At 58.1% G+C, this 43130-nt stretch carries 27 protein-coding genes; 10 read left to right on the top strand and 17 right to left on the bottom strand.

Going from position 1 to position 43130, the window contains the following annotated elements:
* Positions 1 to 217: hypothetical protein (locus WCO56_10735; protein MEI7730039.1), on the top strand; the 217-nt coding region annotated here is incomplete at its 5' end.
* A gap of 210 nt (positions 218 to 427) precedes the next feature.
* Here WCO56_10735 and WCO56_10730 read toward each other — a convergent pair.
* From WCO56_10730 to WCO56_10720, 3 genes are all read right to left on the bottom strand, one after another.
* Positions 428 to 10825, bottom strand: a complete 10398-nt coding sequence (locus tag WCO56_10730) for an autotransporter-associated beta strand repeat-containing protein (protein MEI7730038.1) — start codon at positions 10823 to 10825, stop codon at positions 428 to 430.
* Positions 10826 to 11151: 326 nt separating this feature from the next.
* On the bottom strand, positions 11152 to 12312 hold the full coding sequence (locus WCO56_10725) for a DNA-binding transcriptional regulator (protein ID MEI7730037.1): 1161 nt from the start codon (positions 12310 to 12312) through the stop codon (positions 11152 to 11154).
* A 265-nt stretch (positions 12313 to 12577) separates the two neighbouring features.
* Positions 12578 to 14452, bottom strand: coding sequence for a sodium/solute symporter (locus WCO56_10720; protein ID MEI7730036.1), 1875 nt, complete (start codon positions 14450 to 14452; stop codon positions 12578 to 12580).
* A gap of 147 nt (positions 14453 to 14599) precedes the next feature.
* Between WCO56_10720 and WCO56_10715 the strand changes: the two genes are divergently transcribed.
* Both WCO56_10715 and WCO56_10710 read left to right on the top strand, forming a co-directional pair.
* On the top strand, positions 14600 to 16369 hold the full coding sequence (locus WCO56_10715; protein MEI7730035.1) for an alpha-L-fucosidase: 1770 nt from the start codon (positions 14600 to 14602) through the stop codon (positions 16367 to 16369).
* Between the two features lie 2 nt (positions 16370 to 16371).
* Complete coding sequence (locus WCO56_10710; protein ID MEI7730034.1) at positions 16372 to 17613, top strand: uroporphyrinogen decarboxylase family protein; 1242 nt, start codon at positions 16372 to 16374, stop codon at positions 17611 to 17613.
* A 600-nt stretch (positions 17614 to 18213) separates the two neighbouring features.
* Here WCO56_10710 and WCO56_10705 read toward each other — a convergent pair.
* Positions 18214 to 18558, bottom strand: coding sequence for a hypothetical protein (locus WCO56_10705; GenBank protein ID MEI7730033.1), 345 nt, complete (start codon positions 18556 to 18558; stop codon positions 18214 to 18216).
* A 537-nt stretch (positions 18559 to 19095) separates the two neighbouring features.
* Here WCO56_10705 and WCO56_10700 point away from each other — a divergent pair.
* From WCO56_10700 to WCO56_10690, 3 genes are read left to right on the top strand one after another with little or no spacing between them, the layout of a single operon-like run.
* Positions 19096 to 20430: a DUF1080 domain-containing protein gene (locus WCO56_10700; GenBank protein ID MEI7730032.1), complete on the top strand. Its 1335-nt coding sequence runs from the start codon at positions 19096 to 19098 to the stop codon at positions 20428 to 20430.
* Between the two features lie 42 nt (positions 20431 to 20472).
* The gene (locus WCO56_10695; protein ID MEI7730031.1) at positions 20473 to 21813 is read left to right on the top strand and encodes a Gfo/Idh/MocA family oxidoreductase; all 1341 of its coding nucleotides are present in this window, start codon (positions 20473 to 20475) and stop codon (positions 21811 to 21813) included.
* Between the two features lie 39 nt (positions 21814 to 21852).
* Positions 21853 to 22299: a thioesterase family protein gene (locus WCO56_10690; GenBank protein ID MEI7730030.1), complete on the top strand. Its 447-nt coding sequence runs from the start codon at positions 21853 to 21855 to the stop codon at positions 22297 to 22299.
* 6 nt (positions 22300 to 22305) lie between these two features.
* On the opposite strand, the gene WCO56_10685 is transcribed toward WCO56_10690, so the two are convergent.
* The 4 genes from WCO56_10685 to WCO56_10670 all read right to left on the bottom strand — a co-directional run bounded on the left by WCO56_10685 (position 22306) and on the right by WCO56_10670 (position 28011).
* A complete protein-coding gene (locus WCO56_10685) occupies positions 22306 to 24240 on the bottom strand; it encodes an alpha-L-arabinofuranosidase C-terminal domain-containing protein (GenBank protein ID MEI7730029.1) in 1935 nt (644 codons plus the stop codon).
* Between the two features lie 91 nt (positions 24241 to 24331).
* Positions 24332 to 25750, bottom strand: coding sequence for an alpha-L-fucosidase (locus WCO56_10680; GenBank protein MEI7730028.1), 1419 nt, complete (start codon positions 25748 to 25750; stop codon positions 24332 to 24334).
* Positions 25751 to 25802: 52 nt separating this feature from the next.
* Positions 25803 to 27197: a Gfo/Idh/MocA family oxidoreductase gene (locus WCO56_10675; protein ID MEI7730027.1), complete on the bottom strand. Its 1395-nt coding sequence runs from the start codon at positions 27195 to 27197 to the stop codon at positions 25803 to 25805.
* A gap of 226 nt (positions 27198 to 27423) precedes the next feature.
* Positions 27424 to 28011, bottom strand: coding sequence for a uracil-DNA glycosylase family protein (locus WCO56_10670; GenBank protein ID MEI7730026.1), 588 nt, complete (start codon positions 28009 to 28011; stop codon positions 27424 to 27426).
* Between the two features lie 77 nt (positions 28012 to 28088).
* Here WCO56_10670 and uvrB point away from each other — a divergent pair, with 77 nt between their 5' ends.
* Together uvrB and WCO56_10660 are read left to right on the top strand one after the other, a co-directional pair.
* A complete protein-coding gene (uvrB, locus tag WCO56_10665; GenBank protein MEI7730025.1) occupies positions 28089 to 30128 on the top strand; it encodes an excinuclease ABC subunit UvrB in 2040 nt (679 codons plus the stop codon).
* Between the two features lie 77 nt (positions 30129 to 30205).
* Positions 30206 to 30994, top strand: coding sequence for a c-type cytochrome (locus tag WCO56_10660; protein ID MEI7730024.1), 789 nt, complete (start codon positions 30206 to 30208; stop codon positions 30992 to 30994).
* Positions 30995 to 31084: 90 nt separating this feature from the next.
* Here the strand turns inward: WCO56_10660 and WCO56_10655 are convergent, their stop codons facing one another.
* From WCO56_10655 to WCO56_10620, 8 genes are all read right to left on the bottom strand, one after another.
* Positions 31085 to 31645, bottom strand: coding sequence for a 3-isopropylmalate dehydratase (locus WCO56_10655; protein ID MEI7730023.1), 561 nt, complete (start codon positions 31643 to 31645; stop codon positions 31085 to 31087).
* A gap of 78 nt (positions 31646 to 31723) precedes the next feature.
* The gene (lhgO, locus tag WCO56_10650) at positions 31724 to 32929 is read right to left on the bottom strand and encodes an L-2-hydroxyglutarate oxidase (protein ID MEI7730022.1); all 1206 of its coding nucleotides are present in this window, start codon (positions 32927 to 32929) and stop codon (positions 31724 to 31726) included.
* The gene (hprK, locus tag WCO56_10645) at positions 32926 to 33903 is read right to left on the bottom strand and encodes an HPr(Ser) kinase/phosphatase (protein MEI7730021.1); all 978 of its coding nucleotides are present in this window, start codon (positions 33901 to 33903) and stop codon (positions 32926 to 32928) included. Before hprK ends, lhgO begins: the two co-directional genes overlap by 4 nt.
* 15 nt (positions 33904 to 33918) lie before the next feature.
* Positions 33919 to 34641 carry an LPS export ABC transporter ATP-binding protein gene (gene lptB, locus WCO56_10640; GenBank protein MEI7730020.1) on the bottom strand — a complete coding sequence of 241 codons (723 nt, stop codon included), beginning with the start codon at positions 34639 to 34641 and terminating at the stop codon, positions 33919 to 33921.
* A gap of 22 nt (positions 34642 to 34663) precedes the next feature.
* Positions 34664 to 36919: a hypothetical protein gene (locus tag WCO56_10635; GenBank protein MEI7730019.1), complete on the bottom strand. Its 2256-nt coding sequence runs from the start codon at positions 36917 to 36919 to the stop codon at positions 34664 to 34666.
* Positions 36916 to 37446, bottom strand: a complete 531-nt coding sequence (locus tag WCO56_10630) for an HAD hydrolase family protein (GenBank protein ID MEI7730018.1) — start codon at positions 37444 to 37446, stop codon at positions 36916 to 36918. Before WCO56_10630 ends, WCO56_10635 begins: the two co-directional genes overlap by 4 nt.
* Positions 37447 to 37480: 34 nt before the next feature.
* The gene (gene kdsA / locus WCO56_10625) at positions 37481 to 38299 is read right to left on the bottom strand and encodes a 3-deoxy-8-phosphooctulonate synthase (GenBank protein ID MEI7730017.1); all 819 of its coding nucleotides are present in this window, start codon (positions 38297 to 38299) and stop codon (positions 37481 to 37483) included.
* Between the two features lie 194 nt (positions 38300 to 38493).
* Positions 38494 to 39276, bottom strand: coding sequence for an MBL fold metallo-hydrolase (locus WCO56_10620; GenBank protein ID MEI7730016.1), 783 nt, complete (start codon positions 39274 to 39276; stop codon positions 38494 to 38496).
* 432 nt (positions 39277 to 39708) lie between these two features.
* On the opposite strand from WCO56_10620, the gene WCO56_10615 reads away from it, so the two are divergent.
* On the top strand, positions 39709 to 40284 hold the full coding sequence (locus WCO56_10615) for a hypothetical protein (GenBank protein MEI7730015.1): 576 nt from the start codon (positions 39709 to 39711) through the stop codon (positions 40282 to 40284).
* A gap of 64 nt (positions 40285 to 40348) precedes the next feature.
* The gene (locus WCO56_10610) at positions 40349 to 40933 is read left to right on the top strand and encodes a hypothetical protein (protein MEI7730014.1); all 585 of its coding nucleotides are present in this window, start codon (positions 40349 to 40351) and stop codon (positions 40931 to 40933) included.
* A 419-nt stretch (positions 40934 to 41352) separates the two neighbouring features.
* Here the strand turns inward: WCO56_10610 and WCO56_10605 are convergent, their stop codons facing one another.
* Positions 41353 to 42942 (bottom strand): PQQ-binding-like beta-propeller repeat protein, encoded by a 1590-nt coding sequence (locus WCO56_10605; protein MEI7730013.1) that lies wholly within the window; start codon positions 42940 to 42942, stop codon positions 41353 to 41355.
* Positions 42943 to 43130: the final 188 nt, after the last annotated feature.

The raw sequence follows: 43130 nt of genomic DNA, 5'->3' as shown, positions 1-43130 counted from the left end.
ACCCGCCAATCCCCAATGGTATCAAATTATTCGGCGCAGATGCGGTGTTCTGAGCCTACAACCTCAAGCGGCTGCATTTGATGGGCGCGGGCTTAAAACTGGCCAGCGGTGGCTAAAAGGGCGAAAAGCCTCCAACGAAAGAAAAACAAGTTCCGTTCGATTGGGACGCGCTGTGACGGATGGTGTGGATGGTCAAATCCGGCACATGGCGACCTAACGTTTCCGTGATACAGGCTCCTATCCCACATTATGTCCGGGCTTCTTAAAAAAACTGCTTTTCTAAGTCCGACAGGCTGCTAGCAGATCGAGTATGTGTCGCTGACGCAGATGGACCAAATCCGGGCGGTGTTACAATAAAAAAAGCCGGGCATTGAGCCCGGCTTTGGGTTGGAGTGCCTTCCGCGTCCCTGTACGCGTAAATTTGTCGTTATGGCGCAGGCGCGCTGCCGATCCGGTAGAATCTAAAGCCATTCGTCGCCTGCACGTCTTGCAATACCTGCGGTCCCGTCACGTTCGTCACCCCGATGATGAGGTGCCACGTTCCTTCCGTCAGGCTGTCCCGGGCTTCCAGCCAGTACGCCCGGTTCAGCTCCGCCGTCACCGTCGTTTGGAACGTTGTCCCCAGCGTCAACACCATCGGGTTCTCCACCACGTATGTTACCGTCACCACCGCCGCGGTCCCAATTTGGGATAACCCGTTGTTATTCGACACAATCAGCGTATAGATACCCGCATCATTGAGCTTCAGGCTCGCCAGGCTCAGCGTCGGCGTGGTTTGGCTCGCCAACAGGTTCGTCGCATTCACGTACCAGCGGTAGGTCGCCAGATTGCAGGAGGCCGCCACACCCACCGCGACGCTGAAGTTCGTCCCTTGCAACAGCGTCACATTGGTGGTCACGATCGCCGGAGTGAACGCCGGGACGTTGAGGTCCCGCACTTCCACATAGGCCACCGCGCTGGTCACCAGGCCGACGATATTGCTGGCCACCACCTGATACGCATCCCCTTCGCTTAGGCACGTCACCACCGCGCTGGTGAAGTTGTTGCCGGTGCCCACCGGCACGGTCAGGCTCGGCAGCTTGTACCAGTAGAAGTCAATCGGCGATGTGCCACCCGTCACTGTGGCGGTGAATCCCGCCGTGTTGCCCGCATCTACCGTGTTGGTCGGCGACGGGGTGATCAGCAAGCCAAGCGCCACACTGGAGTGGTTGGTTACCACCAGGGTCACTTCCATACTATTGGTGGCCCCGTTACTATTCGTGACCGTCACGATGTATTTGCCCGAATCGCTCACTTGCAGGTTGGTTAAGGTCAGTGAGGCATTGATATTATTCGGCACGTCAAAAAGGCCATTGGTCACCACGGTATTGGTATTGTAGTACCACGTGTACACTGGGGCATGACAGCTCGCCGCCATGGTCACCGAGAGTGTGAAGTTTGAACCCGCGCCGGTGGTGTTGGTGGTTTGAACCAGATCCGTCACAAATGCCGGACGATTGGTGTCCGTCACTGCCACATAAACCGGGGCGTCACTGGTGATCACACCCAGTTCATTGCTGGCGGTAACACTGTAGTACTCCCCGTTGTTCACGCACTGGGCCACCGGGTTGGTATAGGCCGCCCCCATGAACACCATGGTATTGAAGTTTGAATTCAAGTACCAACGGATGTCTGGCGTGGTCCCCGACACAGTGGCCAGGAAGCCCACTGGATAACCCACTTCAACGTAGTTGGTGGGTGAAGGCGTAATCACTAAAACGCTGGGCCCCGTGACGGTATTGGTAATCACTAACTGGGCCGGCGCGCTCGTGGCGGAACCATATAGGTTGCTGGCCACCAACTGGTAGTACCCTGCCTGGCTCAGTTGCAGGTTGTTGAGTGTCAGGGTCAGGCTGGTAGCACCCGCCACCTGCGTATTGGTATCGAAGTACCACCGGTAATCCGGCGCCGGATAGCCCTGTGCCCCGGCAGTAAAGATCGCCGTCAGATGCGTGCCGCTGGTCTGGCTGACCGGGTCTTGGGTGATGACCGGGATGCCTTGCACCATCAGCGTGCCATTGACCGCCAACTGGTTGGTGTTCCACACCAAGCCGGTCCCCGGGGTAGCCGGGGTGATATTGGTGAATGCGCCCACATAGGCCGAGGAGGCGTCAAAGAGTTTGATGGCATCCCCGGATTGCAAGGCCGAACCGCTGAGTGCCAGATTCAACGTGCCGCCATAAGTGATGGTGGCGGCCCGCGCCAGGTCATTGGTCAGGACGTTGCCGGTCTTGTTGATTTCCATGACCGTCACCGCGCCATTGGCAATGGTCAGGGAGTTGCTGACCGTCAGGATGCCAATGGAGGCCCCCGGGCTGAGGGTGGCGCCATTTTGGATGGTCACCGGACCGTGGATGACGCCGTTACCGCCAAGGGTGGCCCCCGCGTAGGTCACCAGCGCATTGGTGTTAATGATGCCGTGAACCAGCAACGTGCCGTTGCTGACCAAGGTCAGACCGGTATAAGTGTTGGTGCCATCCAAGATCAAGGTACCGGTGCCCGTCTTCACCAGCGGAGTGCCGCCGTTAAGCTCGCCTATATTCCGCAGCGTCCCGCTCAGAAAACGATTCGTGCTGAGAGGCGAGAGAGCGGTTCCAATGAGCCCGTTGGTCGGACGCCCTTCCGGACGCAGATCCAACGTGGCACCATCAAGAATCAGTGAACTATATCCCACCCCAACCACGACATCGCCACCAAGCGTCACCGTTCCCCCTGTGAGGTTGAGGTTACCAGCGGAATAACCATTGGTGACCACTGCCGGGTAGGCAATCAGTGTCGCCATGGTGAGATTGGAACTGATAGCCATAACGCCGCCACCGAAGTTCAGGGTGCCGATGCCCAGCATGTTGGCATTGGTGGCATTGTCCAAGTAACCGAGTTCCACATTATCCACTTGGATATCGTTGGCGGCATTGGTGCCAACATTCAAGGTGCCACGCGTATTTCCCGTTCCGCCGCCGTTCACCTTTTTTCCGATGGCCAAGCTGTTCAGGCGAGCGCTGATTGTTCCGCTGGCCATATCTACCAAACCAGTGGTCGTATTGCCTGTGCCATTATTGGTGGCGATGAGCAACGCTGTCTTGTAGGGAGCCACAGTGTTGCTGAGCGTCAAATTCCCGCCGCTATTCATGTACATATAGCCACTGGTCTTGTAATGTGCTACGATCGCCAGCGGGGTAATGAGCAGGTTGGTGCCGCTGCCGAAAACCATCGTATTGGTAAGCGGAGAGCCACCAACCACGGTGCTGAAGCCCAGATAAACGTAGTTGGCCGCCGTGATGGTATTGTTGGTCGCCAGAAATACCGTCCCATCGTAATTACCCGTGCCACCCGAACTGTTATCGGTGCCCACCATGAACTGCCCGACATTAGCTGTGAAATTGGACATCGCGGCAAGGTTCACAAAGGCTGAACAGTTGTTCACATTGGGGCCGGTGCGTCCGCCCACGCGGAACAGGCTGTTGGCACCTTTACCGACCGTGAAGGTACTGCCTGCCAACGCGGTGAGGCGGGTGACGTTGGTGGTATCCAACCCCACAATCAAGTTGGTGGCGCTGACTGTGCCGCCTGCCCCGATGATCAGTGTGCTGCCGACCGTATTCGTGTAACCCACAATGAGCGCGTTGGTGGTATATCCGCCATTGGTGATGATCATGGTGCCGCCATTGACCTGCAACCCGCCACTACACAGGTTCGTACCGGTAAAGATGGTGGTACCCAGGGCGCTGGAGGCCGTGGCAAGATTGCCGAAACCGGTCAGCGTCTTCCCGTAAACGATGGTAGCGCCGTTGCTGGGCACAAAGGCCACAATGGCGTTGTTGACCACATCCACCGGCAATGCGCCACTAGCGTAGGCATAGAGCACCCCTGAACTGTTGGTGGTGGGGCCGCTCCAACTGTTCGCGCCATTGTAAAGTAACAGACTATTCCCGCCATTTTTTGTCAACGGTGAAGTGCCGCTGATGGGGCCGAAGAGACTTAAGTTGCCAATGGTGGGATTAAAGGCATTTGTGCCATCCTGCAGGATGACCGGGCCGGACCAACCGCTGGCGGTTCCAGAGACCGAGAAGGTACCGGAATGCATCGTAAGTGTGGAATTGGACACCACGCCACCCACTACGCCATTCAAGTATAATGAGGCGTTGGTCTGCACTTCGACGGGTGCGCCGCCCAAATCAACGAATACTTCCAAAGTTCCATTGCTGACGGTGATGCCATTCAGGTTAACCACCGGCCCGGTGCGAATGCCAATCCTGTTACCGCCAATCTTATCCAAGTGATGCCCGGCGCCATCCAAGCGGCCGACCACGTCATAATTATTGACAGATCCCAGTGCGGCATCGCTGCCCAGCGTGACACTCCCCACGCCATGTGACGTCAACGCGGCACCACTGTTTACAATTGCGCCATCGGTGCCCCGGCGGCCATTGATCAACACGGCCTTGGTCGTCACACTTTCCATAAAATTACCGTTCAAGTCCAATGCGGCACCGGAACTGATGGAGGCCAGATACGGCCCGGAAGGAGCACCCAGCGCATTGGAAATACCCATCTTGAGCACACCATCCTTGATCAGCGTACCGCCCGTAAAGGTATTGGTGGTGCTGAGGGTATTGGTGAACGGAGAATTTTGAATGATCAACCCCGCGCCCGTCACCATTCCTGTGCCGGTGAGAGTGTAGGGGGAGTCGGTATTGGTGAACTGAATCTGCAAAGGCGCCACATTATTGCTCAGTATCACCGTGTAGGCGATCGCCCCATTACCGAAGGTTACTGCGTCGCCCGGAGGCTCCTGATACATGGTACCACTGCCAGAGAACAGCCAGTTCGCAGTGTTGGCAACATCCCAAATCGGACTGAGCGCACCCGTCCAGGAAATACCCGAGGCATCGGTGATGAGCAGCGATACCTCACCCGGATTATCCTGTAACGTGGCTGTAACCCCGCGTGGTAGATTGCCCAGTTGCAGACCGGCAAACCCACTGCCGCCAATGGCGCCCGTGTACCGGATGAGCGGAATGGCGGCACCGGCCACAAACTGGCCGCTGAGATTAATCGTGACCGTACCGTTGACGACCAGATTGGTCGCCCAGACCGAGGCCGTGGCTGGATCAGCCGCCCAACCGGTGAAGTTCAGCGCCGCACCGCTTGCGGTCCCCAACGTCAGCGAAGTCATGGGAACGGTCTGCTCTGGACCAGAGAAACTGATCGTTAAAACTTTACCGTCGTTGACGGCAACGGCCCCGCCACCTTGGTGCGAACTCGTAATCAGCAAGGTGCCATCCGCAACCACAGTGCTACCCGAATAGGTGTTGGCACCGTACAGGCTGAGTGTCCCCGAACCAACTTTGGTAAGGCTACCCGCTCCGCTGATGGGTCCGTTGATGGCGACGTTGAATCCCTGGTCATCATTCGTGGCAGTCACGCCGCTGTTGATCGTGATGGAGCGACTGCCCGAAAGGGTGAGATTGGCTGCTTCCTGGAGCGCGCTATTGCCCGAGAAGACCAGCGGCGCTGCCGTCCCAAGCGCAGTATCCGCGTTAATATTCAGGATACCACCTGCATTGGTCGTACCGCCAGCATAGGAGTTCGTGCTGGTCAGGGTCAGCTTGCCTGCGCCAATCTTGGTCAGGCTGAGCGTGCCAAAGGTATTCTTGAGCACGCCATCGAACACCGAGGTCGTGTCCGCATCGCCAACGATGAGGTTGCCATTACCCGAGGTGTTATCCACACTACCCGCCACGGCAGTCCCAAAGCCGCTGAGCCCATTGACGGTTTCGGTAAACCCACCCAGGTCCACAAAACTGGTATTGGTAATGAGCAGGTTGCCTTTGCCGGGGCCGTTGGGAATGACCTCGGACGCCCCCAGTCGCAAGCGAGCCACGTTATTGTAAAAATGGGTGTACCCGTTCGTGCCCACAATGGTGTTACCCGTATAGTCGTTGAGCGGATTGGCAATCACATTCGTCGAACTCTCATAGGCGATCCCGAGAAAACCCGGTCCCGTGATTTTGCCATTGATGACCAAGGGACTGGTATTAAAGCCAGAGGACAGGAACCCACCGCTTGTGGTGAGATTGACGATGCGGTTGGCATGCACTACAGGGAATGTGGTACTAGCCGCATTTCTTAGGGTACCGCCCATGAACGTGATATTGGTGGTCGGCGTGGCCGGCACGGCACCAAGATTGGCGTCATTATTAATGCTGAGGTTGCCGCTCGCAAGAATGGTACCGCCAGAATAGGTGTTGGTGTAGTTACCCAGAATCGTGATATTGGTCCCGACTTTCTTGAGGGCCAACACCCCGCCGAGGCTATTGTTATTATCCATGAGACCACCGTTGAGAGTGGTGGACACGTCCGCATAACCAACGGATAGCGTATTAGTCGTATTGGCCGCGTTATTCAACACCACGCCACCTACTCCGGGGGTGGTCACGTTCACCGTCAAGCCGTTGACACTGGTGTCGAACCCATTCAAATCCAGCGTACCAAAATTCTGAATGCTCGCGGTACCGATCCCCATGGATCCGCCGTTGACCGTCACGTTAGCAATGCCGAAGCCGTAAGGAATTACCCCCGAAGCGCCCATTTTGAGTGTGCCGCCGCTGATGGTCAGACCGTTGGTCCAGTTGTTGCCGGAATTGGCCAAAACAACAGTGCCGGGCCCGGTCTTGGTCAGATTGTTGGTTCCGGTAATGATGCTGTTGATGGTCATGGTGGCACCATAAGCAGCCTCCAAGGTACCATTGGTTGCGAGGGTGATGCCGCGATTGGCAGCAATGCTGAAATTGCCACGTGCGGCTAGCAGTGTTCCAAATCCACCCGAGGTTCCGATATAACCCAAGGTTAGCTGATCGGCCACATACGTTGTCGGCACTGCACCTAGCCTACTGTCATCGTCAATCGCAAGGGTGCCGTTTTGTACCAGCGTTTTGCCACTGTAGGTGTTGTTGCCGCTCAACGCCAAAATGTTGGCGCCGCTCTTGACCAGGGTGATCGTGCCACCGCCGCTGTTCGCCCCATCCGTGATGTTGAGCGTATTGACGGAAGCCACGCCCACGCCATTGGTCAGGAACGAGGGTGTGCTGGCGCTGTTCGTAATATTACCGCTGCCCGTCATCCATACAATGGCATCACTCGCACCAGCAAGGTCAAGGGTGCCGTTCATATTCAAAACGCCCCAGTTTTTACTGTCAAGAATCTGGTCGCCGTACGTGGTGTTGCCATACTTGATGGTCGCGCCGGGCGCCACGTAGGAAACGCCAGCTAAAGCCTTCCCGCTCACAGTCTTGTTGAGCACCAACGTACCCGCCTGAACGATGGCGTGAAGACTGTTGTTATCCGTGGTGCCTCCCAAAGTGAGCGTGCCCGGACCGGCTTTGGTCAAATCGGCATAATTTCCACCGCTATTGCCAGCCACCGCCGCATTAATGGTAAGGTTTCCGTTCGGATCGTTAATTTCAATGGTACCGCCACTGCCTTGCACATCGAAAGGCCGGGCGGTAGTCGCGAGACCGGAACCGGTGTATCGGAGCGTGCCACCACGGAGATAGGTGCCGCTGGCAATGTTGGTTCCAAGGCCACTGGACGAACCCGCATCGCCAATCTGACTTACACTGAGCACACCGCCGCCGATACGGGTCAGGCCGCTGTAAACATTGGCCCCGCCCAGAACCAGTGTGCCCGGGCCGCTCTTAGTTAAATCGAGATTGGCATACGCCGAATTCGTGATGACTGAATTGACCGTCAACGTGTTGCCATTATTTGTGGAGATCATGACATGGAAGATGAGTTCTGCCACTCCGCCGTTCAGGATGCCACCGGTGATGGTGGCATTGGCATCGCCGCTGGCCAGAATACCCGCGTTGGAGACGGTGAGGTAGGTGTTTGGGGCCTGAGTCAGGGTGGGCCCATTGGTCAGGTTGAGGGTGTTGACCGTTCGAGAGGCAGTGGTCGCCGCGCTGCTGGTCAGTTTGAGATTGTTGGTGGCCCGCCAATTAGCCTCTCCCGCAGCGTCGCCAATGGAATTGAAGTCCGTATCAAGCACTGGCGCAACGGAGGTTACCACCAAGCTGATATTGGTCGTGTATTTGGCAAACTCCGTACCGCAAATCACGGACGCCGGGTTGAAGGTGCCGAACTGCTGGCCCGGTGCGGTGGTGAACACCACCAAGTTTGTGGCACTACCCGTGGTAACATTCGTGCCCAGCCCCGGAGCTACAATATTCAAGGTAGAGTTATTGTTACGGGTCCAGGAAGAGAAGGTGAGGCGGGACCGGTAATTTGCCTGAGGCGGAGCCGCCACCACCGTATTGAAGCCGTAGTTGGCTGTGAGACCACCCACAGACTCGGAGTAGTTGGTGGCACCACCACCGTCATTGGTGTAAATAAAGGTGCCAGCTTCCAGCGTAAAAGCTTTGCCATCGCCCAAACGATCCGTGTTATTCGCAGAGACCGAGTTGGAAACGACAAACGTGCTACGCCGTACAGTGATTGGGGCGTTGGTTAGGCGCCCGCCCCCGGCAAGAATCAGGCTGCCAGTATCCGGCGTGAGGCCGGGATAGGCATAAACCGTACCTGCATAGGAACCGCTGTCCGCCGTCATGATAACGTTGTTGGCATTAAACTTGCGGAAATTGCCGCCGGTGCCGCGCAGCACATTGGTAAAGGGAAGGTCATCCGAGCGGTTCAGATAAATTTCACCGCTATAGTTGGTAATATCACCCGTTCCGACCGAACCCGTGGTGCCGCCATTACCGATAATCAAGGTGCCACCGCCGTTCGCAACCGTTGTGCCTCCAGAATAGGTATTGTTACCGCTCAATACGAGCGGGTTCCCCAGCGCTTTAGTCACTGTAACCGCCCCACCGCCATTATCCGTGATACTGGCCGCGATTTCAGAACCGATGTAGGGGGCCGAATACCCGACGTTGAGTGGCAACGCCGTGCCCGTATTGCGGGTATAGATCATCAGTTCCGCCGGTGTTCCTGCCGAAATGCCAGCCGTCAACGTGCCATTCGTAATCTGGAAAATGCCCGTAGAATCACCACCAAACATCAGTGCTCCAGACGCGATGCGCAAACTGCTTCCACCCAAATCCAAAGGTAATGCGCCAGCTCGCGTCAGTGCCACCGCCGACGCCCCCAGGTTCAGACTGCTCACTGTGCGGCTGCCGGTCAACGTCTGACCGTAACCGAGCCGGACGTTATTCGTGATGTCCCATTGCGTTTCGGGAATATTCAGCGCGTAGTCGTTGGCAACCAGGATGGCTGGTGAATTCAGGTTGTTGGTGCTGACCCAACGTTGCAAATCATCACTGCCATTGTAGGCCCAGGGAATGATACCCAAGGGCACACCGGACGGTGTCAACTGCATGGCGACGTTGGTCAGGGCACCGGGATTGTTGAAGATGATGCGGGAACGCGTGTCCAATCCCAATCCAGTGCCGCTGAAATAACCCCATCCTGAACCATAGCGAACCACATTGTTAATGGTCAGCGTACAGGTTTGCCCGGCCGCCGCTTGATTCAAGTCAATCCGGCTCTGATTATTTGTGAAGATGACGGTGCCGAGCGTCTCGCTGTAATTTACACCAGCGGCCGCGTTATGGTAGAAACCCAAAACGCCGTTATCCAGAATAACCAGGGCATTATCGCTAATACGATCAGTCAGATTGCCGCCCACACTATTGTTATCAATACGAAGCGTTCTACCGTTGGCGATATAAATATTAGTGCTATTCAGCACCGTGCCATTATTGGTGAGAATCAACGTGCCGCCTTGCACCCGGGTCATCCCGTGGTAGGCATTGGCAGCCGTGAAGAAAGTGCTGCCTCCGTTATTATTGCTGACGGTGATAATGCCTCCCGAAGCCCAATTGGGATCTGTTATGTTACCACCCCAGAATGAGTTACTGCCGCCATTGCCAATGGAGAGAGTCGAATTGCTCACTGTCGAAGAGTTGTTCACGATCGCCGTGCTATCGCCATTCAAACCATCCACCGACTGCTGGGTGGTGCCGTTCAGGTCGTACGTGGCATTGGTGATATTCAGGTTGCCCTTGCCATTGCCGTTGGGAATCACGTTATTGGCCCCCGCGCGAATGGTGCCGCCCAAGAGCAGCGTATCCACCATGGCACCGGCAACCGTGTTGCCGCCATAGGTATTGGCCGCCCCCAACGTGAGGTTGCCCGCGCCGGTTTTGATCAACCCCGCGACCCCCGAGATAACATTACTCACCCCGAAATCACCCGTGCCGCCAAACACCAGCACGTTGGTGCCTGCCGCCGCACCCGACGGAGCGCTGTTGGTCAGAAACCCTTTGAACACCAGCGCGCCGCTGCCGCTGGCAACGGCGTTCAATACGGTCTGGGTGGCTTGGACAAGACCGACCGCCGACGGAGTGGCAAACGAGATCGAGTTGCTAATTGTGTTCAAAGCACTGGAACTGGAATTGCTGATGCCGTTGGTGATGAATAACGATGCCCCACCCAAGCCATATCCGCTGGTTCCCGGCCCAAACGTCAGAGACCCCACCACACGTCCGGGGGCATCATTTGAATTGGCTGGCTTTGTCACTGGGCTGATAAAACTCAGAAAGTCACCGCTGGTCAAGGCACCCTCATTCCAGTTAAGGGGATCCAGCCAAGAAGGGGTACTGCCATTGCCCGCCCAACTCCGGGGGGCGGCAAACGTCGTCAGCGCAGCACCCGCCAGCAGGATTCCTGTCAGGCAAAGAAGAGCCAGGGTTTTTAAAGAGATAGTTTGGTGTTTTGTATTCATAATCGTTTTAATTTTGGAAGGTTGTTCGGATGGTCCGGGTAAAATCATCCAGCCGCTCAGTGTGCGTGCAGACTGAGCTTTGGGACTGGCATTACCGGACCGTGTATCATATTTGTTTGGCCCTGCCTGTTTCAGCCATCAACAAACATATAACCACAGCCGCGCGGGGCACAAAATACCACCGGCTGCTGGTCTGTGACCTGTCACCAACAAAGCGTGCTATTAACGTGCCAGATTAAAAAATAACTGCAAGGTGTTTTCGGTGATTTTTTGGCGGCTTCCCGCCTATGTTTCGGCACTCGGTTTTCGGGCTGCGGATTTTGCGTTCAAGCACCCGCCTGCCGCTGTTGCCGGTAGCGGCGCGGGGTCTGCCCCACGCGTTCGTGGAAGAGGCCGTTGAAGTACTCCACATACTTGAAGCCGCATTGCTCCGCCACCGCGCTGATGCTGAAGTCCGTTTCGTGCAGCAGCGTCTTGGCGCGCTCGATTTGCACCCGCAAGATTTCCTGTTTCAGGGAGCGTCCAACGTGGCGTGTGAAACGGCGTTCCAGCAACGTGCGTGACACCGGCACGGAGCGGATCAGTTCCTCGACCTTCAACCCCTCGCACGCCCGCTCGCGAATCAGGCGGAGGATCGCGGCCACCTGGGGGTCGTCAATCGCCAGCACATCCGTCGAGCGGCGGGTGATGATTTTGACTGGCCCTAGGTAAATCGGTTTGGCGGGGGGCTTCCGGTGGCGCATCATGCCCTCCAGCAGCCGGGCAGCCTCATAGCCGATCTGCCGGGCATTCAGCAACACGCTCGATAGCGGCGGATCGCACAGATCGCACAGCACTTCATCGTTATCTATCCCCAGGACCGCAATCTCATCCGGCACGCTGATTCCTTCGCTGCGGCAGACGCTCAAGACCTGCTGCGCGCGAACATCGTTGCAAGCGAGCAAAGCGATGGGCTTGGGCAAGCTGCGCAACCACCGGCCCAGATGCGCGGCCTGCGCCATACCTTCCTGTTCCATGCGCCGGGTCAAGGCGTGCGCGAGACGGTGAGGCGCATGATAAAGGTGGCAGGTCATCCCAGCTTTGGCCGCCGCCTGCTGATAGAGTTTCTTGCGCAACTCGGAATAATACAGTCCGTCGAACCCGCAATAGGCCACCTGGCGAAAACCCCGTTGCTGCCAATATTCCATCACCATGCGGATCACCGCCGGTTCATCCGTGCGCACACTGGGCATGTCGAGCCCGGGCAGGCAATAGATCAAATCCACCGCTGGCACCCGCAAGCGTTTGATGGCCTGCGCCATCGCCGGCGTCTCCACACGCGCAATGATGCCATCCCCCTGCCAGCGCGCCAGCCACGACGGCGGCGGATCGTTCAGTTCGCGTTCCTGGTAATCCATGGACCACGGGGCATGATCGCGCACATAATGGGCAATCCCCTGCAACAAGCCCCGGCCATAAGCCCGCGCGGATTCCACCAACAACGCCACTCTGGGAATCGAGTGGGGGCATCTTGAAACGGCCTTGGATTTCTTCGTAGCCGTCGAGGTAAGGAGACGGGATCCAGAGATTTCGGATTTCGGATTTCGGATTTCTGAATTTCCAACCCCATTACTCCGACGACTACGCGGCAAGGGCGTTTTAAGTACACAGGACGCCTGAGCCGGGGGCCGTTGGCTACGGTGGTTGGAGGATGATTTTTCAGCCATGATAATGCCGACTAAAGTCCCGCTGCGGATACCTGCACAGCCAGGCTTATCTGAATATGTAATACAGCACCGTCATCGCCACAAACACCATTGCCGCCAAAAATTTATAGTTGGCTAAACCAGGCCAGCCGGGCGATTTGAGGGAATCCAGCGGATGTTCCCAATACAGTTTCTGCGGGTCTTCCCCAGCCGCTTTCGGACGCAGCAAAGTCAGCGTGATTTGCAGCCCAATGCAGAAGCAGAGCAGGTAAAACGCCATGAGCATGAACGGCGTTTCATAGAAGAACGCCGGAATAAACCCGAAGGTTTCCGGCTTCCACACATGCAGCGTCTTGAGCGTAAACACCGTCGCCCCGGTCAGAGATCCCACCCACATGGTCCACTTGGCGCTAAAGGCGGAGGCGCGCGGCCAGAAAACGCCCACGGCAAACACGCACGATATCGGCGGCGCGATATGGGCGATGATGTCGTTGATGCCGGCAAAGATGCTCTTGTAATTATCCAGCAACGGCACCAGCCCGATCCCCAGCAGGAACGCCGCCAGCGACGCCACCCGCCCGATCAACACCAGCCGATGCTCCGGTGTCGCCGGACTGAAGCGCCGGTACAGGTCATAGCTGAACAACGTTGCAATCGAATTCGAGGCGCTGGCCAGGTTGCCCATCAACGCCGCCATCAGCGCCGCCGCCATCACCCCGAACAATCCCACCGGCATCAGGTTCTTGATCATCAGCCCGTAGGTTTCCTTGGAGGTCATCACCGTGACGTTGGCGGGCAGGTTCAATTTCTTTTCCTCCAACCCGGTCATCAGGGTGATCGGTTTGCCGCCATTGGCCAGTTCCTTGGTCAAATCCAGCGCCGGCTGCCCTTCCGCATAGGTAATCTTGCGGACCTGGCCGCCCAGCGATCCGCCGCTCAGTTCGAGCTGATATTGTTTACCGGAACCCTTGCCGGCATCGGCGACCGCCTCGCTGCGCACGCGCAGTTGGACCAACCCATCCAGTTTTCCGCCCTGAATCATTGTCAGGAACATCAGGCCGGGCAGGATGAACACGAACACGGGAAAGATTTTGATCAACCCGCAGAACAACGGGCCGGTGCGCGCGTGGTTCTCGTCCTTCGCCCCCAGCACGCGCTGCACAATCGTTTGATCGGCGCACCAATACCAAATGCTCAGGGCTGGATAGCCGAGCAGCACCGCGTACCAAGGCAGGCTGGGCTCCACCGCCGAAGACCGCAGCATGGATAGTTTGGTCATATCATTGCCGGTTTGCAGTTGGGAGACCATGCCATCCCAGCCGCCCACTTTCACGTATGCCAGGCCGGTGATGATGATCGAACCGAGCAAGAGGATGACCGCCTGAATCGTCTCAGTGAGCACCACCGCCGAAAGCCCGCCCAGAATGGTGTAGATCGCGGTCAACGTGGTCAGGGTCACGATGCACACCCACTTATCAATCCCGAACACCCCGTGCAACACCAGCCAGCCGGTGGAGAGCGGAAACGCGATGTTGAAAATGATCGCCGTCACCATGGACACCCCCGCCAGCCAATCGCGGCATTGCGAGCAATAACGCTTTTCCAGAAAGTCCGGCAGCGTCGAAATCTTGGCCCGCATGTAGAACGGCACGAAGATCAGGCTCAACACAATCAGCGTATAGGCGGCCAGCCATTCAAAGTTGCCCATCAGCAGCCCCGAGTCATACCCCGCCTGCGCCAAACTCACCAGGTGCAGGCAGGAGATATTGGTGGCGAACAGCGCCAGCCCGATGGACGGCCAGCCCAGCGTGTTGCCCGCCAGGAAATAGCTGCCCGCCTCGCTCCCCTTGCGTTTCCTTAACCCCACCCACACCCCCGCGCCGACGATGCCGCCGAGGTAGAGCACAATGATGATCAGGTCAATAATGCCGATGTTTTTCATGGTATAAGATGATCGTTATGTCGCTTTTTTACGGTCTGACTTTGCATAATTTTCCCGATTTCATGGAATCGTGTCAATGTCAAAAACCATAATTAATATATGGAAAACCTCAATGACAAATCCTAGTCGGTCTGTTTGAATGAACTCATGAAATCATGCTATAAGCGAATAGTCGCCGTGCTGCCTTCCTGGCCGTCGGTGCAATCCATGTTCTTAACCCTGGCGTTCCTCCTTGCCCTGCTGGTCGCCGGCTGCCGCGGCTTGCAGCCGGGTGCAGCCACCGTGCCACCAGTTACGCTGGCCACTCCAGCCACCCCAGCTACCCCAGCCACTTCGATCGAGACCGCGAAGGCGATTGCCAACTGGCAGGCGTGGCGCTTTGGCATGTTCATCCATTGGGGGCCGGTCGCCATCAAGGGCACGGAGATTGGCTGGTCGCGCGGCGCGCAGGTGCCGATCGAGGAATACGACAACCTCTACAAGCAGTTCAACCCCACCAACTACAATGCCGACGAATGGATGCAGGTCGCCCGCGAGGCCGGCATGAAATACGTGGTGTTCACCACCAAGCACCATGACGGCTTCTGCATGTTCGATACCAAGCAGACCGACCACAACATCATGCGCTCCCCCTTTGGCCGCGACGTCGTCAAGGAACTGGCGCAGGCTGCCCGGAAAAACAAGCTGGCGTTCGGCACGTACTATTCCACGTGCGACTGGTATCATCCCGATTTCCCCCGCACCAGCCCCGGCGGCAAAGTCCGCCGCGAGACGCATAACCTGGATCGCTACGAACAATACTTGCGCGCCCAGGTCAAGGAACTGATCACCCAGTACGGCCCGCTCTGCACCCTGTGGTTCGATGTGCCCATGGAGTTCGACCGCACGCGCGGCCAGGGCGTCGTGGATTACGTGCGCTCCCTGCAACCGGACATCGTGATCAACAACCGCACCGGCGCGCCCGGCGACTTCGACACCCCCGAGCAACGCGTCGGCAAATACCAGGACTCGCGCCCCTGGGAAACCTGCATGACCATCTGCCATCAATGGGCCTGGAAGCCCGACGACACCATGAAGACGCTCGAGCAATGCCTGCAAACCCTCGTGCTCTGCGCGGGCGGCGACGGCAACCTGCTCTTCAACGTCGGGCCGACGCCCGATGGCGTCATCGAGAAACGCCAGGTCGAGCGCCTCAAGGAAATGGGCGCCTGGCTCGCCCAATACGGCCAGAGCATTTACGGCACGCGCGGCGGCCCGTGGAAACCCGCCAAAACCGTGGCCAGCACCCGCAAGGGCAATGTCATTTACCTGCACGTGATGCGCTGGGAGGGTGACAGTATCACCCTGCCCAACCTGCCGCTCAAGGTGACCTCGGCCGCGGTGCTCGGTGGCGGGACGGCCACGGTGCAACAGGACGGCGACAAACTCACCGTCACCGTGCCGCCGGCGGGCCGCAAGGAAATTGACACTATCATCAAGCTCGTCGCGGACGGCTCAGTCATGGAAGTGCCGGCCATCAAGAACACCTTCGCCGCCGAAGTCAAAGCCACCGCCTCCAACGTGTACAGGAACCAAAAAGATCAGTACGGGCCGGAGAATGCCTTCGACAACGACCCGCACACCCGCTGGGCCTCCGACGTTGACATGCGCGCCGGCTGGATCGCCGCCGACTTCGGCAAACCCCGCACCGTCAGCAAAGTGCGCCTCAGCGAAGCGGAGAGCTACACCAACCGCGTGCAAAAGTTCGAGTTCCAATACCGCGCGGAGGGCGATTGGAAGACGCTCACCACCGGCACCACCATCGGCGCCAAACTCATCCAGAGCTTCCCGCCCGTCACCGCGCAGGAATTCCGCCTGAACATCCTGGAAGCCAAAAACGGCCCCACCCTTTCCGAAATCGAACTGCTGGAGAAATAACCATGACCTCACGCGAACGCATCCTGGCCGCCGTCGAACATCGCCAGCCGGACCGGGTGCCGGTGGATTTGGGCGCCACCCCCAGCTCCGGCATCTCCGCCATCGCCTATGGCAACCTCAAACGCCACCTGGGCATCCACACCGGGCAGACCCGCCTTTACGACGTCGTGCAACAACTCGCCCAGCCGGAGGAAGAAGTCTTGCAGCGCCTCGGCGTGGACGTCCTGGACATCGGCCGCACCTTCAACACCCGCGATGCCGATTGGTACAACGTCACCCTCGCTGATGGCCAGCCCGCGCAATACCCCAAATGGTTTCATCCCGAAGTCCAGCCGGACGGCTCGGTCATCGCGCGCCTGGCCGACGGCACCGACATCGCCCACATGCCGGCGGGCGGCACCTTCTTTGACCAAAGCTGCTTCCCGTACGTGGACGGCTACCCGGATGACTTCCGCGACCTCGACCAACAGATGGCCAAAATCCTCTGGGCCGCCCTCGTGCACAGCCCGTGGGATCACGCCGGCGACCCCGGCTTTTGGGAAACCCTGCGCCAGAACGCCCTCGCCCTGCGCCAATCCTCCGATCGCGCCCTGATGATCGTCGTCGGCTGCAACCTCTTTGAATGGGGCACCTTCCTCCGCCGCATTGACAACTTCTGCATGGACCTCATCGCCGAGCCGGACCACGTCGAGGCCCTGCTGGATGCCCTGCTCGAACGGCACCTGGCCGGCCTGGCGAAAATCTGCCGCGCCGTGGGCGACACCGCAGACATCGTGCGCTTTGGCGACGACCTCGGCACCAACGGCGGCCCCTTCATGTCCCCCGCCACCTACCGCAAATTCTTCAAGCCGCGCCACACCCAGCTCTGCGCGTACATTCACAAACGCACGCGCATGAAAACCTTCCTGCACTCCTGCGGCTCCATCCGCGCGCTCCTGCCCGACCTCATCGAAGCGGGCTTCGACATCATCAACCCCGTGCAAACCAGTTGCCGGGACATGGAGCCGGAGCGGCTCAAGGCGGACTTCGGCAACGACATCTGCTTCTGGGGCGGCGGGTGCGACACCAAATCCGTGATCAACCAGGGCACTCCGGCGGAAGTCCGGGACCACGTGCGGCGCCGGTTGGAAATCTTCATGCCAGGCGGCGGCTTCGTCTTCAACACCGTACACAACATCCTCCCCGAAGTGCCCCCGCAAAACATCCTCGCCATGTTCGAGGCCATCCAGGAATTCAACGGCTGATCCCCGGAACTCAAACCAAACCCCGGAACCCATCGCTCCGGGGTTTTACTTTCTAAACCCGCTACGGTCGTCGCTGCGCTTGCAAGCCTGCGTTCACCGGGTTCAAACTCGTCCCCACCTCCCATTGCGTCGGGGGATCGCCGTCCGCGCCGGGCAGTCCCAAGGAGGCTGGAGATTCCGGTGCGTCCCGATACCCGCCGGGAGGCGGCGGGGCGCTCATTTACAGGCGAGCCCCTGGTTTTTGGCCTCACTTGCCCCAAATTCCGGCGGCCAGGAACCGTTTCCCGCGGGCCGAAGATGATTCCTTGGCGCTGGGAATGATATTCCGGGGCTCCCCCAAACTCTCCGGGGGCTCCCCGAAAGGTTTTCAGGGGACGCAGAAATACTTCCGGGGCGCCCCGGAACATTTTCAGGGGCCGCTGAAACTCTCTGGGGGCCCCCGAAACCTTTTCAGGGGGCGTAGAAACTCTCCGGGGGTGCCCCCAAATCCTTTCGGGGCCCCCTGAAACGGGGTTGTGGCAATGGACGGCGGCGGGATAGGTGGCCACAAAACCTTCCAAAGTGCGCCTTTTAGCTTCTTTGGCTATGGTTTCGGGACTTTTATGGGTCGCCACAGCACTTTTTGAGGTCGCCACAGCACTTTTTGAGGTCGGTGCACGGTTTTTGCAGGTTGGTCCACGGGTTTTGCAGGTCGGTGGATGGTTTTTGCAGGTCGGTGGACGGGTTTCGCAGGTTGGTGGACGGTTTTTGCAGGTTGGTGGACGGGTTTTGCAGGTCTGTGCACGGTTTTTGCAGGTTGGTGGACGGGTTTTGCAGGTTGGTGGACGGGTTTTGCAGGTCGGTGCACGGGTTTTGCAGGTCGGTGCACAGGTTTTGCAGGTCGGTGCACAGGTTTTGCAGGTCGGTGCACAGGTTTTGGAGGTCGGTGCACGGCTGGGAGGCCAAATATACCCCGGAGTGCCCTTTTTGGCCGTTTCGGCGATGGTTTTGGGACTTTTAGGAACCACTACAGCACTTTTTTGGGTCCAATCCGCCCGTCTGAGGGCCAATGGGGGCGTCCAAAGCCGTTTCCAGGGGGCGAAAACATTTTACATTTTTAGCTTACCATGCTCATACCAGGAGGAACTGAAGCAGGAAGTAAAATAGTAAAAGCCCTACGACGATGGAACGGCTGGCCTGGAGGTGGTGTGTGTGGCGTGCGACTATAAAACCAGTGTGAGTCTGGAGGGCAAATCCAAATATAGCCTGATCCCTCGGTATTCGGGGTTCGAGAAAACCTCCATGTACTTGCATGAAGCCATTGGTTGGTACGCCTATCGCCTCAAGGGATATATCAAGAACTAAACTCACCATAAAATTGTTCGTTCCATTATTCACGATTGCCACCAGCCGGTTCACTGCGGCTGTTGCATTCTCGTTTTCGATGCGGTTGCCCTATTTTCTTCATTGCCATCGTTGGGTTGGTCGCATACAACCTCGTCCATGAAATACGCCATACCATCGTGCTGTTCGTGGATGTTCACATGCGCCGCCTCGCTGGGAATCAGCCAGGTCATTGCCTTCACCGCCGTTCCACCTGCTGGATATCAAGCCATATTTAACGGCCAGGACCTGAGTGGCTGGTGGGGTGCCACCACCGAGGATCCTCGCAAATACCTGGCGCTCTCGCCGGAAGACTTCAAACAGAAGCACGATGCCAGCCTGCCCGACATCCAAGCGCACTGGCGCGTGGAAAACGAGGAGCTGATCAATGACGGCAAAGGATTGTACCTCACCACCGATAAAAACTACCGCGATTTCGAACTGCTGCTGGATTACCGCACGGTCCCCAAGGCGGATAGCGGCATCTACTTGAAAGGCACGCCACAGGTGCAAATCTGGGATTATACCGAGCAGGCGAAATTCAAGCTCGGCGCCGATAAAGGTTCCGGCGGCCTGTGGAATAATCGCGCCGGCTCGCCCGGCAAAGATCCGGCGGTGCTCGCTGATAAACCGTTTGGCGAATGGAATCATTTCAAGGTGGTGCAACTCGGCACCCGCACTTGGGTCTGGCTGAATGATAAGCAGGTGGTGGAGAACGCCATCCATGAGAATTATTACGACAAGGCGCGCGTGATTCCGCTGCCGCCTGAAGGTCCGCTGCAACTTCAAACGCACGGTGGAGAAATCCGGTGGCGCAACGTGTTTGTGCATGAACCATCCGCCGAGGAGGCCAACGCCATGTTGCGCGGCAAAGACCCCGAAGGGTTTGAGCCGATCTTCAACGGCAAGGACTTTACCGGTTGGGACGGCCCGATTGACAATTACGAAGTCAAAGACGGAGCCATTGTCTGCAAGCCGAAGAAGGGCGGCACCATCTTCACCAAGGAAGAGTATTCGGATTTCATTGTCCGCCTTGAAATTAACCTGCCGCCCGGCGGCAACAACGGCCTGGCCATCCGCTATCCCGGCCAGGGCGATACTGCTTATGTGGGCATGTGTGAAATCCAAGTGCTGGACGACAATTATGAAAAGGCCCGCAATGCCAAGATAGACCCGCGCCAAGCGCATGGCTCCGCCTACGGCATGGTGGCGGCCCAACGCGGTTACCACCGGCCCAACGGTCAATGGAATTACGAGGAGGTGACGGTGGTAGGCTCCAAGATCAAGGTGGAACTGAATGGCACGGTGATTCTCGATTGCGACCTCTCCAAGGTTACTGAATACATGGGAAATCATCCGCACCCGGGCAAGGATCGGACGCAGGGCTTCTTTGGGTTTGCGGGTCACAACGATCCGGTCATGTTTCGCAATATCTCCATTAAGAAGTTGAAGTAAACCTGCGCTTGCGCCGTCTCATTAACATTGGATAGACGCCTTATGAAGAAAACATTTACCGCTCACCGTCGCGAGTTCCTCAAGCAACTCACGCTGGCCGGCATTGCCGCGCCCTTTATCACGAGCGATCTGCTGGCGCAATCACCCAACAGCATTCTGCGCCACGCCAGCTTTGGCGCGGCGGGGATGGCGGGTTCGGATATCAGCAGCTTTGGCGCGGCCAAATTCCTCAAGCTGGTGGCAGTGGCGGAAGTGGACACCACCCGGGTGGCCAAGCTGAAAGAACGCTTACCGGACGTGAAGGTGTATCAGGACTGGCGCGAACTGCTGGACAAGGAGGCGAAGAATCTGGATTCCGTCAACGTCTCAACCCCGGACCACATGCATGGCCCGATTGCCATGTCGGCCCTGCAAGCGGGCAAACATGTGTACTGCCAAAAGCCGCTGGCTCACGACATTTACGAAGTCCGGCAACTCACCCGAGTCGCGAAAGAAAAAAAGCTGGTCTCCCAGATGGGGATTCAAATCCATTCTGATACTTCGTATCGCATGGCGGTGAAATTCGTGCAGGAAGGGGTGATCGGCAAAATCAAGGAAGTCCACGCCTTCAGTGACAAGAAATGGGGCGATCTGCTACCGCGTCCCGATAAGACCGACCCAATACCCGACGGTTTTGATTGGAACCTGTGGCTGGGAGTGTGCGCGGAGCGCCCGTTTATTGGCACCGGTTATTATCATCCAAGCAATTGGCGCAAACGCCTGGACTTTGGCACCGGCACGTTTGGCGACATGGGCTGCCACATCTATGATCCCGTTTTCAACGCGCTGGCGTTGACTTCACCGTTATCGGTGCGCTCCGAGGGGCTTGTGCCCAATGCGCATAACTGGGCCACGGATGCGGTCATTCATTATGTATTCCCAGGCACTCCGTTCACTGAGGAAAAGACCGTGAAGGTGACTTGGTACGATGGCGGACAACGTCCACCCGCCGAGGTGCAAGCCCTGCTGCCAGCAGACCGAAAACTGCCGGGTCAAGGCTCGGTTTTCATCGGCACCAAAGGGGCCATGCTGCTGCCGCACATCGCGAAGCCGGAACTCTACCCGGACACCACCTATAAAGACTTTCAATACCCAAAACTGGAACCGCAGAACCATTACGTCCAGTTTGCCGAAGCCTGCACGGGCAAGGGCAAGACCTCGGCTGGTTTTGATTATTCCGGTCCCTTGACGGAAGCAGTGCTGTTGGGTGGCGTAGCGACCCGTTTCCCCAAGACCACGCTGGAATGGGACGGCGCGCATCTCAAATTCACCAACTTGGCCGATGCCAACCAATACATTCGCCGCACGTATCGCAAAGGTTGGGAAATCAAGGGGCTCTCTTAAGCTCACAGTTCACGCAGCGGCATTTAACCACGTTTCCGCATGAGTGAAACCAATCACGCATCCACCCGGCAGGCGGTCCAGACGCCTGCTTTTTCCCATACCATCACGTTTCGGGTGCGTTACAGCGAGACGGACCAGATGGGCACCTTCTATAACTCCCGCCCCTTGGAATGGTTCGAGGTGGGACGCACGGAATTACTGCGGCAGCTCGGCATCCCGTACACGGAGATGGAAACGCGTGGTGCCTTTCTGCCGCTGGTGGAATCCCACGTAGAATATCTGGGGCGCGCCCGATATGATGACCCGCTGCGCATGACTTGCACCATGACCATTGAGGGGCGGGCACGACTACGTTGCGACGTGGAGATTGTCCACGCTGAGACCGGCAAGAAGGTGACGCGCGGCTACACGATCCACGCGTTCACCGATCCTGTCGGCAAGCCGATTCGCCCGCCCGGTTGGTTCCTGGGCGTGCTGCAAGCCTAACCAGTCTTAACGTAGCGGAATCCGATACAGCGCCACGGAGTATCCCGGGGCCGACACTTGGTTCTTCGCAATCTTCACCCGCGATTCCTTGATGATCACACCGGGGGGCTTGCCGGGCTCGTTGAAACTTTGCGGGTCTGAATTTTGAATCAGCCATTGTTGAACCTTATCCGTATTGAACGCCGTCAAATCCAGCGCCAGCGTTTCGGCGGTCGCGGTGGGATTCACCACCGCCACGGTGATGGCCTTAAAATCAGCGGTCCACGCGGCGGAGACGTCCAGGTTACCCGTGGGTTGGGAAAGCTCGATGGGCACCGACCCAAAGTGCTGCCGATATAACTTTAGCACCAAGCCGGTAGTCTCGAACGCGGCGGCGGAGCGGGTGGTCTTGATGCAGCCAATGACATTAACCGTCTGAGCGTAATTGGCCATGAAGTAGAGGTCGCTGTTACGGAAGTATTCATGCAGCCCCATGGCGACGCCCAGTCCATCCTTGTGGTAATACCGGCAACCCAACTCACCATAGATATAATTGCCGTACCAAAAATTCCACTCATCCATGGCAATGCGGATATTCTTGCCCTTCAACTCCGGGATGGAATTGCGATACTCGCGATGGGCGGTAGCCACGCGCTGAATGGATTTGGCCAGTTGTTTGGTGTGCTCCTGGACATCCGGCTTCTCCTTGCAATAGATATGCTCGCTGATCAGGTCCATGTGGCCGGCGCAGACGGTAAACATCGTCTTGGTCCAATCACCGGCGGCCCCAACGCCCACCAGCTTGATCTGGGGATCCACTTTCCACATGGCTTCCGCCACCTGGTTGTGTTTCTTGACATATTCTGCCATTGGCATGTGGCCCAACTGCCATTTGCCGTACATCTCATTTCCCACCGCCCACCATTTAATATGGTACGGGGCGGAATGCCCGTTCTTGGCGCGCAATTTGCCCATCGGCGTCGCTGTAGTTCCGTTACAATACTCGACCTCGGCGGCCACTTCCTCGACGGTGCCCAAGCCGGTGTTCACGGCCACATACGGCTCCGTCTTCAATAGCGCCATCAATTCCATGTATTCATGAATCCCCACGTCATTATGCTCCACGCCTTTCCAAGCAGGATTTTTACGCGGCGGACGCTGATCGCGATTGCCGATGCCGTCCCGCCAATTGTACCCGCTCACAAAGTTGCCACCCGGCCAGCGATACACCGGCGAGTTTAATTCCTTCAGCAACGCAATTACATCCCGACGCCAACCTTGAATATTATCCGAAGGCATCAAGGAAACCGTCCCAATCTTAAAGGATCCTTTGCCCTTGCTGACGATTTCCAGCCGGGTGTTTTCACTGTTGGTCCCTACGGAGAACTCAATTTCGTAGGTCTTAAAACCGGGAGTCAGATGGGCGATTTTCTGCTCATGCACTGCGCCCTTATCAGAAACCAGGCGCACCAGGATGGGTGCCGCCGTGGCATCCCCGGCGAGAATGATTCGCCCTTCGTACTTATGGCCCTTGAGAACGGACAACCCTTCCTGAGAAATCCCGGCGAGTTTGCCGTCGCAGTGGATCAGCGGCGTTTGTTGCCCTACGTACGGCTTGTTCGTGTCCATTGCCACGGTCCCCGGCGCGCCAATCACTTTCCAAGGCGAGCCATTGAGGAACCGAAATTCCCCCGCGTTCCATTGCTTGTCGCTATCTGTACCCCAAGGATTGTAGGTGTCGGTGATGGGGTAATAAAACTTGCGATCCTCCAGTATTTCGGCCCAGATGCCGCCGTAGATGCAGCGGCCCAGATGCTCAATAAACTGGCCGTAGATGTACGGGCTGATCGGTGTGTTCACCTTGCCCGTGTTCAGTTTGACCGGCTCACCAGCGGTGAGTTGGCCCGCCATGACGACCAGGCTGGCCGCCGTTGCTACAAGGTATCTGGTATTAATTTTCATATTCACAATATCGTTGATCGGGCGCGAATAAAGCAAATTACGCCCAAAATGCAAACTTTCTTTGCAGGTTTTTCACGCGCGAAAACGGAGTTTACTCCACTTTTAGAGTCCCAACAAAGTCCAGAGCCACCACGCTGGAAATGGCATCGGGCGCTTTGTCCGGGAGTGTGACGATGAGGTCATTGCCGTCCGCCTTGGTCTTCACCTTTTTGCCGGTCGCGAGCAGACGGGCTTTTTTTACCTCATTGCGCAAGCTGGGGACAACGAGCCGGCCATCCGCCGGCCAATCGAACACGTGTAAGTAGAGTGTCCCGCCCTTCGCTGTCAGTTTCTTGGTGCAACGGCCCCAAGTCAGATTCGGAAACGGACTGGCGGTAGTGGCATAGATGGCTTCCCCGTTCGCCTTCATCCAGGCACCGATGCTGCGCAGGGATTTTACACTTTCCTCCGGCACACTGCCGTCGCCCTTGGGGCCAATGTTCAGCAGATAATTTCCCCCCTTGCTGGCGATATCCACGAGGTTGCGGATTAAGGTCTCGTCGGACTTCCAAGCGTGGTCATGCTCGCTGTAACCCCAAGTGGTGTTAAGCGTCATGCACGTTTCCCAATCCACGCCAGGCATTCCCGTCGGCGGGATATGCTGCTCGGGCGTCAAAAAATCGCCATATTGCAGTTCCAGCTTGGGAATGGTGGAGGCCGTGCCCATGCCCGTCCAGCCAGCCTCGGGAATGCGGAAGAGCCGGTTGTTCATGACGGTCTGCGGCAGCTTGCTGCGCACGAGTTTGATCAGATCGGTTGAGCGCCACGCCTCATCGCCCTGAAAATCCTGGGCGCTATAGTCCCACCAGATTACATCCACCGGGCCATAATTGGAAACCAGCTCGTTCACTTGGGCGTGGAGATAATCGAGATACTTTTCATGGTTCCGCTCGCCGTTGGGATACGGCTGGCCCTTGAGCGGATGCGGCAGTTGTTTGGATTTGGCGTAGGCATATTGGTCGTGATGCCAATCAATTACTGAATGATAAAAACCCACTCGCAGCCCCTCGGCGCGCACGGCCTCCACGATTTCCTTTGCCAAGTCCCGGTGCAACACCGCGCCGGCGTTGTAATCGCCCGCCTTGGACGCAAACAGGCCAAAGCCATCGTGATGCTTTGTCGTGAACACGACATAACGACAACCCACCTCCTTGGCGAGACGGGCCCACTCGCGAGCAAAGGCGGGCGTGGGCTTAAAGAGCGGAATCGCCTTCTGCGCGTATGTATCCGTGTCGGCCTTGACCCGCTGTTGTATCCATTCCATGCCGCCTTTGGTCGCCACCGGCTTGCCGTCCCAAGTACCCGCCAGCCCCGAGTAAAGCCCCCAGTGAACGAACATCCCGAAACGTGCCTCGCGCCACCACTGCATCCGGGCGTCGTGTTGTTCCGGGGGTTCCTGCGCCTTGAGCGGGTTCGTGGCGGATAACACGGCGGCCAGCGCGAAAGTTAGAATGAACTTGGTGTGTTTCATGGTAATTTCTTCGGTATTCAGTTTTCGTGGTTCGGGTTTACTTCTTCATTGCTCACAACTTCCAGGGTGCCCGCAAGGGCCGTGTCATCATGGCGTTGGCCGCTTCGTCATTTTCAAAGCGCTCGGCTTTCGGGTCCCAGCGCAGTTTTCGCCCGAGCCGGAGGGCGATATTCGCGATGTGGCAGACGGTCGCGACACGATGTCCGATATCCACCGGGAAGTAAGGATCCTTACGGCTCTTGAAACAATCCAAGAAATCCCGGTGTTCCCCTTCCGGCTGGGTGAACAAATGCAGTTCATTCGGTCCAATGACCGAGTTCAGAATTTCGGGCGAACTGGCCTCCACCGGCTTGCGCCAACCAGTGTTCCCCACCCACCCGTCCGTACCGATGAATTTAATGCTGGGGTTGCCCGGTTTGCAGGTCATCACCACCCCGTTGGCATAACGGTAGGTCACATCATAGTCTTTCACCGTATTATAAAGCCCGCCCTCCCAATGTGTACCAGTGCCTTCCACCTCCACGGGACCACTATGTTCCGTATCATTCCCCCATTGCGCGGTATCAAACAAATGCGTGCCCCAGTCGCAGATAATGCCGCCGGAATAATCCCAAATCCAACGGAAATTAAAATGTACCCGATCCTTGGTATAGGGCGCGAAGGGGGCGGGGCCCAGCCACATCTCATAATCCAGTTCTGGGGGGACGGGTTGGGGCGTGGGATCGCCGGGCTTGGTTGGTTGCTTGGGCAGCATGACCTCGATGCGCTGCAACTTGCCGATCCTGCCGTTGCGGACGAGTTCCGCCATGCGATGATACATGGGCAATGAGCGATCTTCCGTGCTGGTCTGGAAAATCTTCTTGTGCTTCCGGACGGTATCAATCAGCACCTTGCCCTCGCCAATCGTCAACGTTGGTTTCTCGCACTGCACATCCTTGCCGGCGCGCACCGCCATAACACTGATGAGCGTATGCCAGTGGTCCGGCGTGGAAATCATCACCGCGTCAATATCCTTGCGGGCGAGCACCTCGCGAAAATCGGTGGTTGTGGCGCAATCCTTGTTCTTGTACGCCGCATCCACCTTCTCCTTGGCAAACTCCATGTGTTCGCGATCCACATCGCACACAATCGGCACCCGGGCGTCGGGCAGCTTAAGATATTTCGCCAAATTCCAATTCGTACCATGACTGCCAGTGCCAATGAAGCCGACCTGGATACGGTTGCTGGGTGCCACCGCTCCCTCCGCCCCGAGTACGCGGGCGGGAATGATGGTGGGCAGCTCCATCAACAACGTTCCGAAGGCGGCGGTTTTAAAAAAGGAACGGCGGCTGGCCAATGGTTTGGATAATATCATATTCAGATCAATTGAAGCGGCACCGGACGGGGAGACAACGCGGTCCGGCGCTCCCAAGAGTGCGCGCACGCGGTTCTGTTTTGCCAGTGTCATGACGCAAGCCTAAACCAATAAGGCGGCAATGTCGCCAGAAAAATTTATGCAATGAGCGTGCGGGGCCTTGCGAACAATGGGGAATATTCAATCATGGGAATGGGCAGGTCGGGGCGTGGGTGTGCGCTTACGGCCTCATGGTGGATACCCCCTCACTTTGGCGGTTTCTGGGGAGATGGGACTCCGCCGACATTTGAACCTGAACCACTTAATCCTGCTCCCGAGTTCAGGGTGTTGCGCGGACGACCTCAACTCGCTTGCGCAAGGCTGGGATTACTTCGGATTCAAACCATGGGTGCAGCTTGAACCAACGCAGGTTGCGCGGGCTGGGATGTGGTAATGGGAAAAATGCGGGTAAATATTCCTGATAACTGGCCACCGTTTCTGCCAGGGATTGTTTGGTGGCACCTGGTAAATAGTAGGCTTGCGCGTAACTGCCGATTAGCAGGGTCAGTTTGATATTGGGCAAGGCCGCCCGCAACCGAGGATGCCAGCAGGGGGCGCACTCGGGACGCGGCGGCAGATCACCGCCTGACCCTTTTCCCGGGTAACAAAATCCGGTGGGGATGATTGCGATTCGGGTTTCATCATAAAACTCTTCCCGCGACATTTGCAACCAGGCGCGCAGCCGGTCTCCCGAGGGATCGTTCCAGGGAATCCCCGTCTCATGAACCCGGGTGCCAGGTGCCTGACCGACAATCATCAGCCGTGCGGTCACAGCAGCACGCAGCACCGGACGCGGCGGAAACGGGAGCTGCGCCGCGCAGAGGCGGCACGACCGGACTTCTTGCAATAATTGTGCCAAGGCTTCCATGGCGGTTAGATTGCCCGGCTTTGACTTATATTTGAAGCGATATTTACCAAACCTGAATTCCGCGCTACAGTGGCGGCATGTTTAAGTTGGTTGCACCATACGAGCCGGCGGGAGATCAGCCGCAGGCGATTGCCAAACTCACGGAGGGACTCCTCTCCGGAGCCCGGCATCACACACTGTTGGGCGTGACCGGGTCCGGCAAGACATACACGATTGCCAATGTCATCAAAACGTTGGACCGGCCCACACTGGTGATTTCGCACAACAAAACGCTGGCGGCGCAGTTGTACGCCGAGTTCAAGAGCTTCTTCCCGGAGAACGCCGTCGAATACTTCGTCAGCTACTTTGATTACTACCAGCCCGAGGCCTACATTCCGCGCACCGATACGTTTATTGAGAAGGATTCGAGCATCAACGAAGCGATCGAGCGGATGCGGCTGTCTACGATGAGTTCGCTGTTTGCGCGACGGGACGTGATTGTGGTGGCCAGCGTCTCCTGCATCTACGGCATCGGCAGCAAGGAAGATTACGAGGCGATGCTGATCCACCTGCATCCGGGGGAATCCATTACCCGCGAACAGTTGCTGTCACGCCTCGTGGATCTGCAATACACCCGGAACGACATTGAATTTGGGCGCGGCCAATTCCGGGTGCGGGGTGACACCATGGAGGTACGTCCTGCCGGCACCGACGACGGTTTGCGCATTGAGTTCTTTGGCGATGAAATTGAGCGGTTGACCCGGTTCGATCCACTCACCGGGCACGCCCTGGAACAACCGGCTTATGCTACCATCTTCCCCGCCAAACAATTTGTCGCGCCGGGAGACAAGTTGAAACGCGCCATCCTCTCCATCCGCGAGGAACTTACCGACCGCATCGCCTGGTTTGAAAAGCAGGGCAAACTAATCGAGGCGCAACGGATCAAGATGCGCACGGAGTATGACCTGGAGATGATGGAAGAAATGGGGTTCTGCTCCGGCATCGAAAACTATTCGCGCCACATTGCCGCCCGCCTATCTGGCTCGCGGCCCAGCACGTTGCTGGACTTCTTCCCCAAGGATTATCTGCTGGTCCTGGATGAATCGCACGTCACCGTTTCCCAGATCGGCGGCATGCACGCCGGCGACCGTTCGCGCAAAACGGTACTGGTGGATTACGGTTTCCGCCTGCCGAGCGCGTTGGATAACCGCCCGCTCAACTTCGAGGAATTCCAATCCTTGCAAGGCCAGACGGTGTACGTTAGCGCCACCCCGGCTGAGCGGGAACTGGCGTGGTCGCAAGGCCGGGTGGTGGAACTGATCGTGCGGCCCACCGGATTGGTGGATCCGAAAGTCACGGTGAAGCCGTTAACCGGACAGATTGATGACCTGATCGAGGAAGCCCGCAAGCGGGTGGAACTCAAAGAACGGGTGCTGGTCACCACACTCACCAAGCGCACCGCGGAAGAGCTTACGGATTACCTGCGCGGCATCGGCATCAACGTGCGGTATTTGCACAGCGAAATTGACGCGCTTGAACGCGTGGAAATCCTGCGCGGGCTGCGCAAGGGGGAGTTCGATGTGCTGGTCGGCATCAACCTGCTGCGCGAAGGGCTGGACCTGCCGGAGGTCTCGCTGGTGGCCATCCTGGACGCCGACAAGGAGGGGTATTTGCGCTCCGCCACGAGCCTGATCCAGACGGCGGGCCGCGCCGCGCGCCATCTCAACGGCGAAGTGATCCTCTACGCCGACGTGATGACGCAGAGCATCCAGAAATTCATCGCGGTTTCCGATTATCGCCGGAAGCGCCAGGTGGCGTACAACCTGGAGCACCACATCACCCCGCGCAGCGTCATCCGCGCGCTGGAGGAAAGCCTGTCGTCGCATCATCAAACCCAGGAAGAGGCAGACAGTGTTTTGCGGGAAGCCACTGGCGACTTGGACATGACGGAAACGATCAACGAGTTGGAAACGGAGATGTTGTCAGCCGCCAATAACTTGGAATTTGAGAAAGCCGCTCTGCTCCGCGACCAGATTCGCGAACTGAAACGCGGCATGGGCGGCGCACCAGCCTCTCCCACCCCGATGCGCTACCCCAAAGCAAAGCCGACACGGCGCCAGGCTTCTCGCAAGTCGTGATTTGGATTGAGATTCTTCACCGGATGCCGTTAGCTTTCCCCATGCGTTGGCGCAACGGCACAGTCGGAACCCGCTGGATGATGACGGCATTCGTAATGATTGCCGCCATGATCGCGCTTCCCTTGCCTGGCGCTGAACCAGTCAGCGTGCCTGCCGACCTGGCCACCAGTCTGACCAACACCGTGATCGAGGTCAGCAAACGCAAAGCGGCGCTGCTGGCCCTCATCAAGACGCCAGCGGGAGCAGACCAGGTGTTGCAGATGGCCGATACCGATTTGTTCCCCGTGGACCTGCGCATGACCGCCACTTTGGAATTCACCTACAATGTTCCTGCCGACCTCAAACAGAAAGCCGCTGCGATCCTGCCGCCTTACCTCACCCAGAACTCCGTTCCCTTGCCCCCGCTGGCCACGTTGCTGAAAATGAAAGGCGACGCCTTCAACGGTGCCAAAGTGTACATGCGTCCCGATGCGAATTGCATCAACTGCCATCTCACCAGTGGACGCGGCGTGGAAATCGGGCCGGACCTTTCGGATGCGGGGCTGCGGCTCAGCCGCGAAGAACTCTTTGAAAACATCCTCGAACCCAACGCCACCATCTCCCCCGGCTTTGAGGCGTGGCAATTAACGCTTAAGAATGGCGATGACGTCTATGGCATCCTCGCGGGCGAAACCGCCGCCGAAGTCACCCTGAAAGACCACAAAGGCGCGCTCTCCCAATACAAACTGAGCGATATCACCAAGCGACAAAAGCTCAGGGTGTCCATCATGCCCATGCTCTTGCAACAAGTGCTCACCGTGCAGGAATTGGTGGACCTCGTGGAATACATGTCCACCCTGAAAACACCGGTGAAGAAGAAAAACTAGGCGGTATATCTCACGGCTAGCGTAAAACACCCTCACCAGGTGGCCGTTGGGTTGCGCGCTGCGGATTTATTGGTTTAATCCGGAGTAAGTCTATTGCGGGGCGATGGCGGGCATCATCCCGGTTTGGCGCGCAAAATTAAACAGGCCGCCGGCATCCACCACCGGGCGCACCTCGCCCAAGGGTTTGAACGAATAGACTTTGCCCGTGTCTTGGACGGTAACGGTGGCGGCGTCCAGATTCACGGTGACGACCTGGCCGGTCTTGAGTACTTCACACAAACGATCTACGCTTTCACACGGATACAACTCGCCGGTGGCGACACAATTGCGGAAAAAGATGCGGGCAAAACTTTCGGCGAGGACCACATGGCATCCGGCCGAACCTAAGGCGATGGGGGCGTGTTCCCGGGAACTGCCACAGCCAAAATTGCGCCCGGCGATGACGATTGGGTAGTCAGTATCCAGTTGGCCTTCTTTGATGAAGCGCACCGGGTATAACGACTCCGGCAGCCCGCAGAGGGCAAAGCTGCCCAATTTCTCGTATTCCTCGGCGATGGTGGGCACGAGGTTAAGATATTGAGCCGGGATGATTTGATCCGTATCAATATTATCCCGCACGACATAGACGGCTCCGGTAAACACACTTTTCATGGGGCTAATTTGTACGGACTGGGCGACTTTTTCAACCTGAAAATATGATGTGGTATGGATTGGCCAATCCGTCGCCGATCATATTGCGAGAAAACCGGCCCGAATTCGGGCGAGGATTTCATCCGCGATGGCAAGGGAGGCGGTGGCGGCGGGACTGGGGGCGTTGAGCACATGCAGGGCGCCCGGTTTTTTGATGAATTGAAAATCCTCAACCAACGAGCCGTCTGGTCGCATCGCTTGGGCGCGCACGCCAGCACCACCGGGTTTCAGGTCTTCCGGCTGAATTTCCGGCACCAACCGTTGCAGGGCGGTGGCAAACCGATGCGAACTGAAGGACTGGCGCAGTTCCTGCCAGCACATGCCGGAATGCCGCCTGGCAAAACGCCAAAATCCGGCAAAACCGAGGGTGTCTGCCAGGTCGTACACGTTGACCTGGGATTTACGGTAACCTTCGCGGGCAAAGGCGAGCACGGCGTTGGGGCCGGCTTCGATCCCGCCGTGAATTAAGCGGGTGAAGTGGACTCCCAGAAAAGGAAATTTAGGATTTGGCACCGGGTAGATCAGGTGCCGCACCAGATGCTGACGGTCCGCCCGCAATTGATAGTACTCGCCGCGAAAAGGGATGATCCGGGTATCGCGGGGTTCACCCGCCATTTGACTGACCCGGTCACAGTACAGTCCAGCCGTGTTCACGATGAAATCGCACGCCTCGTCTCCGCTGGTGGAATGCACGATCCATTGTTGGCCATGGCGTTCCAGCCGGTTGACCCGCCATCCGGTCAAAACCCGATGGCCGGACTGTCGCAGTTGGGCGGTCAGGACTTCGACGGCTTTCGCGTAATCCACAATGCCTTCCTCCGGCACCAGAATGGCGGCGACCCCGCGCGCGTGCGGTTCTCGTTCGCGAATTTCATCGGGCCCCAAAAGTCGCAACCCGCGCAGGCCATTGGCGGTACCGCGCTCGAATAATCCCGGGAGCAAGGCGAGTTCGGCGGCATCCACCGCTAGTACCAGTTTGCCACATTGCTCGTAAGGCACGGCATTCGTCTGGCAAAAATCCAACATTTGCCGCAAACCGGAAACGGCCAGGCGGGCTTTGGCGGAACCCGGTTTGTAATAAAGACCGGCATGTAGCACCCCGCTATTATGCGTGCTCTGATGCTGTCCCGGTGCCGACTCTTTCTCGAACACCACCACGCGCACTGAGGGGGCGTGCTTGGCCAGCTTGTGGGCCGTGGCTAGTCCCACCAGCCCGGCGCCGATGATGCCGATGGTCTGGCTCACTGCGGAATAGCCATTTTTGAGAGGATTTTCGCTTCCAAATCCTGAGCGGCATTATGACCTGACGCTCGGAGTTTGGTTTGGAACGCGGCGACTTCGACCAAACGGGCGAGATCGCGGCCTGGACGCACCGGAATGGTGATGTGCGGTACTTTAATGCCTAGAATTTCCACGAAGTCTTCCTGCATTCCCAAGCGATCAATGTCCGGCACTTCCTCCCAGTTACGGAGGGTGACCACCAAGTCCACGCGCTTTTTGTCGCGGATGGCTTTGACGCCGAACATGGAGGCCACATTGATGATGCCAATGCCGCGCACTTCCATGTGGTTGCGCGTGACTTCGGAGCAGGTACCGAAAATTTCGCGGCCATCCAGCACGGTCAATTTGGTAATATCATCCGCCACCAGACTGTACCCGCGCTCGATGAGGGCGAGGACGCTTTCGCTTTTGCCGATGCCGCTTTCGCCTTTGATGATGACGCCGACGCCCAGAATGTCCACCATACTGCCCATTTCACTGCCGCGTGGGGCAAAGTGCCATTCGAGGGCCAAGGTGGCCTGGTTGATGAATCTGACCGTGGGCATCGGGCATTTGAAAATGGGCACGCGATGTGCCTCGGCAAGTTCCAAAAACGCGCGTTCGGGATTCAGATTGCGGGAAAACACCAGGCATGGCATACGGAAACCGAACATGCGGCGATAGATGGCGAGGCGTTCTTCCGGCGGACGGGATTTGAGATAAGCGGTTTCCGCACTGCCAATGACCTGCACGCGTTTGAACGAGAAAAATTTCATGAACCCTGCCAGCACCAGCCCGGGGCGGTTGACGGTGGGTTCCTGGATGATTCGCTTGAGCCCTTTCTCGCCAGCAATAAGTTTGAGGCCAAGGTCTTCGGAGTGCGTCCGGTAAAAATGCTCCACCGTGACTTTCTGAGAGTTGCCTTGCGACGCTGAAAAAAAGGCGGGGTTCGATTCCATGTTGGCTCCTTGGGATTACAGGTTGAATTCCGGCCCCAGATATATTTCCCGGGCCTTGGGATCGTTCACCAGGAACTCGGCATCGCCCTCGCAGATGACCTGTCCCTTGTGAATCAGATAGGCGCGATCCACCAGTTTCAAGGTCTCGCGCACGCTGTGGTCGGTGATCAGAATGCCCAAGCCGCGATCCCGGAGGCGGCGGACAATCTTTTGCACCTCGTACACGGCAATGGGGTCAATGCCGGCAAACGGTTCATCCAGCAGCAGCAGTTTGGGGCTAGTGACCAACGCACGGGTGATTTCCAGCCGGCGTTTTTCACCGCCGCTCAATTGGTAGGCGTAGCTCTTGGCCAGCGGGGTGAGGTCCAATTCATCCAGCAAATATTTCAACCTTACCTGTTGTTCCTGGGCATTGATCTTGAGTACTTCCAGGATGGCCAGGATATTCTGTTCCACAGTCAGTTTGCGGAAGACCGATGGTTCCTGAGTGAGGTAACCAATGCCCAACCGCGCTCGTTTGTGCATCGGCAATGCACTGATGTCCTGATCTTGGTACAGGACGCGCCCTTCATCCGGACGCACTACACCGACCACCATGTTGAACGTCGTGGTTTTGCCAGCACCGTTGGGGCCAAGCAAGCCCACTACCTCACCCGCCTTGACTTGGATGGAAACCCCGTCCACCACGCGCCGTTGGCGGTAGCTTTTGACCAGTTTATCGGTAATAATGAGGTCCATGGCGTTCAGTAGTAGCGGGAATTTACGGGAATACGATGGAATTCTTCACGGGCAGGGGCCCGCCGGGAGTGATCCGGTAGGGGCCGCGCCCTCTGAATTTGTTGGAGAGCCGATTCCAGAAAAGCTGTTCCGCGCCGTCAATGTGGATGATTTGCGGTGGTCCGTTGGTTTTCGTGTTGGCAGTTTCCACCAAGGTTACGCTGGGATGACCTTTGAGTTCCATCTCGTTATCCGCACTGTTGAAGGTGATCATCTGACCGGAGGCACGGCTCGGTCCTTGTTCAAGGAACACTTGGTCTTCGGCAATCACCCGGTCAATATGGTTCGACACGTCCAGGGTCAGGGAGGCGGTTTCACAACGCATTTTGAGGGGAGGCCCTTTACGGGTGACGCCTTGTTCCAAATGAACGTTTTGCCGGGCGGTGACGCGATCAATGCGGTTGCTCGCGGCCATGGTCAGGTCCAACTGCCCGGATTGCAAACGCCAGAGGAACGGACCGTTGGTGCCGAGTTGAACCACCCGAACATTCTGTTCCGCGTGGACGTCTTCAATTTGCTGATCCGTGCCGGGTTTGAGATGCAGGGTGGCCCGGTCGCAATCCATGCTCCAAAGACCATTGGCGGTCGGCTTTAACTGTTCCAAGTGCAAGTTATTTTCGGCAATGATGCTGTCCAAGTGTCCATCCTTTTCATTGCCCAACGCGGTGGCGCGGTCACAGGTGAGTTTCCAGGGGTTGCCGTTGGTGATGGAAATCGGCTCCAGTTGCACGCCCTGTTCCGCGATGAGCCGTTCGAGGCGGTTGGTCGGCCCAACCGTTTTTACGCTCAATTGACCGGTGGCCATACGCCACTGATCGTCCTGGGCGGTGACGTGGTCGTGGAAATTGAACTGTCCGTTCTGGAACTCGTAGCGGGCGGACTTGATTTCCAGGAAACGCGCCCGGTTGGTTTTGAGATTGGTGTCGGTGGTGGTTTTGGTGGCGGCTTGCCGCAATTGAATGGCGGCGTTGCCATCGCCTTTAAAGCTGTTTTTCCCCTGATCAAATATCAGGGTGTTGGCCTGGCCACTGGCGGCGGGGGTTTTCCAGCGTCCGTTGCCGGTCAGGGTCACCACGCTGTTGCTGCCGATGGTTTGCAGAATCGCGTGATCGGCGCTGGCCCGATTGGTGCCTTGCACAATGCTGACTTCCTTAACGGCCACGATTTCAAGGTTGCGCGTTCCGGCGGGGGGAAGTTTGGCTATCAAGGAATCGGCAAATATTTCCACCGGTTCATTGGTGCTGCCGTGTTGCGTGGGGAACCAGGCGGTGGTGTTGGTGCCGCCTAAGCTTGGACGCAGTTTGGTGTACGTGGCGTCGTAAGCTTCAAATCGGTTTTGTTTGCGGTCCAGCACCAGGCGTTCTCCCTTGCCTTCGGCCTGTTCGGTTTCCCAGCGGGCCAGGCCGGTTACCACCACCAGTTCGTTGGTGGCGGAATAGACGGCTCGGGTGCCGGTGACCCGGCTGGTGCCCTCTTCGATGACCACATTTTCCTCACTGATGATGGTTTGCACGCCGCCACCGCCCCCGGGCGGCAGTTGAATACCCATGGTGGCGCTGGAAAGTTTGAACGGGCGTGGCGTCGCGCTGTTGTTGGTCAGTTCGCGCACCTGCACGCCGCCGGTATAATTCACATAGGATTTGCGGCTATCAAAATCAAACCGGCCCGCACGGATTTCCAAGTCCTGCTTGGCCAAGCCGGACAGGGCGTTGGTCTGACCACTGGTCTGACGGATCAAGGTTTTCACCGCATTGGAGATGATCAGATGCTGGTCGGCCTGCTTCCATTCAAAGCCTTCACCGGTAATGGCCAACTGGCCATTGGCGGAACGGGCAGAAATCGCGGTAGATGATTGCGCCACTTTATGGGCATAATCGTAGAGGCAGACGGGCGCTTCCACAATCCAAGTAGTTTTTTCATCCTCGCCCAGCACCTCAATCTTTAATTTGGATACCAGCCACAGGGTGACGGATTTCGCCTCGGCACTTTCGCCGGAGAGCAGCGAACGTTTGCGATTCTGCGCGTCATATTCCGGCACCAGAAAGCCGCCCTTGACCTTGCCCACGGCGGGTTGCGCGTGAACGCCGGGAGGCATTATCAGGCACAGAATGATCGTAGCCGTCGAGATAAGGAGACGGAACCAGGTGATTGCGGATTGCGGATTGTGGATTGCGGAATTGCCCGCCGCTTTGCCATGGCAGCGGCACGGTGCGGACGTAATGCGAGCAACCTGCTTCATGCGGAGTAATGCTGCACAAATGCGTCCCATTTGCCTTGCGCTTTCAAGATCAGTTCGATGACTTCCCGTACCGCTCCGTATCCACCAGCCAGGCGCGTGACATAGTGAGAGATGCGCTTCGCGTCTTCCATCCCGTCCGGCACGCACGCCGCAACGCCCGCGCGTTTCAACGCGCCGAGGTCCACAATATCATCCCCCATGTAGCAGACCTCCGCCCAGGTGCAGCCGGTTTCTTTCAGGATTTTCTCGATGGCCTCCACTTTGCTGCCTTTATCCTGGTACAGGAAATCCACCTTCAGCTCATGCGCCCGCTTGGTGGTGGCGGAGGAGGGCCGGGCGGAAAACCAGCCGACCTGCAAGCCCGCTTCCCGCGCCATGCGGACGCCGATGCCGTCCATGACGTGGAATTGTTTGATCTCATGGCCGTCGCTGACCAGCACGGTGCCATCGGTCAGGATGCCATCCACGTCACACAATAACAGGCGCACCTTTTTCAGGCGCTGCGTCAAATCTTTGGGGTCAGACATAATTGCAAACAATAAAGACGGACTTCGCTGAAGGCTAATTCAGCGCTTTTTTCAATTTCAACAACCGTTTCAGCACGGCGGGCATCTCGGCCAGCGGGATCATGTTCGGGCCATCGCTCAGGGCCTGGTCCGGGTTCGGGTGCGTCTCAATGAACACCCCATCCGCCCCGGCGGTCACCGCGCACGCCGCCAACAGGGGCGCAAACTCCCGCTGCCCCGCCGAGCGATCCCCGCCGCCGCCCGGCAACTGCACCGAATGCGTGGCATCAAACACCACCGGCCAGCCGGAACGTTTCAGGATCGGAATGGAGCGCATGTCCGACACCAGGTTATTATACCCAAACGTCGTGCCGCGCTCGGTGAGGATCAGGCGCTTGCCGCCCGCCGCCTTGGCCTTCTCAGCCACCTGGAACATCTCCTGCGGCGAAAGGAACTGCCCTTTCTTCAAATTGACAATCTTGCCGGTGGCCACCGCCGTGGCGATCAAATCCGTCTGGCGGCAAAGGAACGCGGGGATTTGCAGGATGTCCACCACCTCCGCCGCCGCGCGGGCCTGCTCCTCGGTGTGGACATCGGTGAGAATGGGCAGCGCCAAATCCCGCCGGATTTTGGCGAGGATTTCCAGCCCGGCAGCCAGGCCGGGGCCGCGATACGACTTGCCGGACGTGCGGTTGGCCTTGTCGTAACTGGCCTTGAACACATAGGGGATGCCGAGCGCCGCGCAGGTTTTCTTCAAACTGCGCGCCACGGTCAGGCAGACCGCCTCATTCTCGATCACGCACGGGCCAGCGATCAAAAACAAGCCGCGCCGCGCCGTGAGCCGCTTCCATAACTGATCAACGGAATTAGACACACCGAAGTTGTACCAGCGGAAAGTGCGCTTGTAAATAAGCGCTCACGTTTTTTGCAGCCCCCGTAACCGTCGAGGTAGGGGACGGATAACTCGGGAATCTGAAACCCGCAATTGCTGGTGGTCCGCTTCCTCACCTCAGCGGCTACGCAAACGGAGCAGGAGGGGCGGGGACGAAATTCGCAAGGCGGCAGAAATCAGAACTCCAGCGTCGGGCACGGCGTCGCCTGGGATGCCACCGTGATCTTGACGTGCCCCGCCTTTTCTCCGAGCAACTTCTCATTCACCACGCGATGCGCCAATTCCGGGCTATTGCAGTCCCGGCTTAAGTGGCCCAGATAAAGTTGCTTCAGCGCGCCGCTCACGATCTCCGCCGCCGCCGCCGCTGCCGATTCATTGGAGAGATGCCCGTGCCGGCTCAGGATGCGCTGCTTCAAACTCCAGGGGCGGTGCAGATTTTCCTGCAACAACTTCACATCGTGGTTCGCCTCCAGCACCAGCACGTTCGCGGGGCGCACCCGTTCAATGACCAGCTTGGTGGCATGACCCAAATCCGTCAGGAAACCAAGGTTACCCGCGACCGTGCGCAACAGGAACCCCACCGGGTCCATGGCGTCATGCGGAATGCTGAACGTCTCCACCTGCACATCGCCCAGCTCAAACCCGGCGCCCGTGTCAAACAAGCGGAACTCCAGGGGCGCGGGCAACTCCAACTGGCGCTCAATCGCCTCGCGCGTCAGCCGGTTGCAATAAACCGGGATGCGCAACTTGGCCGCCAAGGTGGCCAGCCCTTGAATATGATCCCCGTGTTCATGCGTGATCAAAATGCCCTGCACCAACTCCGGCGTGCGCCCGATCCCGGCCAAACGCTGGCGGATTTGACGCCCGCTCAAACCGGCGTCAATCAACAAGCGGGTTTCCGGCGTCTCCAGATACGCACAATTGCCGCTGGAACCGCTGCCCAAGATGGTGAACTGCACAGACACGCGCCCACGTTAGAAACCAGCGCCCCCAAGCGCAATGAATAAATGCAGCCAACCGCTTAAGTTATGGCCTGCGGGAGGGGCAATGAGGATGAGGTGGGATTGGAGAGTGATATTGTGAGTGTGCCGTTCGGTGGGTGAAATCCAAAGCGGTGTCGGCATCCGCCCTGTCACCCCCGGATTTTGCCACCGCAGTCCAAATTTCGCGGGTACCCAATTTGGGAGTGCGTGCGGCAAGGTGGGGTGGAGGGGCCGCGACGCCGCTTTGGTGGCCGCTGCGCCCAACGGGCTGATGTTCAAAAACCGTCTTGGCAACCATTCTGCCAATCCGCCGGGTCTGGTTTGCTTGGGCATGGGCCTTCAGATCAACGCCGACTTTTCCCAATTGGCGCTTGACGGGGAGCCTTGGGAAATTACTGAATAAGACCCATGAAAGAAACCGAACCCGCTGCGCCCGCGAACGCCTCCCGCGTCTCCCGCCTGGCCCGCGCCAGCCTGATACTGGGGGTTGGCAGTATCGTATTACTTGGTGCCCCATATATGCTACATAGCTTTGGCCTGAGCGGGTCATGGCTGGGGGTGCTGCTGGATCTGTCCTTTGTGGTTGGTCTGGCAGCGGTCGTGCTGGCGGAGGTTGCGGCCTACCGGATTCGCCGGTCCCCCGAACCAATGGAAGGCCGGGCCCATGCGCGGGTTGGCTACTGGGTAGGGTTGCTAACCGTATGCCTGGTATTCCTCGCGTATCACCCCCAACTGTTCCCGGTTCAATCCCACGATCACTACAAATGCCAATGCATCAATAACCTGCGCCAGCTTGACGGGTCCAAGGAACAATGGGCGCTCGAAAATCACAAGACCGGCAAGGATACGCCCGCCATGACCGATCTCGTCGGCACCGATAAATACGTGAAATGGTCGCTCAATTGCCCCCAGGGCGGAATCTACATGCTGAATAACATGACCAACAAACCCACCTGCACCATCAGCGGTCACACGTTGGAGTGAGGGGTGCCCAATGTTCCCACTTGGCGCTTGACGGGGAGCCTTGGGAAATTACTGAATAGGACCCATGAAAGAAACCGAACCCGCTGCGCCCGCGAACGCTTCCCGCATCAGCCGTCTGGCCCGGCTCAGCAAAGAGCTGGGGATCGGCAGTTTGATCGCGCTCGGGATCGCGTGCATCCTGCCAAAATTGGTTACACTGTACGATGTTCGGTGGGTGTTGTATATTATCCCGTTCCTCCTGTCGCTTGTGGCTGGCTTGGCGGCGGTTGTGTTAGCCCGCGTCGCGGTCTATCGGATTCGAAGTTCGCCCGAACCGGTTTCAGGCCGCGCCAACGCATTCACTGGTTTCTGGACGGGTGCCACCAGTATCGCCGTGATCGTAGGCTTGGGTTACCTTTTTTACACCCGACCTCGGTATCACGTAAGTCGCAGTTCATGCTATAATAACTTGCGCCAACTCGATGGCGCGAAGGAACAATGGGCGCTCGAATACCGCAAGACCACCAATGATACTCCGGCCATGACCGATCTCATCGGTTACACCAATTATATTAAGGTGCTTCCCAGTTGTCCGGCTAACGGAACTTACATACTGAATCGCCTCGGCGTGAAGCCGAGGTGCACCTTCAGCGGCCACACGTTGGAGTGAGGGGTGCCGTCCCCCCAAACACCCCGTTTTTGACCCAAAACCCTCGATTCGGGGTCCAAAACCCCCGTTTTTGGCAAAAATAGCCTTGTTCCACCCCATGAGACACGTGTTCCATGGGCCGAGACACGTGTTCCATGGGCTGAGACACATGTTCCATGGGCTGAGACACATGTTCCATGGGCTGAGACACATGTTCCATGGGCCGAGACACGTGTTCCACGCCATGGAAGCTTGTCTCATCCGGCGGAACACATGTCCCAACCGGTGAGACATGTGTCTCACGCGGCCAGACACATGTTCCATGCCCCGGAACTTTGTTCCATCCCATGGAACACGTGTTCCGCCGCTCGGAACAAAGTGCCCAACCCCCCGTTTTCGGCTTCATTCTGCAAGCCCTCCGGGTTTGGTTTGCGGGCACCTCACGAACCGGCACCGGGCAGGCGGTAGCAGGTGATGCCTTTGCGGCCGCGCAGCAGGAGTTTGCCATCCGCAATCGCCGGGGAGGGGCAGCCCAGCACGCGGATGTTCGCCTTGGCCAGTTCGGTCCGCTTCTCGGGCGAGGGCTTGAGCATGATGATCTTGGAGCCGCCGCTGGTGACCAGGAAGATTTTGCCATCGGCACAGGCCGGGGAGGTGATGGAGGAGCCGCCGGATTTTTCTTTCCACCGTTGCTGGCCGGTCAGGAGGTCGAGGCAGAAGTGCTGGTTGTCATCCATCAGGTACACGTGCCCGCCCAGGATGAGCGGGCTGGATTGGGAGCGCAGCGGGTTGTACGGGGTGTTCCAGAGTTTGGTGAAGCCGTCGGCGGCCAACCGGCCCGCGAGGATGCCGATTTTGGGATCGCCGGTTTGCACGGCCAGCAGGTCTTGCGCGATGGCCGGGGTGCAGTCGCCGCCCGCCGGGGTGGTCCAGCGCAGCGCGCCGGTCTGGGCGTCCACGGCGGCCAGCACGCCGCGCCCCTGGCAGAGGATGAGGGTTTGGTCGCCGGTCTGCCACGCCACGGGGGAGGAGTTGCCGCCGCCCGCCTTGGGCTGGGTCCAGAGGGGTTGGCCGGTCGCGGCGTCCAGGGCGGTGAGTTTGCCGGCGTTCAGGATGAGCGCGCCCGCCACCGCCAGCGGCGAGGCGGCCGGGCCTTTGGCGGGCAGGGGAGCGGACCATAGGAGTTTGCCGCTCGCGGCGTCCACGGCGTAGGCGTGCGTGCTGCCCAGCGCGTACACCCGGCCATCCGCCACGCAGGGCGTGCTGGAGGCCGTGCGCCCGACGGCTTCGCCGGGGGAGGAGCATTTCCAGAGGGTCTTGCCGGTGGCGAGGTCCAGGCTGATGACGACGTCTTCGGCGACTTTCATGGTGGGCGGCACGGCGGCGAGGATTTCCTTGGTGACTTTCTCGCCGAAGTTCTGTTCGGTGAGCCAGGCCACCAGCGCGGCCTGGTCGGGGAAGCGCTTTTTGGAAACGGTCAAGAGGCGGTCGTACACTTCCAGGGGGATGGCGTCGCCGCGCCGGTCAAACCGGGTGCGGACGTAGCCGCCGGAGGTTTGTTGCTTGTGGCTGTCGAGGTTGCTGGCGATCCAGTCGTTGACGTATTTGTTGAACGCTTCGCCGGTCAGGCTGGGGTCCAGCGACTGGCGGTCGTGCTCCATCTTGGCGACGGTTTCCTTGGGCCAGCCGGCGACGGATTGGTAGCCGATCTGGCGCAGGACCAGGTCATCAATGGCGCGGGTCTCGGTCGGCGTGTCGGTATGCCAGACAATCGCGGCATACACGCGTCCGCCGGCGGCCACCACGCTGCCGTGCCCGCCATCGTCATCGGCGGGAATCATTTCGCTGTCCCACAGTTTGGCGAGGCCGGTGGCGGGCCATTGCTCGGCCAGGGGCGGGCTGTCGGCTTGGATGCCGTTGCGCGCCGGGCCGCGCCATTGGGGCCAATCCGCCGCCCAGGCGCTGCTGGCCAGGGCGAGACCGGCGGTGAGGAGTGCGGTGGCGAACGGCCAGGAATGCTTGGGTGTCATATTCAGGTTGCGGGTTCGGGGGATCACTTGCCGGTGGGCGCGAGTTTTGCTTTCAGCCAGCGGATGAGTTGGGGTTTGTATTCCAGGTTCTTCTTATCCCAGCCGCCGATGCCGTGGCTGCCGTTGGTGACCACCACTAGCAGCCTGTCGGACTTAACAATGCGGATTTTTTGCAGGTTTTTGAATAA

The organism is Verrucomicrobiota bacterium, from assembly GCA_037139415.1.
Taxonomy (GTDB): Bacteria; Verrucomicrobiota; Verrucomicrobiia; order Limisphaerales; family Fontisphaeraceae; genus JBAXGN01.
This window is presented reverse-complemented; position numbering and strand designations above follow the sequence as displayed.

Bases quoted from the DNA above. Each gene is read 5' to 3' on its own strand.
- WCO56_10635 (MEI7730019.1), bottom strand. From the start codon at position 36,919: ATGAAGCAGGTTGCTCGCATTACGTCCGCACCGTGCCGCTGCCATGGC.
- WCO56_10610 (MEI7730014.1), top strand. From the start codon at position 40,349: ATGAAAGAAACCGAACCCGCTGCGCCCGCGAACGCTTCCCGCATCAGC.
- lptB (MEI7730020.1), bottom strand. From the start codon at position 34,641: ATGGACCTCATTATTACCGATAAACTGGTCAAAAGCTACCGCCAACGG.
- WCO56_10655 (MEI7730023.1), bottom strand. From the start codon at position 31,645: ATGAAAAGTGTGTTTACCGGAGCCGTCTATGTCGTGCGGGATAATATT.
- WCO56_10660 (MEI7730024.1), top strand. From the start codon at position 30,206: ATGATGACGGCATTCGTAATGATTGCCGCCATGATCGCGCTTCCCTTG.
- WCO56_10700 (MEI7730032.1), top strand. From the start codon at position 19,096: ATGAAATACGCCATACCATCGTGCTGTTCGTGGATGTTCACATGCGCC.
- WCO56_10615 (MEI7730015.1), top strand. From the start codon at position 39,709: ATGAAAGAAACCGAACCCGCTGCGCCCGCGAACGCCTCCCGCGTCTCC.
- WCO56_10685 (MEI7730029.1), bottom strand. From the start codon at position 24,240: ATGAAAATTAATACCAGATACCTTGTAGCAACGGCGGCCAGCCTGGTC.
- WCO56_10695 (MEI7730031.1), top strand. From the start codon at position 20,473: ATGAAGAAAACATTTACCGCTCACCGTCGCGAGTTCCTCAAGCAACTC.
- WCO56_10680 (MEI7730028.1), bottom strand. From the start codon at position 25,750: ATGAAACACACCAAGTTCATTCTAACTTTCGCGCTGGCCGCCGTGTTA.
- WCO56_10710 (MEI7730034.1), top strand. From the start codon at position 16,372: ATGACCTCACGCGAACGCATCCTGGCCGCCGTCGAACATCGCCAGCCG.
- hprK (MEI7730021.1), bottom strand. From the start codon at position 33,903: ATGGAATCGAACCCCGCCTTTTTTTCAGCGTCGCAAGGCAACTCTCAG.
- WCO56_10730 (MEI7730038.1), bottom strand. From the start codon at position 10,825: ATGAATACAAAACACCAAACTATCTCTTTAAAAACCCTGGCTCTTCTT.
- WCO56_10605 (MEI7730013.1), bottom strand. From the start codon at position 42,942: ATGACACCCAAGCATTCCTGGCCGTTCGCCACCGCACTCCTCACCGCC.
- WCO56_10715 (MEI7730035.1), top strand. From the start codon at position 14,600: ATGAAATCATGCTATAAGCGAATAGTCGCCGTGCTGCCTTCCTGGCCG.
- WCO56_10630 (MEI7730018.1), bottom strand. From the start codon at position 37,446: ATGTCTGACCCCAAAGATTTGACGCAGCGCCTGAAAAAGGTGCGCCTG.
- WCO56_10720 (MEI7730036.1), bottom strand. From the start codon at position 14,452: ATGAAAAACATCGGCATTATTGACCTGATCATCATTGTGCTCTACCTC.
- uvrB (MEI7730025.1), top strand. From the start codon at position 28,089: ATGTTTAAGTTGGTTGCACCATACGAGCCGGCGGGAGATCAGCCGCAG.
- WCO56_10690 (MEI7730030.1), top strand. From the start codon at position 21,853: ATGAGTGAAACCAATCACGCATCCACCCGGCAGGCGGTCCAGACGCCT.
- WCO56_10670 (MEI7730026.1), bottom strand. From the start codon at position 28,011: ATGGAAGCCTTGGCACAATTATTGCAAGAAGTCCGGTCGTGCCGCCTC.
- WCO56_10675 (MEI7730027.1), bottom strand. From the start codon at position 27,197: ATGACACTGGCAAAACAGAACCGCGTGCGCGCACTCTTGGGAGCGCCG.